Source organism: Prevotella sp. C0209C1, assembly GCF_056583855.1.
In genome coordinates this window covers 1-45,339 of sequence record NZ_JBWPJP010000020.1, presented here as the reverse complement: position 1 = coordinate 45,339, position 45,339 = coordinate 1, and the positions used below count along the sequence as shown (strand labels likewise).

Genomic DNA, 45,339 nt, shown 5'->3' with positions numbered 1-45,339 from the left:
TCGGGGTAACATGGAGGAAACTCAACCATAGGATGCAAACGATAATAAAATCCTCCAACCTATATCTCGATGAGAGGATTGCAGGTGAGGAAGATATTTATGCAAACGAACAACTAAAAGGTTATGCTCCGCTCTATCCGCTTCCTGTCATCATCGCCCTGTCTTTTCAGTTGGACAGCACGGAAGCCCATTTATTTAGAGAGTATCTCTGTGAGAGATTGCAGAAACCTGCATCCGTGATAACACCGATATTTCTGCTCGGTAACACGAATAACTAATGATTATTTCTTATCTTTCCTTTTTCTTTCACCGATTATATCTTACTACATTACTACAATAGGAGTTAAAGCGGTGAAAGAAAAAGGATTAACGTGTAGTAAAATACCCGAAACAATGGTACTACGCAGTAACTACAACTGCCCTTCTTCTTTCACCGCTTGATTACGATTAAAAAGGAAATTATATGATGTTTGTTATTTGCCTGACAATCCTCTGAAGTATGCTTTCATTGCTTACAAGTATAGATGCGGTGCCTGTCATTCCGCTGATGAGATTATACTTGCAATCTGTTATCCTTACCTGTGCCGTGAACACGTTGCCTTCTGCCGTTTGTAAGGGTATATGCGATGTGGCTGTTATTACACCATTTGCAACTCCGTAGGTTTCTGCATCGTAACCCTCAAATTCGATGTTTACCGTCATTCCTCTCGCTAACGTATTTACGTATTTATAGGGAACGGCGATTGTGCCTTGACGGGCATTTGTCATCTGTACTTTTGCACTGATGGTTTCAGGATAAGGTATAAAGTATGCACCTGCCAGTAGTCCTAATATTACAATAGTGATAATCATGATGCCATAGCGTACAATTTTTGACGGTATCTCGCCAATGATGTGCCTTACCTTCTCGCTGCGGAGTTCTATCTTGTCGTCTACCATAGTTGTTTTTCCTTTACGTTAGTTTCCTAACTCCAATTGATTCTTTACAAGATTGTAGTATGCACCACGCTTTGCCGTGAGTTCCTCGTGGTTGCCAATCTCGACCACCTTGCCTTTATCCAGTACCACTATTTGGTCAGCATTCTTCACCGTGCTTAGTCGGTGTGCTACGATAACTACCGTCTTGCCTTTGTAGAACTCATCCAGATGCTCCACAATCATGCGCTCGTTATTGGCATCGAGCGAGTTGGTGGCTTCATCAAGGAAAATATAATCGGGGTTCTTGTATACAGCTCTTGCTATCAAGATACGCTGTTTCTGTCCTTGACTCAAGCCAACGCCATCGCGACCAATCTTAGTGTTGTATTTTAAGGGAAGTCCCATTACATAGTCATGAATACAAGCTATTTCGGCTGCCCTTTGCAATCGCTCCTTGTCAATCTCACCATCATCTACGGCTATATTCCTTGCTATACTCTCGGAGAATATCACACCGTCTTGCATCACCACGCCACACTGTCTGCGCCACCACTTCTTATTTAGCGTATTTACACCTGTTCCGCCTATGGTGATTTGTCCTCCCAATACGGGATAATAGCCCAACATCAGTTTGATGAGGGTGGTCTTTCCGCTACCCGACGCTCCGACAATGGCAGTTACCTTACCTTTGGGGATTGTGAGGCTTACATCATCAATGATGGTTTTCAATGCGTGAGAATCGTACTTGAAGTTTACGGCTTCAAGGTCTATGCCTTGATTTTTTTCTTTCACTGCCATTTCCAATCCTTGCTTTCCGTTCTCATCATCCATGCGGTGGATTTCATTGATACGCTCAAGACTTATCTTCACATCCTGCACCGAATAGAAGAAACTCATCAACTGCTCGACAGGTGAGTTGAGTTGCCCAATGATATACTGCACGGCAAGCATCATACCCAGCGTGAGCTGTCCGTGAATGACGGCTGTGGCTGCCACCACGGTGATTACGATGTTTTTCAGTTCGTTGATGAATATGCTACCAGCCTCTTGTGTCTGTTGGAGTTTAAGGGATTTCATCTGCACTCCAAAGAGGTCTGCCTGCACGTCCTCCCATTCCCAACGACGACGTTGTTCACAATCTTGGAGTTTTATCTCCTGCATAGAGGTGATAAACTCGTAGGTCTTGTTGTTGTTGATGGCTTGCTGCTCGAAGAGTTCGTAATCAAGTACTTTTCTGCGCCTGAGGAAGAGTGCAAGCCAACCGCCATAGAGCAGACTACCGAGCATGAAGATGGTAAAGACAAGCCAATTATAGGATAGCAGCACGATGCTGAACACCACAAAGGTAAAGAGGGAGAACACGATGCTAAGTGTCTTTTGAGTTAAGAACGTGTTCACCCTACTATGGTCACCCATACGCTGCATAAGGTCGCCCATCAGTTTAGTGTCGAAGAACGACATCGGCAGTTTGAGCAGCTTGATGAAGAAGTCACTCACAAGAGAAATATTGATCCGCATAGAGATATGCAGTAAGAGCCAACGACGGATAAAATCAATGGCAGTACGGCTCATGGTAAGGACAAGTTGTCCCAAGAGTATTAACCAAATAAAACCGATGTTCTGGTTTTTGATTCCCACATCCACAATTGATTGCGTGAGGAAAGGCAGGATAAGTTGCAGCAGACTGCCCACAAGTAAGCCTAAGACTATCTGCCCAAAGTGCTTTCCGTATTTTTTGACATAACCGAAAAGAAACTTGAGTGAGCGTTCTTCTTTCAGCTTGGATTCTTCTTTAATATTATTGTTATCAAGTAACTGAGTAGTACTGCAAAGCATAGCGATTCCTTGCTCTTTATCTTTCAATCTTGTACTAATCCAATGACTCTTAAATTCCTCTAAATTATATTTAATTAATCCTTTACTAGGATCTGCTATATAAAATCTCTTGTCTCTTCTTATTTTATATAGTATTACAAAATGATTCTGATTCCAATGGAGAATACAAGGTAACGGATATTTGGATAAATTGGTAATATCTATCTGGGTACAAATCGTATCAAAGCCTAGGTAATTTGCAGCTTTACTTAGTCCCAATAAAGAAATTCCTTCTGTAGTTGGCGTACATAGTTTTTCTAAAAAAGATAAAGAGTATCTTTTTCCATAATATTCGCATATCATTTGTAAGCATGTAATACCACATTGCATAGAATCGTATTGATGTAAGAAACGAATATGTTTCATTAAACTGTGAGCTTTAGCATTAATATTTCAATAATAGTCAAAAATAAAACTGGACGTTAGATATTCGATATTGTTAAAATACAGTTTTCTATCATCCGGTAAATAATTCTTTCTACATATCTTAAATTAGCTTCATACTCTTCTTTACCATATTTGTTTTGTGATAGTGCACAAACATTATCTATTATATCGGAGGCTGTTGCTGTATGCTCCTGTAGGAGATAGTCTATAATAGTTTCAACCGTTCCACGAGCAACTACTTCATAAACTGTTTGACGAAAAGCATCTGGTATAGTTACAACTTTATACATTTTATTTTCAATTTTTTGATTTTTTGTAATATACATCAATGTTTCTGATGATATATCTGTCAAGCTAATAAAAGGATTTAAAATAAACTGACAATTACTCTCATATAATCTCTCATTTTCCCAAAAGCTATTAATGCAAGTATACTGCTTTTTAAAAAATTCCTTCTTATTATCTTCTAGTTGTTTCTCAACTTTGATGCACGTGTTGTCCAGTTTCTTAATTTCGGTATAGATTCTTTCTTTCATTATTTTTCCTATATCATAATTTTTAGAAACTTTAAAACTACGTGACCTTTCTAATATTTCGTTGGAAGTCCTGTAATGATGGATATAAGGAGTATCTATAAAATTCAGATAATTAGATATTGGGATACCGCCATGCTGGATATATGTATTGATTATATGATGATGTAAAGCAGGATCTATTTTTTCTAGAAGCCTTGATGCAAAAATTTGTGCATCATTTCTTTTTTTTATATTTCCAAGCATATGACAATAGCCGTGTTTTTTCAAACACGACATATCAAGATTCATCCAATCAAACAAAGTACTTAATTTTTCACCTTCAGTGCAGTAGCTTATAGTTTTATTATATTTTTGAGCTAGGCAATAAAAGAAAAGTTGCTCGTAAACAGAATTTATAAAACCGTCATGATTAAGTTTCAAAATCCTATCATTGTTATATATAAATCTATATGCTTGTTCTGTGTAGTATTGAATGAATTTCACATCATTTCCTCCGAGTACGCCTGCATTAGCCACACTAATAATCTTATTTTTAAGCTCTATATCTGCAAAATTGGGAATTTTTCCTCCAACTTGTATGAAACGATCTATGCACTTACGATTATACAATTGATCGTCATACTCAATATTTTGTGCGAATAAGTCTGCTTTCCAAAAGGAATCTGGTAAGCTGTCATACAACAAAAAATCACAATCTACATGTAAAAATGGTTCATGCTGTTCACTGTATGTATATAATTTTGGCAAAGCCCATAATTCATAGCCAGAATACCCTTCCATAATATTCGGAATTGTTACTATCTGATCATAAGGAATACACAATTCTTCAACAACTTTTTTAGCTGTGGAATTGCAATACAGCGTAACATGACCATAATGCTGCTTTAGTAAAAGGCAACTAATAGCCATAGTTATCCAATGAAATTCAGGTGAGAGAAATCCTGCTTTATCGAACATAGGATCTTCATCTGTGGAGAAACTGTAATATGTCTGTAAAAACCTCATGTATGCAATAATATTAATAAAACAAAATCTTTTTCTAAAAATACCTTTAAGCTACTAACAAAAACCTTAATTTTAGGTTGTATAAGTATTAAACCTTCTGAGTGTATATGACTATATAATTAGTACACTTAAAATACATTAGTGTAGCATTATGCTCATGCCACCAAAGTATTAATTATAAAGTATGCACTATGTTTTGTTATTTTATGGTGTCATATAATTAATACATTATCAAATAATCCCTTGCGAATACTTGTAATTAAATATTCTTGTTGAAAGGGATTCAAGTCTGTTATTATTTCGTTTAACCGAATAGGCTTCCTAAATATTTTAAGTAGATTTGTCATAACAGAGTCGTATTTTATATACACATTCTGCGCAAGATATGTATTGTATGTTTTTAGATATCCCTCCTGTTTGCATTCCTTTTTATCAGGTAATGTTGAAACTTTTTTATTACTTATGAATTTAACATCAGGAGAAATTGAAATTATAGAGTTTAATAAGTCTCCATTAGATATTTTTTCATATTCTATTGCTCTTTTCTCATACTCACTATTTGCAATACCTTTTAGTGTGATTTTTTGACAAATATCATTTTTATGGCATACATAGAGTATTCGGTCAAAATACTCTGGATACTTCCTATACATTTGCCTAATGATATAGCTATTACAGCGTGGATGACTTTTGTAATTCATTATGTGAATATAAGGATGATTGTTAGCTTCCACTACTTGGTCAGGGACTGTTCCCCAAGGCATAACAAAATCCTTAACAACACCCTTAATAAATGTTTCAACCTTGATTCTTTTTGTATGTGCTAAGGCATAAAAAATCCATTGTTCAAAAACAACATTATAAAGAAACTTCTTGTCTGACTTTCTTATACTATTAGCATTGCTTGATAAAAAATCTTTAACATATTCAATGTACTCTTTCCAAAAGAACACATTATTACCACCCAATACCCCTGCATTATATGAATGTATATTATTTTCACCGAAACATACTCTCATGTAATCAGGAATTATCGCATTGCATGATTTCAAATGGTTTAGTACTAACATGTAGAAATTTGAATCGTTTTCTTCATGCTGGGCTACTAAGTCTGCTGTTAATAAGCGCTTCTTGAGCGCTTCCTTGCAAAACACATCACAGTCTATATGCAAAAAGGGAGCATTTTGCATACTATATGTTTGAATTTTAGGGTAACAGTAAAAATCCCTATACTCATTCTTGATGTCATCCAATATGAAGTATGTATCATATGGCAATAGAAACAAATCTTTAAATATATGTTTTAACTCAAAATTTGTATACATACAAAGGGGTATTTGTGGGTTATACTCTTTTAAGAGTAATCCACTCAATGCTATTGATAGCCAATTGACTAGTGGAGATAAATAACCTCCGCAAAAGTTCAGTCCATAACTTCTTAACTGACTATATGTTTGAATTATATGCATTATGTTATTATTTTATATGGTTAAGTCTGTATATAGCATTTATTAGCATGCGATCCTCTATATTATATATAAACATAGGGCATCTAGGTTCTTTCTCATATAATGCAAGTGGACATAATCCTCCACATAAAGGATAATACTTACAATCTTTACACTGTTTAATCTGACCACTTAACAACATGTGGGGAATGGTCGCTAAGGCACTATTTTTGCGCTTATTACCTCGGTTATGTATATTGCCCAAATGCAATGGACCTCCTAAATATCTTGTAGAATAGGCTGTCTCCGAACAGTCGTAAATATTACCATAAGCATCATACATTAAGGACTCTTTCATTGTCCCAATACATATATAAGGCCCACTTCTGTGCGGAAGAATCTCTGTTCTAAAACCATGCGTTAGCATATAAAGTATATACTCTGTAGACTTTTTCCCAATTATCTTCCATGTCTTGGCATCACCAGCACCATTGTTTGCCCATGAAACAACACATGCACAATAAAAACGAATTTTATCCTGCATCCCATCATTGTACAGTTTATGTAAAAGTGGAATAACACCATCTATATTACTTTGATCAATATTACATCGAATGGTTATCATGCATTTAGTCTTATCATAGTATGGGCTTGAGACTATAGACTTTAAATTGTTGTATAATTTAACAAAAGTTCCTTTACCGCTACACGTGAAACGGTGCTTGTCATGGAATTCCTTATCTCCATCTATTGTTATTTCTATCCTCCTGCAATTAAATTGTTCCTTTAACTCTCTATATACATCTGGCGTGAGTATATAGCCATTTGTAGTTATATGAGATAGATTTTTAATCTTATGCTTATTTGTCAGAATTTTTATATGCTTATTGATTATACGCATTTTATCTAAGGCGCATAACGGTTCTCCTCCAAACCATCCTATTTCCATGTCCTGATAATCATGTGCAGATAATTTAATATCAATCTGTTTGATGAGACATTCTATGGTATCTATACTGATTTCTGCATGGTTGTGCTCTTGACCACAATAGTTACAAGCAAATTGACATTTATCAGTTGGTTGAATGGACATATATAGGTGCTCACTATGGTACTGTCTTTGCTTCTTTAAAATCTTTTGGTTTTCTATGTTTATTGATCTAAACTCGTCTTCTTCCTTTGGAACAAGCACCTTTGCTTTAATTAATAACTCCATTGTATTTTTGTCTATATGCCTAAAATCTTCATTGATGACAGAATTATAGGTGTTAGCTGATACAAAAATGTTTTTTGCTGTTCTTCCAGAAAAGAAGAGACCTAATTGATGTCTCTTAATGTGATATAAATTCTTAAATAAATATGCTGAGAGTTTAAGTTTATTTTCCATTTTCTATGTTATAATATTAGAAAAAAGGGAATGCTATTGTCGGAGTAAAACTCACGCTCCAGAGTTAGCATCCCCTAATACTCATTTTGTAACTGTCTTAGTGACAATTACCGAATGAACAGTTACCATAGTAACCCCATTCTGCTCCTCCGTATAATTCGTCGGCCTGCTCTTCGTTCAAAATAATGCAATCTTGATCGATTTCTTTCAACATGGACTCATCAAGGAGCTTTTTTAAATTAATTTCTGCCATAAGGCTAAAAGTATTTAATAACGTCTACTCTTTTAAAGATTTTCGACATCCTCTTTATCTGTACGTGAATTTATATTTATCTGCTACTTCGTTGTTGGCACAATACCTGCATCAGTATCAGAGTTATGAATACGTTGGTTCACCTCAGAACCGTGCTTTCCAAAGTTCAGGTTGAAATGAAAGTCTATGCCAAAAACCTTACATAGATTTTTCGACCATACCATTTGATTATAAGGAGCAAGATGGGAAAGATTTTCTACAGACATTTCATAACGTGAACTGAAGATGTTCTGCAACTGGAGTTCTACACCCCATTTTTCTCTATTGTACCCAAAAACTATACTATGTGATTTCTCATCTTTGTTAAGTGTCTCCCCCCACAGTCTATGAAAACTTGTCTCAAGATTGGCGCCTACATACCAATTCTTGTACATTCCCATTAAGTTGGCACGCAAGCCCCAGTTAGTATGTGTATGCGTATAGGTATTGCCATTGCTGATATAGCGATTGACAAATGGGGTAAATTGGATGGACATATAATCCCTCCAAGGTTGTACTTTTAGGTTTATTTGAGAGTTCAGACGATGGAAGCCTCTTTGATTGGCATAACTCCTAACATAGAAGCCATTCGAATAGGTTGTTTCTTCCATATATGGTTTATCATCATAGCTATAACGAGTAAACCATTCTGCACTAATATATTTTGTTCCTACGCTAATTGATAGTTCATTAGAGAAAAATCTGACCGCCTGTAGATTTGGATTTCCACGGCGTATTTGGTAAATGTCTATGTGTTGTTCAACATCGCTTAATTCGGCAAGTGAGGGTGCGTAGCCTCCCATGTAGGCTTTGTAGCGTATTGACAGATAATTGTTGAAACGGTACCCCAGCTGAATAGTTGGACGAAATATATATTTTACCTGTTTGGCATTTCCTTGGCTAACATAGGTTCTCATAGCACCTACACCTACCATATAATCCAGTTTTCCTAACTTTGAAGCCCATTCTCCAAAACCATAACTCTCACCTGTATTCATCTTTACGCTTGAGGATGTGTTTCCATCATATGCGTTTTTTGTGTACATCTGCTGATGTCGCAGACCGAATGACAACCGCGAATCCTTGATTTTCTGCTCGTAAATAACTTCAGCTATGGTCGAATATTTATTGCCATTGACATGGGAAGTTATTTCCTGCACAGCATTCCCCAGAGATTGGCGATATAAACGGTCGTTTTTAGTATTGATATATGTTCCTATCAGGTCAAAGAACAGATGCCGATCCTTGGTAAACTCATGCTGATAATAAATATCTAACGATGGATTGTTGCTCCTTGACTTGGTGCGGTCCTTGATATCGAATGTATTGCTATCCTGAATAAGTTTGGAATTTCTATCAGATACCGCATGAGGCGTATTGTTATATAAATCACGAAAAGTAACACTCAATATGTTTCCGCTATTTATGTAATCGTATCCTATGGATAGATTGATGTTGTCATATCGTGCCTTTGTCTTTTGCCCTATCTCATAGTTACTGATACTGGGGGTCGTTGCATGGAAAGCCTCCATGTTTTCACGTAACCAGTTTACATCACGTCGATTCCAGTTTACAGATGCCTTGAAGTTTGACTTACCTACATGATAATTACCCGATAACTGATAATCTCCTATACCTAAGGGATTGATAGTGTTCATAAACTCTCCGGAGATGCTTCCACCATTCTTCTTTTCTTTTAAGATAATGTCAATTACGGCAGCTACATTTCCGTATCTTAGACCAGGATTATCATGATATTCTATTCTCAATACGTCTGCCGGCAAGAGAGCCTTCACCTCCTGTATCTCTGCCTTTACACCATTAATACGTAACTCTACGGCATCCCCCATAGTGGTAGTCACCTTACTGTCAAGCGTATTTACAGAGATTCGTGAAAGCTGAAGATGCTGCAACAAACTTAAACCATTGCTTGATGTTTTTTGCTGAAGCAGATTAGGGATAATTATTTGGCGGTCAGCTTTTTGTATTACGTTGTTGGCGATCACTGTAACGTCATTAAGCTGCTTACTTTCTGGTTCCAACATGATTGTACCCACCGAAAGGTGCTTAGAAATGTTTTGGCATTTAATTTCCTGCGTAGAATACCCAACAAAAGATATCCTTATTCTATAGTTCTCTCCTTCATGCGTATTCAGTTCAAAGCCGCCATTCATATCAGTTACTACTCCACTAATCATCTTATTTTCGCTTTCACGAAACAACGAAACCGTTGCAGCTGGTAATGGTTGCTTGTTTTCATCTACGACCGTTCCCGTAGTTTGTGCAGCAAGAATACCATAGCAGCCAGACATGAGCAACGTGAGAATTTTCTTTTTCATAAACATTATATTATTTATTATATGTATTGTCTTATTATAATTTTGGAGTCAACATCATGATATGCCGACAACTTTTCTTGTCTTTCGATGTTGCAAATGTATTGGTTTCTCCAAATTATATCGTTACACTTTTGTGTAATTCTGAATTTGTTGTCTGAAATATTACACAAAAGTGTAATCATGCAGCCTTGCAAAGTTCACCATACTTTGAAAAGAACCCCATTATACCTCTCTTACTGGAACATACAGGAACAGTTTCCGATGTCAGGTAATCTATGGATTTCCCTATTTGACGTGTGCCAAATCCCAAGCCCTTCATTACTTTCAATAGTTTGCTGTCAATCTCTGCTATCATATAGCTGTACTTGTCCTCTACTATCGGTTTTACTGCCAATGCCATTAGCCGCTTGAACAATGTCAATGTGGATATTCCCGAATCCTTTGCAACGGCAAAGCGCCCGATATGCCAAAAACTATATTTACTTTCCCCGTGAATAGCATTCAGTGGATTTATTCCGTATATTTTTTCAATAGGAAGAGTCTTGTGTTTATCCCAATGGAAACTCCTGATGCAGCCAATTATATTCCCAAAGGCATCCCTTGCAATATAAATATGAGATTTGTTATCATACAGATATTCCTCTTCTTCAAGCACTGATTTGATATCTTCATTTACTTCTTTCTCTGTAAATGAAGATAAGTGATGGGAGTAATTTTCCTTGACCACAAACTGTGCTATTTCCAACAGACTCGTTTTGTCTGCCATGAAGATAGCGTAGTCCTTAAATGTTGCAATCTGTTTTTCCATAATGCTTTTTGTTTCTTGATTTATATGGCAAAAATACTTCTTATGCAAATATCACCTATTACACTTTTGTGTAAATCTTCATTTCTCTCTTTGTTTTTTACACTTTTGTGTAATCTTTTTGCGGTATTTCGCATTAAAAATGTACTTTTGTAGTGAAATATATCAGAGAATCTTAGCACGTTTAGCATATATGACAGACATAAAAGATTTCTTTATAGCATCGAACACCGTGCGTAATGCACCAGATTACGATTCAAATGTATTGTCAACATTGATTCATACAGTAGAGTCCTTTGCACGTGTAACCTATCAGAGCATTTATTTGATAGACTATTATAAGCAGGAGTTTCTTTATGTATCAGATAATCCTTTGTTTCTTTGTGGTCATACAGCAAAGGAGGTGAAGGAATTGGGGTATAGTTTTTATTTGAAATATGTACCAGAGGAAGAACTAAAAATGCTTGTTGAGCTGAATAAAAGTGGGTTTAAGTTCTTTGATACTTTCGACAATGTTGATAAATACCAATGTTCCATGTCATATCATTTTCATCTGAAGAGTGGAACAAAAAGTAAGTTGATTAATCACCAGCTTACTCCCATTCTATTGACAGATGAAGGCAAGATATGGATTGGTATGTGTGTCGTATCACTATCTTCACATAAAACAGTGGGACATGTAGAGTTTCACAAAAAGGGTAATCTTAACTATTGGAAATATTCTTTCGAAGGGCATCGGTGGAAAGAACGTGATGGAATATCACTCAAAGAAGAAGAACTTGAAGTGCTACGGTTATCAGCAGCAGGGCTTACCATGACGGAAATTGCGAACAGAATGTGCCGCTCGTTAGATTCTATCAAAACCTATAAACGCCACGCCTTTGACAAATTAGGCGTGACGAATATCACCGAAGCTATTTCAAGAGCTACCTTAAACAAACTCTTCTGAAAAAATAACTTACGGCAAAAGCGAAGAGAGATAGAATTTAGGAAAATAGTTCACAGGTTTTCCTGTAGCAAGATTGTACATTGCCGTTGTACACAAGCCTGCTGCAATCCATGATGCTATGGACAGTTGTGGAGGTGGAAGCATTTCGCTTTCCTTTTTATATTGGGTTACAATTTTGTCTAACCACTCTTTAGGTTGATTCCAAAAAGCCCCGTGTCCAGTAACATACTCAGCTACCTTTAATTCAAATCCCTTTGGCTCTTCAGTCAGTTCAGATAAAGAATGCCCCAATGGGTCTACAACCGTAACAAAGCCAGCCCAACCAAAGTTGTATGGGTGCAGTACTGGGATTTTTCTTTCTTTGCAAATTTCATCAAAGACGAATGGAGTTTTATCCTTAAAGTCCAATGCATTGATGGCTACATTATGCCCATTCAGCATCTCTTCGATGTTATCAGGGTTAAGGAACTCTGTATGGTAATCTATCTGTGCATCAGGATTGATGCTTAGCAAACGCTCAGCCAAGCACTCAGCCTTGTATCTGCCAATATCATTCTCTGTATAGTTCTGCCTGTTCAGGTTGCTTTGCTCTACCTTATCGCCATCAACAATGGTAATATGCTCGAAGCCAAACCGCAAGGCACATTCTGCCACAATGCTGCCGATACCTGCACCACCAAGGAATATCTTATAATCCTTTATCACACTTTGCTCTTTCTCACTCATATAGAGCCTGTTTCTGCTGTATCTTTCTTCCATAATGAAACAATTATTTTAGGCAAAAGTAGATGTAATAAAGCATATATACATTACACAAAAGTGTAATAATCAATCACATTGTTGATTATTTTAGATTTTATAACATATTCAGAAGAGAACATGTTTGCTACTCCTTATAGTTATCCTCCAACAACCTTTCCAAATCCGACTCCTTATAGAGTATCTTCCCTGCAAACTGAGTGTAGGGGATAATTCCCCTATCCCGATAGTCCTGCAAGGTGCGAGGACTGATATACAGCCTCTCGCATACTTCTTTACCTGTGAGGAAATGTTCTCCACCAAACAGCGGTTTGTGGGTCTGTGCTACTTCCTTTATCCTTCTACTTACACTGCTGATAGCGGACAGCACCACCTGCATATCGTCAGCCTCCGTGTTTAAGTCCCTTACCTGTTCCATCGTTCTCTTGTCTTATTTCTCGTTCTTTTATTTGTCTGTTTTTGATTTCTCCGATTTTGTCTGTAACAGCCATTCTACATCCTCACGCTTGTAGTAGCACTTATGCCCGATTTGGGCAAAGGGCAAGACACCCGTATCACGATAGTGCTGTAAGGTACGCTTGCTGATGTTGAGCAGCCTGCACACATCCCCGTTGTGCAGCCAATCGGTATGCCTGCTTTGTTCCCCGAATGCCTTGTGGCATGTCTCGGCAAGGCTGAGTATCTCGTTCCTCAGCTTTGCCCAGTTTGAATCCGTAATGATAAAATATCCCATAATTTTATTGTTGTTTTGTTTGTAATTCCTTTTTGTATTGCGCCTTAATGCACGTTTCTGTCTGCAAAAGTATGATGTGTTTGCCATACTTCAAAGCACGAGAGAGCAGCAAGGAAATACAGGGAAAAACAAGGAAAAGACAAAGGGATTGTCGCTCTCTTTCTTTGCCTCCATACTCCATTTTATCATATCCGTTTTATCTGACGCAATGCTATTCGGATTGGAGCAAATAAACACATTCCTTTCTTGCATCATTTCTATACTTGTCCTCTTGTTTGGGGCTTAAATCCATGCTTTCCGACAGTTTCCTACCTGAAATCCGTGAGAAATTCATTGCCAATGTGCGCAACATTATGCAAGCACTCTCCGAATGCTTGGCACTTTCCTGTTCTCTTCATAACTTCACTCTTTGAAACCAAACCAATCATATAATGAAGAAGAATGCAGATAAAGGCAAATCTGAGGGCGGAAACAGCGAATTTCATACAAGAAGGAAGTTTTCCAAGAACTCGGAGATAGAAGCCTATCTCTCCTCTCGCTATGAGTTCAGATACAACACGGTATTGGGACGAACCGAATACCGCAGAATGAATAGCAGCGATTTCACAAAGGTGGGGCGCTATGAAATCAACACGCTCCGCAGGGAACTTGACAACGATGTGGGGATTATCACATCTTCCGACAACCTCTATTCAATTATCGAGAGCAGCTTCTCTCCACGTATCAATCCCATACAGGAGTATTTCAAGGGATTGCCATTGGTGGATGTAAGCAGTAGTTCTCCCTTTTCATTGAAAGCGATTCCCGATTTGGCAAGCTGCGTTGTTGTCCGTAATTCTAACAAATGGTTGCCGTATCTTACCAAATGGCTTGTGGCGGTGGTCGCCAATGCGATGGACGACCGTGAGTGCCGTAATCATACCTGCCTTGTGTTGACAGGTGAGCAGGGAAAGTTCAAGACCACGTTCCTTGATCTGCTCTGTCCCCCAGCACTGCACGGTTACAGTTACACAGGAAAAATATATCCGCAGGAGAAAGACACACTCACTTATATCGGTCAGAACCTTATCGTAAACATAGACGACCAGCTAAAAGCCCTCAATAAGCGGGATGAGAACGAACTGAAGAACCTCATTACCTGCCCGATGGTCAAATACCGTATGCCATACGACAAGTATGTGGAGGAACATCCCCACTTGGCAAGCTTTGTGGCATCGGTGAACGGCAACGATTTTCTTACCGACCCGACAGGCAGCAGACGGTTCCTGCCCTTTGAAGTGCTTTCCATAGATATTGAGAGAGCAAAAGCTATCTCGATGGACAATATCTATGCGGAAGCTAAAGCCTTGTTGAATATGGGCTTCCGCTATTGGTTTGATGATGATGAGATTGCCGAACTATACAGAGAGAGTGAGGACTTTCAAGTACAAACTGCAGAGATGGAGCTTTTGTTGCGTTGTTTTGAAAAGCCAACGGAGGATGAAAGATATTCGTTAATGACCACTACGGAGATACTTACCTATCTGGGTATTTATACCCACCAGCCACTTGTTGCCAAGCGGATGGGCGAAGCCTTGAAGAAAGCAGGATACATAAAGGTGAGCAAACGAAGAAATGGTGGTAGCCCCATCTATGTCTACAAGATTAGGAAAATCTTGCCATGCCCGCTCCTTCACACTTGTAGTAGCCAAATGTAGTAGAATGTGTAGTATTGTCTTATACTACAAAGTAACACTGATTATCAATCACTTATCACAGAATAGTATGTAGTAAGAAGAAAGATGAAAAAGTTTGGAGGGGAAAAACTTTGGAAAAGGTAAAACCATAAACACAGACAAACATAAATAATTATCATTCAACCCATTAAAGTATCAAAACAATGAAAGAAGAAGATTTATCACGTATCAAACGATACCCCATCGTGGAGTATCTCGAAAGGAAAGGTATCAAACCTGTCCGCAAAACACCGACCTATGCCATGTACCGTTCACCGCTCAGGGAGGAAACGCATCCGAGTTTTAAGGTGGACACTGAGAAGAACCTTTGGATAGATTATGGCGAAGGTAGGGGCGGAAGCATCATCGACCTCTGTATGCGTATGGAGGGCTGCACGCTATCTGAAGCTATCCGCCATTTGGGGCAGAACGCTCCCGATAATGGCACATATAGTTCTCGTAATGGCTTCGCACCAAACAACACCCAGCCTGTAATGGCTGTAAATGGAGCAAGGAGACTGATAGAAATATCAGACACCCTACCACCACATTTTCAGGAGTACCTTACAAAGGTGCGTTGCATCAACTTGGAAAAGGCTATGCCATTCCTCAAATGTATCAGCTATGAGGTAAGGGGCAGGCGCTATCAAGCCATCGGCTTTACCAATCTCTCTAGCGGCTATGAGCTTCGGGACGACATGACGTTCAAGGGAACGATAGCCCCGAAGGACATTACTCCGATATTCACGGACAGAGCGGAGCCAGTATGTATCTTTGAAGGCTTCATGGACTTCCTCTCCTTCCTTTCAATGAAAGAAGAGATTACCAACCACTGCCTTGTGATGAACTCCGTGAGCAACGTGGCAAGGACTATCCGCTATTTGAATGACCGACACCTCACCCATATCCGTTCCTTCCTTGACAATGACGAAGCAGGACGGAGGGCTGTTCAAGATTTCATAAAGGCAGGCTTCCATGTTGAGGACATGAACATACATTACAAAGACTTCAAGGATCTCAACGAATATCATGTCAGCCGTGCCCGTGAGCAGCAGAAACGGAAAGCGCAGGAACAGACACACATATCAATTACAGGACAAAACAAGAAATCAAAACAAGTCAAACTTAAAATGAAATAGAAATGGAAAAGAAAACTATGATGAGCGACAAAGACCTTTCATGGTTCTTGGGCGTGGAAGATGAAGCAGAGGACGATTCTACTTCACAAGAAGCGACTGCGGTTCCTGAAAGAGAAAGACCAACAAACAAGCAGGACACAGAGAATACCATGCACTCCGACCCTGCACGGAACACTGAGAGTGCAACTGTTCAAAGACGTATCAGTGCCAAGATGAGAAAGAAAACACTCGAAGCCTACAAGCAAGCCTATCTTGTGCCGACCAAGTTAAACAACCGTAAGGCAGTCTATCTGAGTAGGGAAACACAGGAGCGTGCCGACTTCATTGTGCGTAGATTAGGCGACAGGGGCAGCAACCTTTCAAGCTTCGTTGAGAACATCGTTCGTCAGCATCTGGAGGAATATGGTGAGGACATAGAGAAATGGAGAAGACTGTAAGCCGTAAGAAAAGGTAGACGGTTTTCTGGAAAAAGGTCTACCCCTTCTTCAAAATAGGTCTACCTTTTCTTCTTCGGTTTAGTTCTCTGTGAGAATGCCACGAATGCAGTTAGTCATAGAATGCACGGCATTCGTTTTTAAGCTATAAAACGTTTTAAGCGTAAATGGTTTGTTCGGTAGCATTGCAAGACGTCAGTTTGTACCCACAAACTGCGCCCAGCTCCCCTCGTCAGACTATCGGGGAGATAAGACCGTAATCACTCCGTTCTCATCGGTCAGCATTCAAGAATTAAGAGACAATGAATCATCTATAATGATTAACTTTCAAAGAAGCATATATGAACAGATATAATAAAAAGACTGCCAAATGGCAGCAACAGAATAAGGAAGAGCAGAAGATGAACAAGACAGAGTTCATCAAGGTTAGATGCACCTTAGAGGAAAAGCAGCGTATCAAGTCAAAGGCGGAAAGTGCGGGGCGTAAGTTCTCCGATTACTGTCGTGAGATACTCCTAAATGGAGAGGTGGCAGCCGTTCCTAGGATGACCGACAATGAAATGGAAGCCATTTGTATACTTCAGCATACAGGACGGTTCTATGGGCAGATTTCCAACCTCATCAAGGTAAAGGATGAAAGGTGGGTACATATCACTAAGAACCTTTCGCTATGTGCCAAAGAAGCATTTAAGCGGTTTTACGACCCTCATTTTCGTGTGGATGATGAGATATATAAGGTCTTAAATATGACAAGAGATGATAGGAAAGTGTAAGGCAATAGCGCACGGCAGCAATGCGCTGGAGTATATTTTTCGGGAGGGCAAGCTTGGCAATCGGCTTGCCTTCCACAACCTTTGCAGCAGGGAACCGAAGGCTATCTACGAGGAAATGAAAGTGGTCAGCGATTACAACACACGATGCAGAAACAAGTTCCTCCGCATCGAAATCGGTATCGCACCACAAGACGAAAGAAAGCTACCTGTGTCAGAACTTATGGGAATAGCCCATTTGTTTGCCAAGCGAATGGGACTTGACAACCACCAATGGGTGGCGGTAACGCACAAGGACACCGACAACAGACATATTCACATTATTGCCAACCGTATCAGTCTGTACGGAGAGGTCTATGATACCACCTTTGTAAGCAACAAGGCAGCGAGGGTAGCGGAGGAAATAAGCAGGGAGAAAAACTTGACTATCGCAAAAGAAGTCAAGGCAGAAAGAAAACACCCAAAGGCAAAAGCCAATCCAACAAGAGAGCAGACAAAGCATCAAATACAGAATGTTTGCTATACCCTGCTTGAGAAGTATAAAGGAACAGGCATCACGGGACACTCCATGTTCCTCTATGAACTGAATAAGAACGGCATTTCCATAGAGCGTATGAAGAACAAGCAGGGCAAGGTCTATGGTTTGAAGTTCTCATTTGGCGGACAATCTTTCAAGGCATCGGAAGTGGGCAGGGAGTTTGGCTACCATTCCTTGCAAAAGAATTTCGAGGCAAGTCAGAAAGCCGAGACGAATGTATCTGCCCAAGTAATACGCAAATCGTCAGAGCATACAGATACTAAGGATGCTGGCTATCAACTCGTACCCCCAAGACTTTCATACAGCCCACGAGCAACGGAGGATACTCCACAAATCGCACAGGCTATAAGAGCGATGGCAGATACAGCTATCAGCGCAGCCGATGAATTGGTGGAGGGAGTAGGTGGAATGATTACGCCAATGACACATGGCGAGGACTATGCCGAGACCGCATGGCAACGTAAGCTCAGATACCAAGCCAATAGGAAAAAGAAAGGACGAAGGCTGTAGAAAATTTGAATAACAATACTTTCATTGTTGGCACATTATTTGCTAGTTGACAATAAGAATTTATTAACTATTAATACAAACAATATGGAAAGAACATACAATGTGCTGTTAACCTACGATATAGATAGCAGACATACCGAAGTTAGGAATACATTAATTGAAGAGTATGGTTTTAAGGATATAATCATAGGTAATAATGGCACGAGGTGTTATTTGCCGAATACCACATTACTAAAGAGAAATACCACCAAGGAGGATGTCCATAATATAATAAAGAACGTATGTAAGATGCTTAATGCAAATCTAAAAAGGACTATTTCCTCAGAATGTTCAAACTGGATAGCATTACAAGGTGAAAAGTTTTAGATTTGTAAGTAGAAACTATAAGTCCAACCACTTGTTTCATTCAAGCTGGTAAAATTATGTGTGTTTTTCATCAAGAACGCTTGTTATTCGGTAACAAAGTATTATCTTTGCAGATAGAATAACAAGCGTTCTTTGTTAGGTAGAAAACAGCAACTTGAAGTAGCTCGCTCGTTTCCAAATCGTTACCTGTTTAGTTATACCAACAAGGTAACTTCTTTATTTTCAATTAGATACAATTTTATAATTATATTGGCTTGCAAAAGCATACCTTTAATAAAATGATATGATAAATGTTTACAAATTACCTGTAAAATTCTTCTATATCTTGGATAATGTTTTGTGGGACAAGGTGGTGTATAGACTTTCCTTGCTTCACATTATTACGTATTAAAGTGCTGCTAATATCTAATGGTGCACCTTGCATAAGATGCACATTTTTAGGTAGTATTTCTTTTCTTGCGGAATGGTCGTCTTTACGTGGATATATGTATATTTGATACTGGGAAATAATATCTTCTGCATGGCTCCAACGGTTAAAAGCACGCCAGTTATCGCCTCCTATGAGCAAGGAAAAAGTGTTCTCGGGGTAAGAAATAGCAAGATGTTGTAGTGTGTTCCAAGTATAAGATGGTTTAGGTAAAGATAATTCATAATCAGAAGCTATAATTTTAGAGTGGTTAATAAGTGCTTTCTGAGCTATTTTAAGCCGTTTCTCATCATCTAATAGTTCTTGATGTATTTTAAAAGGATTTTGTGGAGAAACCATTAGCCACACCTCTTGTAAGGACGCTTCCTTTAAGAATGTTTCTGCAAGGGTAATATGCCCATTGTGAATAGGATTGAAAGATCCGCCAAAAAGACCGATGTTCATATTATAGTTTTTGAAAACTAATGGTTTAGAAAATTCTTAATAATATTGTATGTTTCTTCTTTTGCTTTGTCAAGATTATTGTTAACTATAATAGTATCAAACTTGTTGGCAAAAGTTAGTTCCTCAGCTGCCTTTTTAAGGCGTGTTTCTATAGCTTCCAACGTGTCAGTATTCCTATTTATTAAACGACGACGTAATTCTTCTACAGAAGGTGGTTGAACAAAGACACTTAATGCTTTGTCTTTATAATAATCTTTAATATTACACCCACCTTTTACATCTACGTCGAAGATAACATTTTGACCAGCTTTCAGTTGGCTTTCTATTTGCTTTTTCAAAGTCCCATAAAAGCGATCTTTATATACTTCCTCATATTCCAAAAACTCATTGTTATCAATCTTGTTCTTAAAATCATCTAATGAAAGGAATATATATTCCACTCCATTACGTTCTTTGCCACGTGGCTGCCGTGTGGTACAACTAATGGAAAAAGCTAAATGTAGCTCAGGGTGTTCTTGCATTAGCCATTGTACAATAGTACTTTTACCCGAACCTGATGGGGCTGAAAAGATTATCAATTTACCTTGCATATCGTAAAATAAAAAACTCTTATTAGCTTTATTCTGTAAACATAGAGCTAACTAAAGAGATGGTTATTATAGTGTGTTGAGCACCTGCTCTTTAATTTGTTCTAATTCATCTTTCATTTTCACTACTATGTTTTGCATCTCTGCCTGATTACTTTTAGAGCCAGTAGTGTTAATTTCTCGTCCCATTTCTTGAGCAATGAATCCTAACTTCTTACCTAATCCATGCCCATTTTCCTCCATAGTCTCACGGAAATAACGCAGATGATTAGCTAAACGTTGTTTTTCTTCGCTTATATCAAGTTTTTCTATATAGTATATAAGTTCTTGTTCTAAACGGTTTTTGTCATATTCCACTTCTGGAATCTGCTTTAATCCTTCTATAATACGTTCACGAATCTTTGGTACTCGGCCTTTTTCATACGGCTCTATAGCTTTCATGTAATTTTCTATATTATTGAGTTTTTCGTTAAACTTATGCTGAAGAGCCTTACCTTCTTGCTTACGAAAAACTAACAAGTGCTCTATAGCTTGTAGAATGCCATTTAATACTATGTCCCATTCTTCTTCACTTAGTATTTCTACCTCATTCCTCATAGTTACATCGGGTAAACGTAGTAATGTTTCAAACCAATCGGAAGGTTCTGGTATACCTGTGTTTTTAGAAATTTCTTTTATTTGTTTATAGTAATTTTCTACTAAAACAGTATTAACATGAGTAGCGTCTGCACTAATATCTTTCTCTACCCATAGTGAGAAATCTACTTTTCCACGTTCTAACTTTTGAGCAATTAAGCGTCGGATCTCCATTTCTTTTTCTCTATACAAGGGAGCAATGCGTGCAGAGAGATCAAGAGCTTTGCTGTTAAGCGACTTAATTTCAATATTAATTTTCTTTTCTTTATAAGTTACGACGGCTTTGCCATAACCTGTCATAGATAGTATCATGAGTTTTTTCACGTTAAATTTCTGCAAAAGTACTAATTTCGAGTGGAAAAAGAGTAAATTTGCACATTAATTTAAAATAAAGCTATTGTTTTATGTCTTGCATTTTAAATATAGAAACGAGTACAAATGTGTGCTCAGTAGCAGTAAGCGAAGATGGTGTTTGCATCTTCGAGTTACAAGATAGTAGTGGTCCTAATCATGCAGAGCGTCTCGGCTCTTTTGTCGATGAAGCTATATCTTTTACGGATAATCATGCTATTCCTTTAGACGCCGTTGCTGTTAGTAGTGGTCCTGGTTCTTATACGGGATTGCGTATAGGTGTGTCTATGGCAAAAGGAATTTGTTATGGGCGTGATATTAAGTTGATAGCAGTACCTACACTCGAGCTATTATCAGTGCCGGTGTTGTTACATAATAATAATATACCTGAAGATGCGTTATTAGCACCTATGTTAGATGCACGACGAATGGAGGTTTATTCTCAGGTTTTTGATCGTGGTTTAAAAGCAAAGAATAGTTTGGAAGCAAAAGTAATAGATGAGAAGAGCTTTAAAGAATATTTAGATAAAGGCCCTGTTTACTTTTTCGGAAATGGTGCTTCTAAGTGTAAAGATATGATAAAGCATAATAATGCTCATTTCATTGACAACATAGAGCCTTTGGCCAAATATATGTTTCCACTTGCAGAGAAACGCTTTTTGAATAATAGGTTTGAAGATGTTGCTTATTTTGTTCCCACTTATTTAAAAGATTTCGTAGCTAAATCGGCAAAACCTTTATTATAAATAGATTTACTTAACGGATGTTTTTCTTAAAATAAATATTTCCACCTAATGAATATAGAAGGATTAGACTATAACACTCAAAGAGAAAAATTAATATTACCTCAGTATGGTAGAGAGGTTCAAAGCATGATAGATTATGCAATAACACTACCTACTAAGGCCGAACGTCAGGCTTGTGCAGAAAGTATTATAGCTATTATGGACAGAATGAATACCCAAAATCGTAGTAATGAAGGGTATATGCAAAAGCTTTGGGATCATTTAGCACTTATGTCAGGCTTCAAGTTGGATATAGACTATCCTTATGATGTATCTCAAGCATTATCTATTGCGAAAAAGCCAGAGCCTTTATCTTATCCACATCAGGTTAATCCTATTAAGCATTATGGAAGTATTGTCTATGAATTATGTGAAAAGCTAAGGAAGATGTCTCCAGGTCAAGAACGTGATATGTTAGTGCGTTCGGTAGCTAATCAGATGAAACGAGATCTTATACAATGGGCACATGGCTCTAGTGATAATGCTCGTGTGGCGTCAGATTTAGCTCGTTTAACAGATGGTGTTATACAGATAGATCTTAATACTTTTCGTTTCGATAAGATTAACGAGAAGGATTTTGTACAAAATAAAAGAAAGAAAAAGTCGTAATTTATGGAATCTTTTCTTATAGAAGGAGGTCATAGGTTAAGTGGAACCATTACACCTCAAGGCGCAAAAAATGAGGCTTTAGAAGTAATTAGTGCAATCCTCCTCACTAAAGAAGAGGTTATTATAGATAATGTTCCAGATATATTAGATGTAAATAACCTTATAAAGCTTTTACAAGAAATAGGAGTTAAGACTAAAAAGATATCTTCTGGAAGGTTCTCTTTTCAAGCTGATGATATCAAGTTAGATTATTTAGAAAGCATAGAATTTGTACAAAAATGTGCTTCTCTTCGTGGTAGTGTGCTTATGTATGGTCCTTTGTTGGGACGTTTTGGGCTTGCTACAATAGCAAAACCTGGCGGAGATAAGATAGGTAGAAGACGCTTAGATACTCATTTTATAGGGTTTAAAAATCTTGGAGCACATTTTGTCCACTTAGAAGGGAGAGATGTTTATGAAATAAAAGCAGAGCGGCTTCATGGTACTTATATGCTTCTTGATGAGGCTTCAATAACAGGTACTGCTAATATTATTATGGCAGCTGTTCTTGCAGAAGGCACTACTACTATTTATAATGCCGCATGCGAACCTTATATTCAGCAGCTTTGTAAAATGCTTAACAGTATGGGAGCTAAGATTTCAGGTATTGCGAGTAATCTGCTTACTATAGAAGGCGTGAAAGAACTACATGGAACAAGCCACAAAATACTACCTGATATGATAGAAGTAGGTTCGTTTATTAGTATGGCTGTCATGGTGGGAGAAGGTATTAGGATAAAAGATACTTCGGTAGCAAATCTTGGTATTATGCTTGATATATTCAGAAGATTGGGTGTGCAAGTAATGGTAGATGGTGATGATCTTTTTATTCCTCGCCACGATCACTATGTTATAGACTCTTTCATAGATGGCTCTATTATGACTATTAGTGATGCTCCATGGCCAGGATTAAGTCCTGATCTTATTTCTGTCTTATTAGTTGTAGCTACGCAGGCTCAAGGAAGTGTGCTTTTTCATCAAAAAATGTTTGAAAGCAGACTGTTTTTTATTGATAAACTTATAGATATGGGGGCACAAATAATATTATGCGATCCTCATCGTGCTGTAGTAATAGGGCATGATCACCAACGTACGTTGCGAGCAGGACGAATGTCTAGCCCTGATATTAGAGCAGGTATAGCTCTTTTAATTGCAGCTCTTTCAGCTCCAGGGATAAGTCGTATTGATAATATAGCACAAATAGATCGTGGCTATGAAGATATAGAAGAGCGTCTTAACGCATTAGGAGCTAAAATAACACGTGTGGCAAATAAGTAAGATTAAGCATAATATATATGATAAGACACGAAGACGTCTATAAAATAGGTTATTTAGGTAAGCCACATGGAGTGCATGGAGAAATGCAATTCATATTTAGTGATGATGTGTTTGATACTACTGATGCTGATTATTTATTAATAGAATTAGATGGTATATTGGTGCCTTTCTTTATAGAAGAATACCGTTTCCGCTCAGAGCAGATGGCTCTTATAAAATTTGAGGATATTAACACAGAAGAAGAAGCACGTCATCTTACGGGCAGCGTTGTACTGTTCCCAAGGAAAATAGCCGAAGAGGAATCTGAAAGTCTATCATTATCACAGATTGTAAATTACACTTTAATAGATAATAAGACGAAAAAGACGATAGGAAAAATAACAGGTATAGATGATAGTACAGTAAATACTCTCTTTGAGGTAATAACTTTAGGAGGTCAAGAACTGCTTATTCCTGCTAATAATAATCTATTTGAAAGTATTGATACTTCGAAAAAGATAATTAAAATGGTTATTCCTGAAGGATTATTAGATCTTTAGGATAAATCTTATTATCAATGTTTTAGATAAAATAAAATTGTTATTTAGGATATAAAAATATATATGAAACAGCAAATCTGCATCTTAGGATCTACAGGAAGTATAGGTACTCAAGCCTTAGATGTAATAAGACAACATTCTGATCGTTATGAGGTATATGCTCTAACAGCTAATAATAGATGGGAAGATCTTGCTAAACAAGCTCGAGAATTTCAGCCTGCAGCCGTAGTAATAGCAAATGAAAAGCATTACGAAGCATTAGTTGACTCTTTACGAGATATGCCTAATATAAAGGTATATGCTGGCAAAAAGGCTTTAAAAGAGATAGTAGAATCGGGCGAAATTAATATAGTTCTCACTGCTATGGTAGGGTATTCCGGTTTAGAACCTACTATTCATGCCATAAAAGCAAGAAAGAAAATATGTTTAGCTAATAAAGAAACACTTGTAGTAGCAGGAGAATTGATAGTAAAGTTAGCACAACAGTATCATGTGCCTATAATACCTGTAGACAGTGAACACAGTGCTATTTTTCAAAGTTTAGTAGGTGAAGGGGATAATGAAATAGAGAAAATTCTACTTACTTGTTCAGGTGGTCCTTTCCGATTATTTAGCAATGAACAACTAAAATATGTAACTGCAGATGACGCTCTTAAGCATCCTACATGGGAGATGGGTTCTAAAATTACTATTGATTCAGCTTCTTTAATGAATAAAGGTTTTGAGGTGATAGAAGCAAAATGGCTTTTTGGAATACCTGCAGATAAGATACAGGTATTAGTACATCCGCAAAGTATAGTACATAGTGCTGTCCAATTTATTGACGGTAGCGTTAAAGCGCAGCTTGGAATGCCTGATATGCGTCTTCCTATACAGTATGCTTTTTCTTTTCCAGAGCGCATACGTCTTAATAGTGAGCGATTAAATCTGTTTGAAAAGCCACTTGAATTTTTCCCACCAGATGTTGAAAAGTTTAAATGTTTAGCAATGGCTTATTATGCTATCAATAAAGGAGGGAATATGCCATGTATACTAAATGCTGCAAATGAAATAGTAAATGAAGGGTTTAGGAAAGGAGTTTGCTCGTTCTTAGATATGGCTGATATCATTGAGAGAACAATGTTAAGAGTGTCTTTTGATGCTAATCCTGATTATAATGTTTATGTAAAAACAGATGAAGAAGCACGTAAAGTGGCACAAGACTTAATGCAACATTAATTAACAAATATAGTAATAATAAATAAACAAGCAAATATTTAATGGAAGTATTTTTGATAAAAGCACTCCAACTACTAATGGCTCTCTCGCTTTTAGTGTTACTTCATGAAGGAGGACATATGTTCTTTTCTAAACTTTTTGGAGTTAGAGTAGAGAAGTTTTATATGTTTTTCGATGTTTCTATTGGTAAATGGAGTGGTAAACTGTTTAAATTTAAACCTAAAAACAGTGATACAGAATATGGTATAGGCTGGTTACCATTTGGTGGATATTGTAAAATATCAGGAATGGTAGATGAAAGCATGGATACTGCACAGTTAGCAAAGAAGCCAGAGCACTGGGAGTTTCGCACTAAACCAGCTTGGCAACGGCTGCTAATCATGTTGGGTGGAGTGCTTGTTAATTTCTTTTTGGCACTTTTCATTTATACAATGATAATGTTTACATGGGGTGATACTTATTATAAGGTTTCTGATCTTTCTATGGGTATGCGCTTTAATGAGCAGGCTAAGGCGTTGGGTTTTAAAGATAAAGATGTGCTGATAGGTACTGATGAAGGAGCTTTTCGCGAATATGCTAATATGAATGGTGATTTCTTTCGTCAAATAGCACAAGCTAAGCGTGTGGATATTATCCGTAAAGGTAAAAAACTAAGCATATATCTACCAGGGAATCTTGATATGTTATCAATGGTAAAGGAGCGTCCGCTCTTTGCTGAGCCTTATATTCCTGCTCGTATAGACAGTGTAATGGCAGGTACTCCTGCTGCAAAAATAGGTATAAAGGCAGGCGATCATATCAAATCTTTTAATGGAAAACCTGTATACACTTGGTCGGATATAAACTATCAAACTTCTGTTTTGAATGATATAATGACAGTAAAGAATACACATAAAGATTCTTTAATTGCTCGTAGAGTAGAATTGATAGTACAACACAAAGGTGTTGCAAAGTTAGATACTATAAAAATGTTACTAACGCCCGATTTAAAAATGGGTGTTTATCAGTCAAGCATTGCTTCATACTATAAGCCAACACATCAGGAATATGATTTTTGGGAAAGTATTCCTGCAGGTGTTAAGCATGGATTGAGTGTGTTAAAGGGGTATGTGTGTAACTTTAAGTATTTGGCTTCTGCTGATGGCGCAAAGAGCTTGGGAGGATTTGGCTCGATAGGTAGCCTTTTCCCTTCAGTCTTTGATTGGTATTTATTTTGGAATCTAACAGCATTCTTTAGTATTGTTCTTGCATTTATGAATATATTACCTATTCCAGCTTTAGATGGAGGACATGTAATGTTTCTTTTATATGAGATGATAACGCATCGTAAACCGTCAGAAAAATTTCTTATTTATGCTGAATATGTAGGCTTTGGTATCCTTATTCTACTTATGGTATGGGCTAATCTTAATGATATTCTACGATGGATAGGTGTTATGTAAGGAAGAAATAATAAAAAACATATAAGCGGCATTTACATTTTATAAGAAGTAAATGTCGCTTTTTCTTTATCTATTATAATTATAAATTTATGAAAAGTTATTCATCTAAAAGATCGGGTCTTAGTCTTTTAGTTCGCTCCATAGCTTGTTCAAACTCCCATTGTTTTATTTTAGCTTCATTACCACTGAGAAGAATATCAGGTACATCCCAGCCATTATAACTACGAGGTCGTGTGTATATAGGTGCTGATAACATGTTATCTTGGAAGCAATCAGAAAGTGCACTTTGTTCATCGCTAATAGCACCGGGAAGGAGTCGTACAATAGCATCGGTAATAATGGCAGCAGGCAATTCTCCACCTGTAAGGACATAATCGCCAACAGATATTTCGCGTGTAATGAGATGATCCCTCACGCGTTGATCCACTCCCTTATAATGTCCAGCTAATATTATAATATTTTCTTTTAAAGAGAGGTCGTTAGCCATTTTCTGATTAAATTGTTCCCCGTCTGGAGATGTGAAAATAATTTCGTCATACTTATGTTTTTCTTTTAAACTTGTTATGCAACGATATATAGGGTCTATTTGCATAACCATTCCTGCTTGTCCTCCAAAAGGGTAATCGTCTATACGCTTCCATTTGTCATTGCTATAATCGCGTAGGTTGTGTAAGGTAATTTTAGCTAAACCTTTTTTTTCAGCTCTTGAAAGAATGCTTTCATGTACAAACCCCTCTATCATTTCTGGCAGTACTGTTATGATATCTATCCTCATTATTTAGTAAATTGTTTTTATCTTTGTTATTATTTTAATATTATGAAATAATCATAAAGCTATGAAAATTGGTGATATATTTTCTATAAACATTTATCACAGCAGTTTTGCCATTTGTCTTGCTTAGATTATTTACAGACATTTTTTATGTATTAAAGTATATTCTCTTTTGGAGCGTGCAGAGGTTTTCCTAAAAGTAAGGACAAAAATAATAAGAAAAAGTGCAATATACAATAGAGAAAAGAGATATTTATGTAATTTTGTAGTATTACATAGCTAAAGAGAAGTATATAATGATTAAAGAATACCAGATAAGGGTTTTACCAGAGATAGGTTATAATGAGGCTAATTTAAAATCTTATCTTGCTAAAGAAGAGGGGTTTGTTTTAGAGGATATTAGTGCAGTACGTATATTAAAGAGGTCTATAGATGCTCGTCACAGAAATATATATGTTAATCTTAATATTCGTGTATATGTACATGAAAAGCCAGACGATGAGGCTTATTTGCATATAGATTATAAAGATGTTAGTAAAGCTCCTAAGGTTATTGTGGTAGGAGAAGGTCCTGCCGGTCTTTTTGCTTCTCTGCGTTTAATAGAGTTAGGTTTATGTCCTATAGTGTTAGAACGTGGGAAGAATGTGCGTGAGCGCAAGATAGATTTAGCGCAGATATCAAGGAGTCAGGAGGTAAATGGCGAGTCAAATTATTGTTATGGTGAGGGTGGAGCTGGAGCTTATTCAGATGGAAAGCTTTATACACGTAGTAAGAAGCGTGGTTCAGTAGAAAAAATATTAAATGTCTTTTGTCAGCATGGAGCAAGCACTTCTATTCTTTCAGATGCTCATCCTCATATAGGTACAGATAAATTACCGCATGTAATAGAAAACATGCGTAATACTATTCTTAGATGTGGTGGTGAAGTACGTTTCCAAACAAAAATGATAAGCTTTATTACGGAGGGAGATGTTATAAAGGGTGTAAAGGCTGTTGAGCAGAAAAGAGAGAGTGATACTTGTGGGGAGTTAGAATTTTTCGGACCTGTAATATTAGCAACAGGCCATTCTGCACGTGATGTTTATCGTTATATGGCACAGGTTAAAGGAGATATAGAAGCTAAGGGCTTAGCAATAGGTGTTCGTTTGGAGCATCCTTCTCATTTAATAGATGAGATACAATATCATAACAAAGAAGGGCGTGGAAAGTATTTACCTGCAGCTGAATATTCTTTTGTAACTCAGGTAAATGGCAGAGGGGTATATTCTTTTTGTATGTGTCCTGGCGGCTTTGTTATACCTTCGGCTACTGGTGCAGAACAAGTAGTAACTAATGGTATGAGTCCTGCTAATCGTGGCACACGATGGTCTAATGCAGGAATGGTCGTACAGATTAATCCTGACGATATAGATGGTGATGATGTTTTAAGGTTGCTTTCTTATCAGGAAGAGTTGGAGCGCAACACATGGCAGCAAGGCGGACGATCTCAGGTAGCTCCAGCACAGCGTATGGCAGACTTTGTAAATAATCGTTTATCGTATGACTTGCCAAAGTCGAGTTATGCACCAGGTTTACTTTCAAGTCCACTTCATTTTTGGATACCAAAGTTTATATCAGAACGCTTGCAGATGGCATTTCGTCTTTTTGGAAAAAATGCATCTGGCTTTCTTACTAATGAAGCGGTGTTAATAGCTTCAGAAACAAGAACGAGTGCTCCGGTGCGTATTTTGCGTAATCGTGAGTCGCTTATGCATATACGTTTAAGAGGACTTTTTCCCTGTGGAGAAGGTGCAGGTTATGCAGGTGGTATTGTTAGCGCAGGTATAGATGGTGAAAGATGCGCAGAAAGTGTTGCGGATTATTTAGGTAGACTCGGTTTATGATAGCTTATAAAACTTATTATAAAGGGTTTTTATAAAAATTCTTAGCGTTTTTTTTTTTAGATATATGTATAAATATAGTCTTTTCTTTTTTTCTGTTTTATTAGTTCTTACAAGTTGTAATATTAGGAAAAGTGTAGATAAAGTAGATATTAATAGTGGTGATACTTTAAGGTTAGAGTATGCTAAAAATATAGTAATAGTAAAGTATTCTGACTATACAAAGGTAGAAATTCTTAATCCTTGGAAAGAAAAGTCTATATTACATACTTACTTTTTATCTGATCATTATCTTAAGAAAGATTTAAGTGGCAAGGCAGACTTCCTTTTGGTTCCTTTAAAGCGTAGTGTGGTATTTACAACAGTGCATGCTAATTTGTTAGAAATGCTTAAATGCCAAAAAGCTATAGTAGGTGTAACAGATCTTAAATATATGTTGATACCCGATGTTCAAAAGCGTGCAAACATGAAAGAGGGTGCTATAGGTAAGATTGTTAATTGTGGGGAATCTATGAAGCCTAATATTGAAAAAATTATAATGCTTAAGCCACAAGCAATTTTTGTATCACCTTTTGAAAATAGCGGTAGCTATGGAATGTTGGGAAAGACAGGTTTGCCTTTGATAGAATGTGCTGAATATATGGAGAGTTCAGCGTTAGGTAGGGCAGAATGGATGAAGTTTTATGGTATGCTCTTTGATAAGGAAAAAGAGGCTGACTCTTTATTTAATATTGTAAAGAATAATTATTGGCGATTACATAGTTTGGCAAAAAAGAGTAAAGTGTCTCGTAGCATATTACCAGACCGTAAGGTGGGAGCTGTGTGGTATATCCCTGGCGGAGAGAGTAGTATAGGAAGGCTTTATAAAGATGCTATAGGTAAGTATGCTTATAGTAATGATAAGCATAGCGGTAGTTTGGCTTTACCCATAGAAACTGTCTTTTCTAAATTTAGCAAGTCTGATTTTTGGGTTTTATCTTATGTTGGCAATCTTTCTCTTAACACGTTATTAGAGGAGTGTCCTTATTATAAATATTTTCATCCTTATAAGGTTGCGGAGGTGTATGGTTGTAAAGTAGATAAAACTCCTTATTTTGAGGAGGTTAGCTGGCGACCTGACTGGCTTTTGCAAGACTTCATTCAGCTCTTTCACCCAGATCTTAAGATAGCTCCTTTGCGATACTATAGACGTGTTTCTGTTAACAAAAGTATGTAATGAGTAAGCGTTATATAGTAGTTATTACATTTTTATTAATAGGTATAATGATAATGTTTTGCCTTAATCTTTGCGTGGGAGCTGTTGATATACCTTTTTCTGCGTTTGTAGATATATTGAAGGGGGGAAAGGTGGAAAATGATAGCTGGCGTTTTATAGTGTTAGAAAGCAGGTTACCACAGGCAGTAACAGCCTTGTTATGTGGAGGTGTTTTAGCTATTAATGGATTGATATTGCAAACAGTTTTTAGTAATCCTTTGGCTGGTCCTGATGTTTTTGGTATTAATGGTGGTGCAGCTTTGGGTGTTGCTTTAGTGATGTTGTTTTTAGGAGGTACTTTTTCTTTTTATAACTTTTCCTTTACAGGGTTTTTAGCTATTTTGTTAGCAGCATTTTTAGGAGCTATGTTTGTTACTATCCTTATATCTGCGTTGTCCCATCTTGTACATAGTAATACGATGTTGTTAATAGTAGGTATTATGGTAGGGTATATGTCTTCTTCTATAGTTTCTCTGTTCAACTTTTTTTCTTCATCAAACGAAGTAAAAAACTATATGATATGGGGGTTAGGCGATTTTGGTGGAGTCTCTTCTGAGATGTTATTACCTTTTTCGGTACTTTGCTTATTAGGTGTTTTTATATCTTTGCTTTTTATAAAACCATTGAATATATTATCGTTAGGAACTTTATATGCTGAGAGTTTAGGCGTAAATACTACTAAAATGCGAACTCTTCTGCTTATATTGACAGGTCTGCTAACATCTATCACAACATCTTTTTGTGGTCCTATATTATTCTTAGGTTTGGCTGTTCCACATATTGCAAAATTGATATTAAAGTCGGAACATCAACCAAAGCTATTTCCTGTAACACTGTTAAGTGGTTCTTTTATTGCCTTATTATGTAATTTGTTATGTTCTCTTCCAAGAGAGGGAGGTATGTTACCATTGAATGTTGTAACGCCTATAGTTGGTGCCCCTGTCATTATATATGTATTGATAAGGAAAAGGAAATAACTTATTGCAAAGATATGATGTTTAAAAAGATAATGGCATATATGTTGTTGTGGGAAAAGGGCACATTTGTCAGAACAAAGGGATAGTATTGTGAATAAAAATAAATTATTTTTCGTGTATTTTTAGATTATTTTTGTAGTAAAAATAATCTATTTTTTCTTCTTAAAAATCATTTATTATTATGTAAAGCATAATGTTTTACCTCTTTATAGCATATCTGTTATAATTATTATCATAAGAATATGTGTTATTATGCTGCTTATAAGGTAAAGCATTCAGCTTTTTTTAGTAGTTAGGTCTTTATTATTCAAATTTCAATGATAGTGTTAAGTTTGGCATAGTATTGTTATGTTATAAAATGAATTTATATTATAATTTAGGTAAATATCCTTATAAATAACGATTGTATAAACTTTCAGTTAGGAGTAACTTTGCAGCGTAAAAAACAAAAATAAAAGCATTATGTTTAATTCTCTGTTACTATTATCTTTGATGCTTGGTAATTACCAAGGAGTGGAAAAAGACACAATTACTAATACTTACAAAATGAAGGAAGTCTTAGTGGCAGATTTCAAGCGAAACAAGCGTAACCTTACTCCTATATCAGTATCAAGCATTAATTCTGATCAGATTAATGGGCAAGGTATTACAAGCTTAAAAGAGCTTTCAGGAGTTGTTCCTAATTTTTTTATGCCAGATTATGGCTCTCGTGCTAATACTCCTATATACGTTAGAGGTATAGGTGTGAAGGCTAAAGGCTCAGCAGTAGGTTTTTATGTAGACGGTATTCCTCACTTTGAAGCATCTGCATTTGATATTGATATGAGTGATGTTGCCGGTGTAGAGGTATATCGTGGTCCTCAAGGCACTCTTTATGGGCGTAATGCTATAGGGGGTATTATTAATGTTTATACACATAATCCTATAGATTACCAGCACACACGTTTTTCTTTAGGGTATGGTAAGTATAATGATGTTGTGGCTCAGGGGTCTACTTATCAGCGTTTTTCTAACAGCTTTGGAGTATCTTCAGCTATATCTTATCATCATAATGACGGTATGTTTAAAAATGAGTGTTTAGGTAAAAATGCAGATGATATTAACGAGGTGGAAGGTAAAATAGGGCTTTATTGGCGTCCTGCTAACAGATGGTTGCTTCATCTTAATTCCACTCTTAGCTATAGCGATCAAGGTGGGTATCCATATTCTTTGTATGATGTTAAAACAAATAAGGTAGCACCGGTTAGTTATAATCGTTATAGCAGCTTTAGACGTTTGATATCATCTACAGGTTTTAATGCACGGTATAGCGATAATAAAATAAGTTTTAATAGTCAGACATCATATCAGTTTATTAAGACGCATTTAGGTATTGATCAAGATTTCACACCGAAAGATCTCCTCTTTGTTGTAAATAACTTTCGCCAAAATATGGTATCACAGGAGTTTACGCTGAAATCGAACGATCAGCGTCGTTACCAGTGGATAGTGGGTATGTTTGGAATGTTAGATTATACTAATCAGTTTGTACAAGTAAATGTTTTTAAAAAGAAAGTAGCTACTCCTACTTCTTATAAGACCCCTATTACAACCTTTGCTATATATCATCAAAGCTCGTATAATATTTGGCGTGGACTGTCGGCTACTGTTGGTTTGCGTTTTGACTATGAACATTCAAAGATTGATTATAACAAAGACTTGCTCAATTTAGCTACGGATAAAAGTATGAACGTATTAAATTATACTGATAAGGCAAGTTTTACACAGTTTACCCCAAAGGTTGCTATTCAATATACTACTAAAGAGCATAATTTATATTATGGAAGTATTACCCGTGGTTATAAGCCCGGTGGATATAATGTGAGTTTAAAGACAGAAGCTGACCGCTCGTATGGTCCAGAGTATAGCTGGAACTACGAGACAGGTGCCAGATTAAACTTTCTACAAGGTAAGTTAACAGCAGAAGCATCGCTTTTCTATATCGATTGGAGAGATATGCAAACTACTTATCAAATACCAGGTATTGGCAATAAAGTGCTTAATGCAGGGCATACTATTAGCAAGGGATTTGAAATAGGGTTAGGTTATCATCCTGTAAAGGACTTAGACTTTACAATAAACTATGGTTTTACGCATGCAACGTATTTAGATTATAAGATGAATGATAAGGCAGATTATTCTCATAACTATCTACCAATGGTTCCTAACCATACCTTATCTATAAATAGCAGCTATACTATAAAAAATGCAGGCTGGTTTGATATGATAAGATTAAATGCAGGTGTAATAGGTTTAGGGCGTATATATTGGACAGATGATAACGCTGTTTATCAGAATTTCTATGCTACGCTTAATACTAAGGTTAGTTTTACTAAAGGTATTTTTACATGGACTCTTTGGGGTAAGAACCTTACTAATACAGATTATATAGCTTATGGCTTTAAGTATGGTGTAAACTATGTACAGCAAGGCAAACCCCTTAGTTTTGGAACTTCATTAAGTGTTGATTTTTGATTTTATATAAAGAACAATGATTGAGTAAACCAGTATGAATAAGACTAATAAATCTTTTTCATTAATTACTTTTTTTTGCTTGTATATAGCGCAAATGGTGCCTTCGTCTTTTCTGATGACCGCATTACAAGTAATAATGCGTGAAGGTCATTATAGTCTTACTACTATTGGATTACTTAATCTCGTTCGATTGCCATGGCTTTTAAAGCTATTTTGGTCGCCACTTATAGATAGGAATTGCATAACAATAGCACATTATAAGCGTACTATCATAATAACGGAGAGCGTCTATGCTTTAGCACTTGTTATAACAAGTCTGGTTAATGTGCAAAGTAACTTATTACTGATTCTTATACTTGTTTTTATATCATTATTAGCTTCTGCTACTCAAGACATAGCTACCGATGCTTTAGCTATTATAACATCTGTAAAAAGAGAGCGTAGTATGTTAAATAGTATGCAGTCGATGGGTAGTTTCGGAGGAGCTTTGTTAGGATCGGGAGTATTACTTATAGTCTTAAAAAATTATGGTTGGCTAACTGTTGTGTTATGTTTAGCCTTCTTTGTTATTATAATGCTTATACCTTTATTATTAAATAAAGGAATGAAAGCTAAAACCCCTAAGCCTTCTCAGAAAGCTACGTTTGGAGACATTCTTTACTTTTTCTCTTCTATGGATAATTGGCGACAAGTAGGTTTTTTGTTGCTTTATTATATGGGGCTTATAGGTATTATATCTATGTTAAGACCATATATGGTAGATTGTGGTTATGATATTAAGCAAATAGGATTTTATATAGGTGTTTTAGGTACGTTTTGTTCGTTTGTTATGGCTTTTGTTGCAGGTTTTATAATTAGGTATATAGGCATTTTATATACTCGTTTTATAGTGGCACTTGCTATTTGCTTAGCACCTGTTTATTTTTTTATTATCAACTTGCTTCCCTTTAATCATATAGCTCTTATAATAGGTATCGTGTATGTTCAGATATGTTATGGTCTGGCTACAGTAGTGGTATATACATCTGCAATGCAATGTGTGCGGCATGGTCGTGAAGGTACAGACTTTACTATTCAGATTGTTATTACACATCTCTCTGGTATTATCATAGCAGCAGTGGCAGGTTTTGTGGCACATCACTTAAACTATAGTGGTTTGTTTGCTGTCGAAATATTTATTTCTGTTGTAAGTGTACTATATATACTTAGATTTTTTAAAAACAAAACAAAATACCATATAATATAATGGAGAATAATAAAAGAGAGCGTGAAGCTGTTGTTATAGGAGCAGGACTTACAGGTCTAACTTGTGCTATGCATCTAAAGGGTTTAGGTGTTGATGTAGAAGTGTTAGAGAAAGAAAATTATATAGGTGGCTTAATGCAAACGGAGGTAGTTGATGGGTTTACCTTTGAAAAAGGTCCAAGTTCGGGTACAGTGAAATATCCTGAAGTGGCAGAGCTGTTTGATGATTTAGGGGATAGTAGTTCTTTCGAATCTTCTTTTGCGTCCTCTAAGTGTAGATTGATATGGAAGGATAATAATTTTCATGCTCTCCCTTCAGGATTGTTAAGTGCTGTCAAGACGCCACTTTTTAGTGTTAAAGATAAGTTTAGAATTTTAGGAGAACCGTGGCGAAGTAAAGGGACTGACCCTAATGAGAGCATAGGAAGTATGGCAGAACGAAGACTTGGGAAGTCGTTTGTAGACTATGCTGTGGATCCTTTTATTTCAGGCGTATATGCAGGAAACCCTTATTCTCTTCCTACCAGATTAGCATTACCAAAGCTTTATAATCTTGAGCAACAATATGGAAGCTTTATTAAAGGTAGTATACATCTTGCAAGAAAAGGTAAAGCTGCGCGTGAAAAGCGGGCTACCAATGAGATTTTTTCTACTAAAGGAGGTTTTCATACATTAATAAGTTCTCTTGGCAAGAGTATAGGCTCAGATAATATCACACTGGGTTGTGATAATATTACAATAAACTTTAATAATGGAAAATATATAATATCATGCAATGAAGAGCAAATAATAACAAATAATCTTATAACGGCTTGTCCGTCATATTCTTTGCCGTCATTATTAAAGTTTGTGCCAAAAGCCCAATTAGACACACTTGATAATCTTTATTATGCTCCTATTATAGAAATAGGGGTAGGAATAAAGAATACGAGCAATGTTAAGTGGAACGCCTTTGGAGGTTTAGTCCCTTCTTGTGAGAAAAAAGATGTATTGGGTATTCTTATGCCTTCAGCATGTTTTAGTAATCGTTCGCCAAAAGGTGGAGCTACATACGCTTTTTTTATAGGTGGTGCTATACATCCGGAATATCTTGATAAGACTGATGCTCAGCTGGAAGAGTTAGTAAACAATTCGCTTCACGTCATGTTAGGTTATCCTGAGGGTACTTCTGCTGATGTAATTCGTATTTATCGTCATAAGCATGCCATTCCTCAGTATACGCTATCTACGGATGCTCGTTTGTCTACCATTGATGCTCTTCAGTATAAATACAAAGGTTTACATATAGCAGGAAACCTAAAAGACGGAATAGGCATGGGGGATAGAATAAAGCAAGCAGTAGATGTGGCAGAAAATGTTGCGAAGTATTGTAAGTAAGATGTAAAAGTTATAGCAACTTTATATTGATATTAAGGTGAAAAGTAGTATATTTGCAAATAGATATATTATAAGTTAGTGTATTATCCTTAAAAAGAAGCAATCTAAAGTAATAGCTATATGGTAAAAAGATATATAGAAGAGAATGAGGCAAGAATGCTTGAAGAGCTATTCAGTCTTATTCGTATTCCAAGTGTAAGTGCGCAGCCTGCTCATAAAGAGGATATGGTAAAATGTGCTAACCGTTGGAAAGAGCTGCTTTTAGAAGCAGGTGTAGATAAGGCGGAGGTTATGCCTTCAAAAGGTAATCCGATGGTTTACGCAGAGAGGATAGTAGATCCTGAAGCTAAAACGATATTAGTTTATGGTCATTATGATGTAATGCCAGCAGAGCCTTTTGAGCTTTGGAGAACAGAGCCTTTTGAGCCAGTTATTAAAGATGGTCATATTTGGGCGCGTGGTGCAGATGATGATAAAGGGCAGTCTTTTATCCAGGCTAAGGCTTTTGAATATCTCAACAAGCATGATTTGTTGAAACATAACATGAAATTTATCTTTGAAGGGGAAGAGGAAATAGGTTCTGCCAGTCTTGGACCTTTTATAGAAGAGCATAAAGAGTTATTGAAATGTGACATTATTCTTGTTTCAGATACAACCTTAATAGGTGCTGACGTTCCTTCTATAACGACTGGTTTGCGTGGCTTGTCTTATTGGCAAATAGAAGTAACAGGTCCTGATCATGATCTTCATTCAGGAACCTTTGGAGGTGCTGTGGCTAATCCTGCAAATGTTCTTTGTAAACTAATAGGCGATGTTACTGGCCCTGATGGAAAAATACGTTTCCCTGGTTTTTATGATGACGTAGAAGAGGCTTCAGAAGAAGAGCGCAGTCTTGTAGCATCTATACCTTTTGATGAGGAGAAATATAAGAAATCTATTGGCGTTAAGGATATTTTTGGTGAAGAAGGATATAGCACTATAGAGCGTACAGGCTATCGTCCTTCATTTGATGTATGTGGTCTTTGGAGCGGTTATCAAGGCGAAGGTGCAAAAACTGTAATTCCTTCAAAAGCATATGCGAAAATTTCTTCACGTCTTGTGCCAAAGCAAGATTATAAAAAGATAGGGCAATTAGTAGTAGATTATTTTAATAAAGTGGCTCCTAAGACTGTTCATGTAAAAGTAAAGATGTTACATGGGGGGTATGGATATGTTTGTCCTATTGATATTCCTGCATATAAAGCAGCAGAAAGAGGTTTTGAAAAAGTTTTTGGAAAACGTCCTTTGCCTGTTCGTATTGGTGGAAGTATTCCTATTATCTCTACTTTTGAAAAAACTCTTGGTACTAAAAGCATTTTAATGGGCTTTGGATTAGAGTCTAATGCTATCCATTCTCCAAACGAAAATATGCCAATAGCTCTTTGGAAAAAAGGTATAGAGACTGTTATTAATTTCCATTTAGAATACGATAAAGAAGAATAATTTCAAATATTTTACTAACTAAAGCATATCTTGCTAATATAAAAGAAAGAGCAAGGTATGCTCTTTTTAAAATTTATAACAAATGAAAGAAAAGTTGTTACATTCTTTTTTAAAAGTAGGAAACTTTATTCTTGAAGAGCTTCCCTTTATAGTGATCTTTGTTTTTTGTATGTGTCTTAATACATTAAAAGATTCTATCTTTAACTATGGGGGTTGTAATTTAAAATATTATAGCATCTCTTTTTTACTTTCTGTTATTTTTTCTTGTATAACGAGGAAAAATATTTTTTTAAAAACCATCTTTTATTTTATAACTGTATTCTTTTTTGCTGTATATATGTTCCTTTGGTTGGTTTTTGGAACTTCAATATCTCCGCTTATAGTTCAGCTTATTGTAGAAACTAATGGAAGAGAGTCTTCTGAGTTTTTTAGTGCTTTTGTTTTTTCCAAAGGAGCTATAATAACTTATGTGTCTGTTATAGTATTAATAACTATAATTGTGTTTTTTGAAAGACTATGGAAAAAGATAAGAGAAAAGAAATGGTTAAAAAGAAAGTTTTTGGTATTTATATTTGGTATTATTTCTGTGTTTTTGCTTATAGCAGGAATATTCAGCTCCAAACTATATTATACGTTGTATAAATGTCAAACTTATGCAGATTTAGAAAGTTGGGTAATAGAAAACATTCCATTTCCAATGGATTCGTTTACATCGACTGCTTATTCTATTCATGCTTTAGAAGCCACTAAAAATGAAATAAAAATAGCAGTAAATTTAGCCAAAGATATTTATCGTCAGCCAGTAACTGATGAAGTAAACGATTCTATAAATATTATTTATGTACTTGGAGAATCTTTTATAAAGTCGCATGCATCTCTTTATGGATATAAGAAAAAAACTACTCCTTTTATGGATACAGAAGAGCATAAAGGCAATCTTGTGGCTTTCAGTGATGTTGTGGCTCCATTTAATTCTACAACACTGGTGGAGAAAAACACATTTTGTTGTAATAGTTTGAGTGATGGCGAAGAATGGTATCAAACGCCCTATTTTCCTATTCTATTTAAGAAGGCAGGTTATAAGGTCTTGATGTGGGACATCCAAAGAGATTTTTTGAAAAATGCTTTTTTTACTTTTTCTGTTAATTCGTTTATGTATAATAGAGAGTTGCAAAAGTATGCATATACATACGCATTTGATAAAAGTTTTTTATATGATGAAGACTTGGTTAATGATTTCTTTAAAAAAGGAGAAAGCATGATGGGAAAGAAAAATCTTATTATTTTTCATTTGTTTGGGCAACATATTGATGCAAGTGAAAGGTACCCACATGGCAAAAAGTTTTCAAAGTTTTCTTATAAAGATATAAAGCGTAGTGAAAGCTATTTGACAAAAGATAAAAAGCAAGATATTGCAGAATATGATAATGCTACTTTTTATAATGATTATGTTATTAAGAAGATAGCAGAAAAATATGCTAATAAAAATACGATTATGATTTATTTCTCAGATCACGGAGAAGAAATATACGATTACAGGGATTCAAAAGGAAGAAATGCAGGAGGTAGCGGCGTTACTCCTAATTTATTGAAATATCAATACGAGGTGCCTTTTGTTATATGGTATTCAAATTCATTTAAGAAAAAATATCCTAAATTAGTTAAAGAAATACGAGCTTCAAAGGATAAACCTTTTATGACAGATAATGTTTGTCAGATTCTATTCCATATAGTAGGAATGAAAACAAAATGGTATAAAGCAGATAGGGATTTGATAAGTCCAAGTTATGTTGCAAGAAAACGAATCATAGCAGATAAAGATTATGATAAATATGTAAAAAATAGGTAATATAGCTATGTGAGGGTTTATTAAATTATAATTTTGCACTTAAAGTAAAAAAAAACAAAAAGGAACGTTAATAGTTTAAAATAGAGTTTAATGCCTAATAATTAATATATTTTTTCGATTTTATTAATTATCTTTGCATTGAATATGATAGAAGTTAAGGTTAAAGAAGCAGATATAAAGAAGGCTGTAAATGAAGGTGTAGATGCCTTTGTTGCAGTATTTGTGAAAAGTATAAAGGAAGCCATTGGAGGAGAGCTGACAAAAGAAGCTATGATGCAGTTGAATTCTGATCAAGTAACATTATTAGCTTGGGATTATTTGCATAAAGAAGTCTCTGTTGGAGGATATGTTCAGTTGATCTATAATGGTTTCGGAGCTTTTATTTTTCGCAATCCGTTTGCTGTAGCTATGCGTAATTGGGGCATAAGGGATTTATATACTCATATAAAGCATGCTAAAAAGTTTTATGACAAATATCATGAACAGATAGAGCGTGAAATGAGTGATAATGACTTTATGGCTCTGTTTGAACAAATGCCAGAGTTTGATGAGTTTGATGATGAGTTTGTTATAAACGAGGAGCATTGGATGGAGTGTGTTGCAGCTTATATAGATGACCATATTTATGAATTTGCAAAAATAGAAAAAGATGAATAACGAAAAGCAAACAAAAAAGCGTAAGGTATCAGTGCAGATTCGTAACAAGAAAGCTTCTTTTGAATATTTCTTTGTAGATACATATACTGCTGGAATAGTGCTTACGGGTACGGAGATAAAATCTATTCGGGCGGGTAAGGCTTCATTAGTGGATGCTTTTTGCGTTATAAATAAAGGTGAGATGTGGGTACAAGGTATGAACATCTCGCCTTATTTTTATGGGTCGTATGCTAATCATGAAGCTAAACGTTCGAGGAAATTATTATTGAACAAAAAAGAAATTAGGGCTTTAGAATCTGACTCGCAGGCACCTGGCTACACCATTATTCCAACACTTGTATTTATAGATGATAATGGGCGTGCAAAAATAAAAATTGCACTGGCAAAAGGTAAGAAAGAATATGATAAACGTCAAGTTTTAAAGGCGAAAGAAGATAAAAGAGAAATGGACAGAGTGCGTAAGCGCTATTAACAAAAAAGGAGGAGGAATTGTTGATAAGTTGGAAGTTCATGTTATTATGATGGTAAGAAAATAGTTATAAGTAAGGACTCTCAATATTTAGTTCCCTCTGCTCTTAAATAAAAAGATGTTATGCAATTAAAAAAGAAGAGATGGCATTGCCTATCAGGTCAAAAGCCAACAGAAATGGATCTAAAAATAATGGAGTTAGAAAAAAGAGGAAAGTTAGTACCTACTCGTAATTTGATTAGAACTCCAGAAGAGATAGAAGGTATTCGTCGTGCAGGTGTAGTGAATACAGGTTGTTTAGATGCTTGTGAAGCAGCTATAAAACCTGGTATAAGTACACAGAATATTGACGATATATGTGCGCAGTATTGTAAGGATCATAATGCAATATCAGCAACTCTTGGTTATGAAGGATTCCCTAAAAGTGTCTGCACAAGTATTAACGAGGTGGTATGTCATGGCATACCAAAGAAAGAAGATATATTAGTGGAGGGTGATATTATAAATGTAGATATGACAGTAATTGTAGATGGTTACTATGCTGATGCTAGTCGTATGTTTATAGTAGGTGGAAAGACTACTCCGGAAAAAGAGCAACTTGTGCGTGTAACGAAAGAATGTCTTGATATAGGTGCTGCAGCAGCTAAGCCTTATGGCTTTGTAGGTGATATAGGCGCAGCTATTCAAAAGCATGCAGAAAAGTATGGCTATGGTGTTGTGCGTGATTTATGTGGGCATGGTGTTGGATTAGAATTTCATACAGAGCCAGAGGTGTTACATTTTGGTCATCGTGGTACTGGTATGGTATTAGTTCCGGGAATGGTATTTACCATAGAGCCTATGATAAATATGGGAACATGGAAAGTGTTTCTTGATGCTGATGATCCTTATGGTTGGGAAATTATTACAGGTGATGAAAAGCCATCAGCACAATGGGAGCATACTTTTTTAATGACAGAAAACGGCTTGGAAATTCTTACATATTAAGTATAAATTAAGGAGTTTTATCTTATGATAAACTTTAAATAGTTTTATTGAAATGGATAACGATGATATTTATATATTAGCTATAGAAAGTAGTTGTGATGATACAAGTGCAGCAGTTTTACATAATGAAGTTATTTGTAGTAATGTAACAGCATCACAACAAGTGCATAAAGATTATGGAGGGGTAGTTCCAGAGCTTGCCTCAAGAGCGCACCAACAGAATATAGTGCCAGTAGTAGATCAAGCAATTAAGCGTGCAGGTATTACTAAGAAGCAATTATCTGCCATTGCTTTTACTCGAGGGCCAGGTTTGATGGGAAGCTTATTGGTAGGTGTAAGTTTTGCTAAAGGATTTGCAAGGTCATTAGGAATACCTTTGATAGAGGTTAATCATTTACAAGGTCATGTAATGGCGCATTTTATAAAAGAAAATGAGGAAGATAATAATCAGCCTCCTTTCCCTTTTATATGCCTTTTAGTATCTGGAGGAAATTCGCAGATAGTAAAGGTAAATGCTTATAATGACATGGAAGTGTTGGGGCAGACTATAGATGACGCTGCAGGAGAGGCTATTGATAAATGTTCAAAGGTAATGGGGCTTGGTTATCCTGGTGGTCCTATTATAGATAAATTAGCTCGTAAAGGAGACCCGCTAACTTATAAGTTTGCAGAGCCTAATGTTACTGGATATGATTATTCGTTTTCGGGTTTGAAAACATCTTTTCTTTATAGTATGCGTAAGTGGATAAAAGAAGATCCTGATTTCATAGATCATCATAAAGAAGACATAGCAGCAAGTTTGGAGCATACTATCGTAGATATTCTAATGAAAAAATTGCGTAGAGCAGTTAAAGATACTGGCATAAAGCATGTTGCAGTTGCTGGTGGTGTGTCAGCTAATAACGGTTTGCGTAATGCTTTTGGGGAACATGCTAAAAAGTATGGTTGGATAACTTATATTCCTAAATTTAGTTATACCACAGATAATGCTGCTATGATAGCAATGGTGGGTGTATTTAAATATAGAGATAAAAAGTTTGCCTCAATAGATATTCCAGCATTTAGCAAGGTTACGTTTGAATAAAAAGTTTTTTATTATATAAACAAATATTTTTGAAACAAGTAGGTTTTATATAGGAGTAATAGAATCTTGTTTTAATTTTATATTTTTGAAAATATGGATTTTGAAAGTAAAGTTATATCTCGTCAAATAGGTGATCTGCTCTATTCGTCGGGGCTGACAATAGGAGCAGCAGAAAGTTGTACAGGTGGTAGAATTAGTGAAGCAATGATAGCTATTCCAGGGGCATCTGATTACTTTAAAGGTTCTATAATAGCATATACTAATGAGGTAAAAGAATTACTTCTGAATGTTTCTCATGATGTTATAGATGAACAAACTGCTGTTTGTGAGGAAGTTGCAAAACAAATGGCATTAGGAGTGATAGAGGCTTTAGATGTTAATTTTGCAATAGCATCAACAGGTATAGCAGGGCCTGGAGGAGGTTCTTTGACTATTCCTGTAGGTACTATATGGATAGCATATGGAAGTAAAAATGATATTCGTACATTTAAATTAGAAGAAGATTTTGGACGTGATATTAATTTAGCTATAGCTACAAATAAATCAATGCGTTTGATGTTAGAATTTTTACAGGAAAAAGAAATTAGAGAAGAATAAAGACAAAAAATCTTAATAAGTATAATTAAAAGGAAATATACCTTTGTATATATGAATATTTTTTTGTAATTTTGCACACTGTTTGGAATAGGTATCAATTAACGAATTACAAAACTAAAGATAGAAATGTCTAAGATTTGTCAGATTACAGGTAAGAAGGCACAAATAGGTAATAATGTGTCTCACTCAAAGCATCGCACAAAGCGTAGTTTTGATGTCAACCTATTCAGTAAGAAATTCTACTATGTAGAAGAGGATTGCTGGATTTCTTTGAAGATTAGTGCGGCTGGTCTTCGTTTAATAAATAAGGTAGGTCTTGACGCTGCTCTAAAAAAAGCTGTAGCTAAGGGTTTCGTTGACTGGAAAGAAATTAAGGTTATAGGAGACTAATATAATGGCAAAGAAAGCTAAAGGTAATAGAGTCCAAGTAATCTTGGAATGTACAGAAATGAAAGAGAGCGGAATGGCTGGTACAAGTCGTTACGTTACTACTAAAAATCGTAAAAATACTCCAGAACGTTTAGAGCTTAAAAAGTATAATCCTATTTTAAAGAAGATGACTCTTCATAAGGAAATTAAGTAGGCGGTTCTGTAAAAAAGTATTAAGTTAATAGTAAAATAAGCAGACAATGGCAAAGAAAGCGGTTGCTACCCTCCATGAAGGTTCTTCGGATGGTCGCGCATATACAAAAGTAATTAAGATGGTTAAAAGCCCAAAAACAGGTGCTTATGTTTTTGATGAACAGATGGTTCCTAATGAGGCTGTGAAAGATTTTTTCAAGAAATAAGTTCTTGTTATAAAATATAAATAAAAAGAGAGTGTATTGCAACTTTAGCAATGCACTTTCTTTATATTGGTGTACGCTCGGCATGAGCATTTTCTAACGGGTGGAAGTCCCGAGTAAGCCCTAATAGCGGGAATTACATAGCCAAG

General features: G+C 36.2%; 45 protein-coding genes. 30 read left to right on the top strand and 15 right to left on the bottom strand.

Features of this window, described 5'->3' with window-relative positions; all coding sequences use genetic code 11:
* Positions 1–278, top strand: a 278-nt coding sequence (locus tag AC1DCD_RS06765; RefSeq protein WP_480349175.1) for a hypothetical protein, incomplete at its 5' end; no start/stop codon positions are given.
* 181 nt (positions 279–459) lie between these two features.
* Here AC1DCD_RS06765 and AC1DCD_RS06760 read toward each other — a convergent pair.
* From AC1DCD_RS06760 to AC1DCD_RS06725, 8 genes are all read right to left on the bottom strand, one after another.
* A complete protein-coding gene (locus AC1DCD_RS06760) occupies positions 460–939 on the bottom strand; it encodes a hypothetical protein (protein WP_008446501.1) in 480 nt (159 codons plus the stop codon).
* Between the two features lie 18 nt (positions 940–957).
* Entirely contained in the window at positions 958–3,159 is a 2,202-nt protein-coding gene (locus AC1DCD_RS06755) for a peptidase domain-containing ABC transporter (RefSeq protein ID WP_008446692.1), read from the bottom strand.
* A 56-nt stretch (positions 3,160–3,215) separates the two neighbouring features.
* The gene (locus AC1DCD_RS06750; RefSeq protein WP_009434704.1) at positions 3,216–4,721 is read right to left on the bottom strand and encodes a DUF6734 family protein; all 1,506 of its coding nucleotides are present in this window, start codon (positions 4,719–4,721) and stop codon (positions 3,216–3,218) included.
* 212 nt (positions 4,722–4,933) lie between these two features.
* Positions 4,934–6,190, bottom strand: coding sequence for a DUF6734 family protein (locus AC1DCD_RS06745; RefSeq protein WP_008446699.1), 1,257 nt, complete (start codon positions 6,188–6,190; stop codon positions 4,934–4,936).
* A 7-nt stretch (positions 6,191–6,197) separates the two neighbouring features.
* Positions 6,198–7,556, bottom strand: a complete 1,359-nt coding sequence (locus tag AC1DCD_RS06740) for a radical SAM/SPASM domain-containing protein (protein WP_008446465.1) — start codon at positions 7,554–7,556, stop codon at positions 6,198–6,200.
* Positions 7,557–7,653: 97 nt separating this feature from the next.
* Complete coding sequence (locus AC1DCD_RS06735; protein ID WP_009434700.1) at positions 7,654–7,809, bottom strand: hypothetical protein; 156 nt, start codon at positions 7,807–7,809, stop codon at positions 7,654–7,656.
* Positions 7,810–7,892: 83 nt separating this feature from the next.
* Positions 7,893–10,187: a TonB-dependent receptor gene (locus AC1DCD_RS06730; protein ID WP_231551773.1), complete on the bottom strand. Its 2,295-nt coding sequence runs from the start codon at positions 10,185–10,187 to the stop codon at positions 7,893–7,895.
* 178 nt (positions 10,188–10,365) lie between these two features.
* A complete protein-coding gene (locus AC1DCD_RS06725) occupies positions 10,366–10,995 on the bottom strand; it encodes a hypothetical protein (RefSeq protein WP_008446642.1) in 630 nt (209 codons plus the stop codon).
* 190 nt (positions 10,996–11,185) lie between these two features.
* On the opposite strand from AC1DCD_RS06725, the gene AC1DCD_RS06720 reads away from it, so the two are divergent.
* Positions 11,186–11,941, top strand: coding sequence for a response regulator transcription factor (locus tag AC1DCD_RS06720; protein WP_008446719.1), 756 nt, complete (start codon positions 11,186–11,188; stop codon positions 11,939–11,941).
* Positions 11,942–11,950: 9 nt separating this feature from the next.
* Here the strand turns inward: AC1DCD_RS06720 and AC1DCD_RS06715 are convergent, their stop codons facing one another.
* The 3 genes from AC1DCD_RS06715 to AC1DCD_RS06705 form a co-directional block, all read right to left on the bottom strand.
* Positions 11,951–12,700 carry a ThiF family adenylyltransferase gene (locus AC1DCD_RS06715; protein ID WP_008446518.1) on the bottom strand — a complete coding sequence of 250 codons (750 nt, stop codon included), beginning with the start codon at positions 12,698–12,700 and terminating at the stop codon, positions 11,951–11,953.
* A 127-nt stretch (positions 12,701–12,827) separates the two neighbouring features.
* Positions 12,828–13,118, bottom strand: coding sequence for a helix-turn-helix domain-containing protein (locus AC1DCD_RS06710; protein ID WP_008446653.1), 291 nt, complete (start codon positions 13,116–13,118; stop codon positions 12,828–12,830).
* 27 nt (positions 13,119–13,145) lie between these two features.
* Positions 13,146–13,433 carry a helix-turn-helix domain-containing protein gene (locus AC1DCD_RS06705; RefSeq protein WP_007574553.1) on the bottom strand — a complete coding sequence of 96 codons (288 nt, stop codon included), beginning with the start codon at positions 13,431–13,433 and terminating at the stop codon, positions 13,146–13,148.
* Between the two features lie 431 nt (positions 13,434–13,864).
* Here AC1DCD_RS06705 and AC1DCD_RS06700 point away from each other — a divergent pair, with 431 nt between their 5' ends.
* The 6 genes from AC1DCD_RS06700 to AC1DCD_RS06675 all read left to right on the top strand — a co-directional run bounded on the left by AC1DCD_RS06700 (position 13,865) and on the right by AC1DCD_RS06675 (position 18,905).
* The gene (locus tag AC1DCD_RS06700; protein WP_008446599.1) at positions 13,865–15,130 is read left to right on the top strand and encodes a virulence-associated E family protein; all 1,266 of its coding nucleotides are present in this window, start codon (positions 13,865–13,867) and stop codon (positions 15,128–15,130) included.
* A 182-nt stretch (positions 15,131–15,312) separates the two neighbouring features.
* Positions 15,313–16,287, top strand: coding sequence for a toprim domain-containing protein (locus AC1DCD_RS06695; RefSeq protein ID WP_008446543.1), 975 nt, complete (start codon positions 15,313–15,315; stop codon positions 16,285–16,287).
* 2 nt (positions 16,288–16,289) lie between these two features.
* Positions 16,290–16,724: a DUF3408 domain-containing protein gene (locus tag AC1DCD_RS06690; protein WP_036854278.1), complete on the top strand. Its 435-nt coding sequence runs from the start codon at positions 16,290–16,292 to the stop codon at positions 16,722–16,724.
* A gap of 338 nt (positions 16,725–17,062) precedes the next feature.
* Positions 17,063–17,494 carry a plasmid mobilization protein gene (locus tag AC1DCD_RS06685; protein ID WP_008446711.1) on the top strand — a complete coding sequence of 144 codons (432 nt, stop codon included), beginning with the start codon at positions 17,063–17,065 and terminating at the stop codon, positions 17,492–17,494.
* Complete coding sequence (locus AC1DCD_RS06680; protein WP_008446581.1) at positions 17,478–18,539, top strand: relaxase/mobilization nuclease domain-containing protein; 1,062 nt, start codon at positions 17,478–17,480, stop codon at positions 18,537–18,539. The genes AC1DCD_RS06685 and AC1DCD_RS06680 overlap by 17 nt, the downstream gene beginning before the upstream one ends.
* Positions 18,540–18,623: 84 nt before the next feature.
* Positions 18,624–18,905 carry a hypothetical protein gene (locus tag AC1DCD_RS06675; protein WP_023926014.1) on the top strand — a complete coding sequence of 94 codons (282 nt, stop codon included), beginning with the start codon at positions 18,624–18,626 and terminating at the stop codon, positions 18,903–18,905.
* 301 nt (positions 18,906–19,206) lie between these two features.
* Here the strand turns inward: AC1DCD_RS06675 and nadD are convergent, their stop codons facing one another.
* The 3 genes from nadD to AC1DCD_RS06660 form a co-directional block, all read right to left on the bottom strand.
* The gene (gene nadD, locus AC1DCD_RS06670) at positions 19,207–19,776 is read right to left on the bottom strand and encodes a nicotinate (nicotinamide) nucleotide adenylyltransferase (RefSeq protein WP_464639570.1); all 570 of its coding nucleotides are present in this window, start codon (positions 19,774–19,776) and stop codon (positions 19,207–19,209) included.
* Between the two features lie 17 nt (positions 19,777–19,793).
* Complete coding sequence (gene gmk, locus AC1DCD_RS06665; RefSeq protein WP_464639572.1) at positions 19,794–20,366, bottom strand: guanylate kinase; 573 nt, start codon at positions 20,364–20,366, stop codon at positions 19,794–19,796.
* 66 nt (positions 20,367–20,432) lie between these two features.
* Positions 20,433–21,311, bottom strand: coding sequence for a YicC/YloC family endoribonuclease (locus AC1DCD_RS06660; RefSeq protein ID WP_464639598.1), 879 nt, complete (start codon positions 21,309–21,311; stop codon positions 20,433–20,435).
* 92 nt (positions 21,312–21,403) lie between these two features.
* On the opposite strand from AC1DCD_RS06660, the gene tsaB reads away from it, so the two are divergent.
* The 6 genes from tsaB (at position 21,404) to rseP (ending at position 27,260) form a co-directional block, all read left to right on the top strand.
* Positions 21,404–22,096, top strand: coding sequence for a tRNA (adenosine(37)-N6)-threonylcarbamoyltransferase complex dimerization subunit type 1 TsaB (tsaB, locus tag AC1DCD_RS06655; protein WP_353585897.1), 693 nt, complete (start codon positions 21,404–21,406; stop codon positions 22,094–22,096).
* A gap of 48 nt (positions 22,097–22,144) precedes the next feature.
* Entirely contained in the window at positions 22,145–22,744 is a 600-nt protein-coding gene (locus AC1DCD_RS06650; RefSeq protein ID WP_008447005.1) for a DUF4290 domain-containing protein, read from the top strand.
* 3 nt (positions 22,745–22,747) lie between these two features.
* Positions 22,748–24,061, top strand: coding sequence for a UDP-N-acetylglucosamine 1-carboxyvinyltransferase (gene murA / locus AC1DCD_RS06645; protein ID WP_308532442.1), 1,314 nt, complete (start codon positions 22,748–22,750; stop codon positions 24,059–24,061).
* Positions 24,062–24,078: 17 nt separating this feature from the next.
* On the top strand, positions 24,079–24,600 hold the full coding sequence (gene rimM / locus AC1DCD_RS06640; protein WP_308532443.1) for a ribosome maturation factor RimM: 522 nt from the start codon (positions 24,079–24,081) through the stop codon (positions 24,598–24,600).
* A gap of 63 nt (positions 24,601–24,663) precedes the next feature.
* On the top strand, positions 24,664–25,818 hold the full coding sequence (locus AC1DCD_RS06635) for a 1-deoxy-D-xylulose-5-phosphate reductoisomerase (protein ID WP_008447025.1): 1,155 nt from the start codon (positions 24,664–24,666) through the stop codon (positions 25,816–25,818).
* Positions 25,819–25,859: 41 nt separating this feature from the next.
* Positions 25,860–27,260, top strand: a complete 1,401-nt coding sequence (gene rseP, locus AC1DCD_RS06630; RefSeq protein WP_008447001.1) for an RIP metalloprotease RseP — start codon at positions 25,860–25,862, stop codon at positions 27,258–27,260.
* A 97-nt stretch (positions 27,261–27,357) separates the two neighbouring features.
* Here the strand turns inward: rseP and trmD are convergent, their stop codons facing one another.
* Positions 27,358–28,035: a tRNA (guanosine(37)-N1)-methyltransferase TrmD gene (gene trmD, locus AC1DCD_RS06625; RefSeq protein WP_308532445.1), complete on the bottom strand. Its 678-nt coding sequence runs from the start codon at positions 28,033–28,035 to the stop codon at positions 27,358–27,360.
* A gap of 293 nt (positions 28,036–28,328) precedes the next feature.
* Between trmD and AC1DCD_RS06620 the strand changes: the two genes are divergently transcribed.
* The 16 genes from AC1DCD_RS06620 to AC1DCD_RS06545 all read left to right on the top strand — a co-directional run bounded on the left by AC1DCD_RS06620 (position 28,329) and on the right by AC1DCD_RS06545 (position 45,193).
* The gene (locus AC1DCD_RS06620; protein ID WP_060933078.1) at positions 28,329–29,915 is read left to right on the top strand and encodes an NAD(P)/FAD-dependent oxidoreductase; all 1,587 of its coding nucleotides are present in this window, start codon (positions 28,329–28,331) and stop codon (positions 29,913–29,915) included.
* A 64-nt stretch (positions 29,916–29,979) separates the two neighbouring features.
* Positions 29,980–31,128 carry an ABC transporter substrate-binding protein gene (locus AC1DCD_RS06615; protein ID WP_464639579.1) on the top strand — a complete coding sequence of 383 codons (1,149 nt, stop codon included), beginning with the start codon at positions 29,980–29,982 and terminating at the stop codon, positions 31,126–31,128.
* A complete protein-coding gene (locus tag AC1DCD_RS06610) occupies positions 31,128–32,144 on the top strand; it encodes an iron chelate uptake ABC transporter family permease subunit (RefSeq protein WP_464639581.1) in 1,017 nt (338 codons plus the stop codon). Before AC1DCD_RS06615 ends, AC1DCD_RS06610 begins: the two co-directional genes overlap by 1 nt.
* Before the next feature lie 462 nt (positions 32,145–32,606).
* Entirely contained in the window at positions 32,607–34,658 is a 2,052-nt protein-coding gene (locus AC1DCD_RS06605) for a TonB-dependent receptor (RefSeq protein WP_464639583.1), read from the top strand.
* A gap of 34 nt (positions 34,659–34,692) precedes the next feature.
* On the top strand, positions 34,693–35,904 hold the full coding sequence (locus AC1DCD_RS06600) for an MFS transporter (protein ID WP_464639585.1): 1,212 nt from the start codon (positions 34,693–34,695) through the stop codon (positions 35,902–35,904).
* Positions 35,904–37,280, top strand: coding sequence for a protoporphyrinogen oxidase (gene hemG, locus AC1DCD_RS06595; RefSeq protein WP_464639587.1), 1,377 nt, complete (start codon positions 35,904–35,906; stop codon positions 37,278–37,280). The genes AC1DCD_RS06600 and hemG overlap by 1 nt, the downstream gene beginning before the upstream one ends.
* A gap of 120 nt (positions 37,281–37,400) precedes the next feature.
* Positions 37,401–38,762: a dipeptidase gene (locus AC1DCD_RS06590; protein WP_464639589.1), complete on the top strand. Its 1,362-nt coding sequence runs from the start codon at positions 37,401–37,403 to the stop codon at positions 38,760–38,762.
* 337 nt (positions 38,763–39,099) lie between these two features.
* On the top strand, positions 39,100–40,611 hold the full coding sequence (locus AC1DCD_RS06585) for a phosphoethanolamine transferase family protein (RefSeq protein WP_036853777.1): 1,512 nt from the start codon (positions 39,100–39,102) through the stop codon (positions 40,609–40,611).
* A 144-nt stretch (positions 40,612–40,755) separates the two neighbouring features.
* On the top strand, positions 40,756–41,268 hold the full coding sequence (locus AC1DCD_RS06580) for a DMP19 family protein (RefSeq protein ID WP_008447126.1): 513 nt from the start codon (positions 40,756–40,758) through the stop codon (positions 41,266–41,268).
* The gene (gene smpB, locus AC1DCD_RS06575; RefSeq protein ID WP_060933086.1) at positions 41,261–41,740 is read left to right on the top strand and encodes an SsrA-binding protein SmpB; all 480 of its coding nucleotides are present in this window, start codon (positions 41,261–41,263) and stop codon (positions 41,738–41,740) included. Before AC1DCD_RS06580 ends, smpB begins: the two co-directional genes overlap by 8 nt.
* A gap of 120 nt (positions 41,741–41,860) precedes the next feature.
* Positions 41,861–42,724 carry a type I methionyl aminopeptidase gene (gene map, locus AC1DCD_RS06570; protein ID WP_464639592.1) on the top strand — a complete coding sequence of 288 codons (864 nt, stop codon included), beginning with the start codon at positions 41,861–41,863 and terminating at the stop codon, positions 42,722–42,724.
* Positions 42,725–42,776: 52 nt separating this feature from the next.
* Positions 42,777–43,808 (top strand): tRNA (adenosine(37)-N6)-threonylcarbamoyltransferase complex transferase subunit TsaD, encoded by a 1,032-nt coding sequence (tsaD, locus tag AC1DCD_RS06565; protein WP_464639594.1) that lies wholly within the window; start codon positions 42,777–42,779, stop codon positions 43,806–43,808.
* A 93-nt stretch (positions 43,809–43,901) separates the two neighbouring features.
* Positions 43,902–44,405 carry a CinA family protein gene (locus AC1DCD_RS06560; RefSeq protein ID WP_008447019.1) on the top strand — a complete coding sequence of 168 codons (504 nt, stop codon included), beginning with the start codon at positions 43,902–43,904 and terminating at the stop codon, positions 44,403–44,405.
* 126 nt (positions 44,406–44,531) lie between these two features.
* Positions 44,532–44,795 carry a 50S ribosomal protein L28 gene (gene rpmB / locus AC1DCD_RS06555; RefSeq protein ID WP_008447076.1) on the top strand — a complete coding sequence of 88 codons (264 nt, stop codon included), beginning with the start codon at positions 44,532–44,534 and terminating at the stop codon, positions 44,793–44,795.
* A 4-nt stretch (positions 44,796–44,799) separates the two neighbouring features.
* A complete protein-coding gene (gene rpmG / locus AC1DCD_RS06550) occupies positions 44,800–44,988 on the top strand; it encodes a 50S ribosomal protein L33 (RefSeq protein ID WP_004337830.1) in 189 nt (62 codons plus the stop codon).
* Positions 44,989–45,034: 46 nt separating this feature from the next.
* A complete protein-coding gene (locus AC1DCD_RS06545) occupies positions 45,035–45,193 on the top strand; it encodes a DUF4295 domain-containing protein (RefSeq protein ID WP_008447137.1) in 159 nt (52 codons plus the stop codon).
* The last annotated feature ends 146 nt before the right edge of the window (positions 45,194–45,339 follow it).

Excerpts from the sequence above, each read along its gene's own strand:
- AC1DCD_RS06760 (WP_008446501.1), bottom strand. The coding sequence starts at position 939 with ATGGTAGACGACAAGATAGAACTCCGCAGCGAGAAGGTAAGGCACATC.
- AC1DCD_RS06755 (WP_008446692.1), bottom strand. The coding sequence starts at position 3,159 with ATGAAACATATTCGTTTCTTACATCAATACGATTCTATGCAATGTGGT.
- AC1DCD_RS06750 (WP_009434704.1), bottom strand. The coding sequence starts at position 4,721 with ATGAGGTTTTTACAGACATATTACAGTTTCTCCACAGATGAAGATCCT.
- AC1DCD_RS06745 (WP_008446699.1), bottom strand. The coding sequence starts at position 6,190 with ATGCATATAATTCAAACATATAGTCAGTTAAGAAGTTATGGACTGAAC.
- AC1DCD_RS06740 (WP_008446465.1), bottom strand. The coding sequence starts at position 7,556 with ATGGAAAATAAACTTAAACTCTCAGCATATTTATTTAAGAATTTATAT.
- AC1DCD_RS06735 (WP_009434700.1), bottom strand. The coding sequence starts at position 7,809 with ATGGCAGAAATTAATTTAAAAAAGCTCCTTGATGAGTCCATGTTGAAA.
- AC1DCD_RS06730 (WP_231551773.1), bottom strand. The coding sequence starts at position 10,187 with ATGAAAAAGAAAATTCTCACGTTGCTCATGTCTGGCTGCTATGGTATT.
- AC1DCD_RS06725 (WP_008446642.1), bottom strand. The coding sequence starts at position 10,995 with ATGGAAAAACAGATTGCAACATTTAAGGACTACGCTATCTTCATGGCA.
- AC1DCD_RS06720 (WP_008446719.1), top strand. The coding sequence starts at position 11,186 with ATGACAGACATAAAAGATTTCTTTATAGCATCGAACACCGTGCGTAAT.
- AC1DCD_RS06715 (WP_008446518.1), bottom strand. The coding sequence starts at position 12,700 with ATGGAAGAAAGATACAGCAGAAACAGGCTCTATATGAGTGAGAAAGAG.
- AC1DCD_RS06710 (WP_008446653.1), bottom strand. The coding sequence starts at position 13,118 with ATGGAACAGGTAAGGGACTTAAACACGGAGGCTGACGATATGCAGGTG.
- AC1DCD_RS06705 (WP_007574553.1), bottom strand. The coding sequence starts at position 13,433 with ATGGGATATTTTATCATTACGGATTCAAACTGGGCAAAGCTGAGGAAC.
- AC1DCD_RS06700 (WP_008446599.1), top strand. The coding sequence starts at position 13,865 with ATGAAGAAGAATGCAGATAAAGGCAAATCTGAGGGCGGAAACAGCGAA.
- AC1DCD_RS06695 (WP_008446543.1), top strand. The coding sequence starts at position 15,313 with ATGAAAGAAGAAGATTTATCACGTATCAAACGATACCCCATCGTGGAG.
- AC1DCD_RS06690 (WP_036854278.1), top strand. The coding sequence starts at position 16,290 with ATGGAAAAGAAAACTATGATGAGCGACAAAGACCTTTCATGGTTCTTG.
- AC1DCD_RS06685 (WP_008446711.1), top strand. The coding sequence starts at position 17,063 with ATGAACAGATATAATAAAAAGACTGCCAAATGGCAGCAACAGAATAAG.
- AC1DCD_RS06680 (WP_008446581.1), top strand. The coding sequence starts at position 17,478 with ATGATAGGAAAGTGTAAGGCAATAGCGCACGGCAGCAATGCGCTGGAG.
- AC1DCD_RS06675 (WP_023926014.1), top strand. The coding sequence starts at position 18,624 with ATGGAAAGAACATACAATGTGCTGTTAACCTACGATATAGATAGCAGA.
- nadD (WP_464639570.1), bottom strand. The coding sequence starts at position 19,776 with ATGAACATCGGTCTTTTTGGCGGATCTTTCAATCCTATTCACAATGGG.
- gmk (WP_464639572.1), bottom strand. The coding sequence starts at position 20,366 with ATGCAAGGTAAATTGATAATCTTTTCAGCCCCATCAGGTTCGGGTAAA.
- AC1DCD_RS06660 (WP_464639598.1), bottom strand. The coding sequence starts at position 21,311 with ATGATACTATCTATGACAGGTTATGGCAAAGCCGTCGTAACTTATAAA.
- tsaB (WP_353585897.1), top strand. The coding sequence starts at position 21,404 with ATGTCTTGCATTTTAAATATAGAAACGAGTACAAATGTGTGCTCAGTA.
- AC1DCD_RS06650 (WP_008447005.1), top strand. The coding sequence starts at position 22,145 with ATGAATATAGAAGGATTAGACTATAACACTCAAAGAGAAAAATTAATA.
- murA (WP_308532442.1), top strand. The coding sequence starts at position 22,748 with ATGGAATCTTTTCTTATAGAAGGAGGTCATAGGTTAAGTGGAACCATT.
- rimM (WP_308532443.1), top strand. The coding sequence starts at position 24,079 with ATGATAAGACACGAAGACGTCTATAAAATAGGTTATTTAGGTAAGCCA.
- AC1DCD_RS06635 (WP_008447025.1), top strand. The coding sequence starts at position 24,664 with ATGAAACAGCAAATCTGCATCTTAGGATCTACAGGAAGTATAGGTACT.
- rseP (WP_008447001.1), top strand. The coding sequence starts at position 25,860 with ATGGAAGTATTTTTGATAAAAGCACTCCAACTACTAATGGCTCTCTCG.
- trmD (WP_308532445.1), bottom strand. The coding sequence starts at position 28,035 with ATGAGGATAGATATCATAACAGTACTGCCAGAAATGATAGAGGGGTTT.
- AC1DCD_RS06620 (WP_060933078.1), top strand. The coding sequence starts at position 28,329 with ATGATTAAAGAATACCAGATAAGGGTTTTACCAGAGATAGGTTATAAT.
- AC1DCD_RS06615 (WP_464639579.1), top strand. The coding sequence starts at position 29,980 with ATGTATAAATATAGTCTTTTCTTTTTTTCTGTTTTATTAGTTCTTACA.
- AC1DCD_RS06610 (WP_464639581.1), top strand. The coding sequence starts at position 31,128 with ATGAGTAAGCGTTATATAGTAGTTATTACATTTTTATTAATAGGTATA.
- AC1DCD_RS06605 (WP_464639583.1), top strand. The coding sequence starts at position 32,607 with ATGTTTAATTCTCTGTTACTATTATCTTTGATGCTTGGTAATTACCAA.
- AC1DCD_RS06600 (WP_464639585.1), top strand. The coding sequence starts at position 34,693 with ATGAATAAGACTAATAAATCTTTTTCATTAATTACTTTTTTTTGCTTG.
- hemG (WP_464639587.1), top strand. The coding sequence starts at position 35,904 with ATGGAGAATAATAAAAGAGAGCGTGAAGCTGTTGTTATAGGAGCAGGA.
- AC1DCD_RS06590 (WP_464639589.1), top strand. The coding sequence starts at position 37,401 with ATGGTAAAAAGATATATAGAAGAGAATGAGGCAAGAATGCTTGAAGAG.
- AC1DCD_RS06585 (WP_036853777.1), top strand. The coding sequence starts at position 39,100 with ATGTTCCTTTGGTTGGTTTTTGGAACTTCAATATCTCCGCTTATAGTT.
- AC1DCD_RS06580 (WP_008447126.1), top strand. The coding sequence starts at position 40,756 with ATGATAGAAGTTAAGGTTAAAGAAGCAGATATAAAGAAGGCTGTAAAT.
- smpB (WP_060933086.1), top strand. The coding sequence starts at position 41,261 with ATGAATAACGAAAAGCAAACAAAAAAGCGTAAGGTATCAGTGCAGATT.
- map (WP_464639592.1), top strand. The coding sequence starts at position 41,861 with ATGCAATTAAAAAAGAAGAGATGGCATTGCCTATCAGGTCAAAAGCCA.
- tsaD (WP_464639594.1), top strand. The coding sequence starts at position 42,777 with ATGGATAACGATGATATTTATATATTAGCTATAGAAAGTAGTTGTGAT.
- AC1DCD_RS06560 (WP_008447019.1), top strand. The coding sequence starts at position 43,902 with ATGGATTTTGAAAGTAAAGTTATATCTCGTCAAATAGGTGATCTGCTC.
- rpmB (WP_008447076.1), top strand. The coding sequence starts at position 44,532 with ATGTCTAAGATTTGTCAGATTACAGGTAAGAAGGCACAAATAGGTAAT.
- rpmG (WP_004337830.1), top strand. The coding sequence starts at position 44,800 with ATGGCAAAGAAAGCTAAAGGTAATAGAGTCCAAGTAATCTTGGAATGT.
- AC1DCD_RS06545 (WP_008447137.1), top strand. The coding sequence starts at position 45,035 with ATGGCAAAGAAAGCGGTTGCTACCCTCCATGAAGGTTCTTCGGATGGT.